The sequence below is a fragment of the Scytonema sp. UIC 10036 genome, assembly GCF_009725235.1.
Genome location: NZ_WJFC01000110.1, coordinates 1 through 42,624 on the forward strand (window position 1 = coordinate 1; position 42,624 = coordinate 42,624).

A 42,624-nucleotide genomic window follows, 5' to 3' on the forward strand; every position below is an offset into this window, starting at 1 on the left:
AGGAACGAAACCCAACATTTATCGGCATTTGTTGGGTAACGCTTGTGCTCAACCCAACCTACAATTTCTCTCAGCCCTTGCAGTATTGGGATCGGTGCCTACTCTTAAAGTATATTTAAAAAATTTTGGATTCAGATCGTTCATTCTGAATACGGGAGGCGGAGCCTCCTAAAAGGCATTCCCAGCTTGAGATGGGAACGAGATGACAGATCTAGGTATACGATACTTGCACCATTATTTATTTGTGTAAAAAATAAATTCTTGCTTCTAATTCCCTACTTTTAATTATGAGAATTAACCGATCGCTGTTTCAGCGTTTTTGAGAAAAGAAAATTGTATAGTAAACAGACGGATCAACTCGATCTGTGAACCGATTGTAATAATATTGTTCTTTAGTAGAATCCACATAGTCTATTGTGCCTTGAGACTCTTGTTGTGCTGCTACTTTATTCTTCACTTGACCTCTGTCCAAAAAAGCAGTTATTTTTGAGCGTGCGATTAAAAAGGGATTGCGTTGTAATTCTTGTTCAGTACCACCTAACCGAATCTCTTTTATGTTAGAAGGCAACAAGTCATGAGAATTATTGATAGTCTTGGACATATTACATTTTTCTCCTTTCAAATTAAGTGTTACTGAAAACTCTGTGATTCTTTTACGAGCGATCACCATCTATTTATATATTAGGTATTACGTACACCCATTTATGCATTCTTAAATATAATTTAAAACGAAGAAATTAAAATTTTGTCTGTAAAAACTTGCTTATATAATGAAGTTTTATCCTTAAACCCAGCTTCTGCATCAGATCTGAACTTTTCAGAAAGCCACTCCTTGAGCAGAAAGCACCAGTTAATTTGAGCAGTAGGCGATCGGCTTGCCATTGACTGAGATAATTCGATTAGATCGAATTTCAATACCATTTTTTAATCTAAGAAAGTCAGCTTTATTTGCTGCGTAAACATCCACAATCCGGTCTTGTATCTCCACAACCTCATCAGCCGCACCCCGATAAATAATGCAGCATGGTTGGCGCAATGTTGCCAATGCCTCTAACTCATTATAAAAGCCGCAATCTACTAGGATATACTCATCCATTCTTAGTACCTCATCTTATTATACTTATGTCCTTATTGAAGAAAATTTTGTATTGTGTATATTCTTAAAGTTTTATTAAGTTAACATTAATTATGCTAAATACTACTTTTTCACTCCAATTTTGATAGACAAAAATTTCTTCCAGTAAATATTAACTTGAGAATTGCCAGATTAACTCAATTTATCACTTCTGACTTGGTTATTTGTCTAGCAATCCTAAATCATTTGTAAAATTCTCTCTTCTCTTTGCGCTCTTTGCGTCTTTGCGATTAATAATTTTTATAACTCAAATAGGACTCAATACTACAAGGGCTGAGACATAAATTCCAAAACACGTAGGTTGGGTTGAGGAACGAAACCCAACATCTAGAAGCATTTGTTGAGTTTCGCGCTTCCTCCTATACTTCCTGAACCAAACGATTTTTATGATTGCTCCCTCAACACTTTTTCTTATCTATCTAATCTCTCCGCGTCCCCTAGTCTCCGCGTCGCACTTCAAGCGTGCCATTCGTTTAAGACCGCTCATGTGGTATCATCTCGTTCCTAGCCAGAAGTACAGAATACAAACTGCGAGGCGCTCTTACGCCACATAGGAGGCGGAGCCTGGAAACTTTTTAAACTCCACTTCCGAAATCTTAAAATTTAAGAAAATAATAGATTAAGTCAAACATTATTTTGACTGTCCTAAATTTCTCTCACGAAAAATGAGTTATCCCTTCCTAGAACGCTTGCATAGCCCCAATCGCCCAGTTATCGTCTTTGACGGTGCAATGGGAACTAACTTGCAAAGCCAAAACCTGACTGCAGAGGACTTCGGTGGTGCTGAGTATGAAGGTTGTAACGAGTACCTCGTTTTCACAAAACCAGAAGCAGTCGCAAAAGTTCATCGTGACTTTCTTGCAGCTGGTGCGGATGTCATTGAAACAGATACCTTTGGCGGTACTTCTATTGTTTTAGCAGAGTACGACTTGGCTTCCAAGGCGTATGAACTGAGCAAAGCAGCTGCGGAACTCGCAAAGAGTGTGGCGGCAGAATTTTCTACCCCTGAAAAACCTCGCTTTGTCGCAGGTTCCATCGGACCAACTACCAAACTGCCAACTTTAGGGCATATTGATTTTGATACCATGAAAGCTGCTTTCGCCGAACAAGCGGAAGGGCTGTTTGATGGTGGGGTCGATCTGTTTATTGTTGAAACTTGCCAAGACGTACTGCAAATTAAAGCGGCGCTGAATGGTATTGAAGAAGTTTTTACGAAGAAAGGCGATCGCCGTCCATTGATGGTGTCCGTTACTATGGAATCCATGGGTACTATGCTGGTAGGGACGGAAATCAACGCCGTACTGACAATTTTAGAACCCTACCCAATTGACATTCTCGGTCTGAACTGTGCAACAGGTCCCGACTTGATGAAACCGCATATAAAGTACCTTTCCGAGCATTCACCGTTTGTTGTTTCCTGTGTTCCGAATGCTGGTTTGCCAGAGAACGTTGGCGGTCAAGCACACTACCGTCTAACGCCTGTAGAATTACGGATGGCATTGATGAATTTTGTTGAAGATTTGGGTGTCCAAGTGATAGGGGGTTGCTGTGGGACACGTCCGGAACACATTCAACAATTAGCAGAAATCGCCAAAGACTTAAAGCCAAAGGTCAGACATCCTGAGTTAGAACCAGCCGCAGCGTCAATTTACAGCACACAAAACTACACTCAAGATAATTCCTTCTTGATTGTTGGGGAACGACTCAACGCCAGTGGTTCTAAAAAGTGCCGCGAATTACTGAATGCGGAAGATTGGGATGGCTTGGTTTCAATGGCAAAGGCGCAAGTCAAAGAAGGCGCACACATCCTTGATGTGAACGTTGATTACGTGGGGCGCGATGGCGTGTGTGATATGCACGAGTTGGTATCGCGATTGGTTAATAATGTGACACTGCCATTGATGCTTGACTCCACTGAATGGGAAAAGATGGAAGCAGGGCTAAAAGTGGCAGGTGGTAAATGTTTGTTGAATTCGACCAACTATGAAGATGGAGAACCCCGTTTTCTGAAAGTGTTGGAACTGGCCAAGAAATACGGAGCGGGTGTTGTTATTGGTACAATTGACGAAGAGGGGATGGCGCGAACAGCAGATAAAAAGTTTGCGATCGCCCAACGTGCTTACCGTCAAGCTGTAGAGTATGGGATTCCAGCCACAGAAATATTTTTTGATACTCTTGCCCTCCCGATTTCTACTGGTATTGAAGAAGACCGTGAAAACGGCAAGGCGACGATCGAAGCCATTCGCCGCATCCGTCAGGAATTGCCCGGTAGTCATGTTCTTTTGGGAGTATCCAATATCTCCTTTGGTTTAAATCCTGCAGCGCGAATCGTGTTAAACTCAATGTTTCTACACGAGGCGATGGCAGCAGGAATGGATGCAGCAATCGTCAGTGCTAATAAAATTTTACCCATAGCAAAAATTGAAGAACGCCATCAAGAAATTTGCCGCAAGTTGATTTATGATGAACGTTCTTTTGAGGGAGATATTTGCACTTATGACCCCTTAGCAGAACTCACAACAGTTTTTGCAGGAGTCACAACAAAACGAGACAAAGGTTTTGATGAAAGTCTACCTGTTGAAGAACGTCTCAAGCGCCATATCATTGATGGCGAACGTATTGGTTTAGAGAAAAACCTAGCAAAGGCTTTAGAAAATTATCCTCCTTTGGATATTATCAACACCATCTTGCTAGATGGTATGAAAGTGGTAGGCGATTTGTTTGCTTCCGGACAAATGCAATTACCCTTTGTATTGCAGTCTGCTGAAACCATGAAAGCGGCGGTTGCTTATCTTGAACCTCTCATGGAAAAGTCAGAATCTGGTAACAATGCTAAGGGTACGTTTATCATTGCGACAGTGAAGGGAGATGTTCACGACATTGGTAAAAATTTAGTGGATATCATCTTGTCCAATAACGGTTACAAGGTGATTAACTTGGGAATTAAGCAACCAGTGGAAAACATCATTGAAGCATACGAGAAGCACAAAGCTGATTGTATTGCCATGAGTGGTTTATTGGTGAAATCCACTGCGTTTATGAAAGAAAACTTGGAGGTTTTCAACGAAAAAGGAATTACGGTTCCTGTCATTTTGGGTGGTGCGGCGCTAACTCCCAAGTTTGTCTATGAAGATTGCCAAAATACTTACAAAGGTCGAGTAGTTTATGGCAAAGATGCATTTTCTGACTTGAATTTCATGGATAAATTAATGCCAGCGAAATCTGTTGGAAATTGGGATGACATTCAAGGGTTTTTGGGTGAATTTGCTGAAGCTGCTGAAGTGTCAGGAAATGGTCACAAAAATTCAAAAGAGAAAGCAGTTAAAGAAAAAGCACCTACTGAACCAAAAGAAGTTGATACCAGACGTTCTGAAGCAGTGGCGGTGGATATCAAACGTCCGATCCCACCTTTCTGGGGAACGAAGATTCTTCAACCAGAGGATATTTCTTTGGAGGAAGTGTTCTGGTATTTGGATTTACAGGCTTTGATTGCTGGACAATGGCAGTTCCGCAAGCCAAAGGAGCAATCTAAGGAGGAGTACCAGGCTTTCTTGGATGGGAAGGTTTATCCAATTTTGGCGGAGTGGAAGCAGCGAGTTGTTCGGGAAAATCTATTGCATCCGCAGGTGGTTTACGGTTATTTTCCTTGTCAGTCTAAGGGAAATACTCTGTATCTTTATGATGTGAATCACCAAGATGCTAAGGTAATAGCTGAGTTTGAGTTTCCAAGGCAGAAGTCTGGAAGGAGATTGTGTATTGCGGATTTCTTTGCACCGAAGGAGTCTGGAACGATTGATGTATTTCCAATGCAGGCGGTGACTGTTGGGCATATTGCTACTGAGTTTGCTCAAAAGTTATTTGCAAATAATCAATACACTGACTATCTGTATTTTCACGGTTTAGCCGTGCAGGTAGCGGAGGCGCTTGCTGAATGGTCTCACGCTCGCATTCGTCGTGAGTTGGGCTTTGGGGCTGAGGAACCGGATAATATTCGGGATGTTTTGGCACAACGCTACCAAGGTTCGCGGTATAGTTTTGGGTATCCGGCTTGTCCGAATATTCAGGATCAGTACAAGCAACTGGATCTGTTGGGATGCGATCGCATTAACTTATACATGGATGAAAGCGAACAGCTTTATCCAGAACAGTCCACAACGGCGATTATTACCTATCACCCTGTAGCTAAGTACTTTAGCGCTTAGTAACTTTTCGCCTTCTCCGCATACGGGGAAGCGACGGTGTACACACAAGTTGAATTACCCCACCCTAACCCTCCCCTTAGAAAGGGGAGGGAACTAGATTTCCTGTTTCCCCCCTTTCTAAGGGGGGATTAAGGGGTCCTTTGATGCCGTAAACTGGATATGGCGGGGCTTAAATTGTATCCGGGTCAACGCCCATTTCTCTTAGCCGTTCTGCCAATCGAGTTGCCCGTTGTTGTTCGTTCTCGGCTCGAAGCCGTTCTTGCTCAGCTCGTTGTTGTTCTTGCTCAGCTCGTTGTTGTTCTCGCTCAGCTCGTTGTCGTTCTCGCTCGCTTAATTCTTTTCCTGTTGGAATGACATCTCCCTTGACATCGCACCACCTCAACCACAGCCCTGGTTGTTCTTCAAACGTGCCTGTCCATAATGTTAAACCTATCCCGACTGTTTCTAACCAGAAAGGTGATTCTATTTCTACATATTTTCCTGCTGTCAGCGCATATACCCGCAATAGTGCGCCGTTCATTTGCAGAGTCTCTTGAATCTGTTGCAGGGGGTCAAACACTGCATAATATGCAATTCCAACCCGAGCATAATCTTCTTTCTTCGCCCCCAATTCTTTGCCTTTGCGGTTGGAAACTATTTCAATCGCCACTTCTGGTGCTTTGCCAAACTCCCACACAAAGTAACTGCGATTCTGCTTTTGACTCCAATCTGCTGGCATTTGCACATTCAAACTGATAAAAGCATCTGGTACAAGTGGTTCTTGCTTGCGTGAGTAGAATAGTCCTACATTTGCCCCTGCTACGAAAGGAGTTGTCAGCACCGAGTTAGTGTAAAGTGGTTCTACTAGCAGCCGTTGTTGCTTTTCACTTTGAAAGTTATCCACTGGTTTGTCATCCTCGATTTCCAGTTGGCTAATGTCGGGGATAGCAATTTCCTCTGCATCTAGAAGCTGCTGTTCAGACATAAGTTACGATTCTAACCCAAAGTGATGACATCCCTTATATTGTAAGCTCAAATCATGAATATCTGCTGTTGTGCGTACAAATTAGCTGCGATTCGCCTCATCCGAAACTGAAACATCTCCCTCAGTGATTTTTTGATAATTTGTAATATTTCACACTCACTGTTAGTGCGTACAAGTATGAGGGAACTCTATAAAATAGCCCCTTTAGATTTGATGAGTTAGGGCTATGTTGTCTCGCAAAATAAAGCTTGAGGTACTTTGTGGCAAAGATGTTTCCTGAAAACCTGCGTTCAGATGTTAACAGCAAGGCAGAAAAGTTTTTATATCAAGCATTTCAAAAACAATTATCAGACAATTTCACTGTCTTCCATCAAGTTCGCTGGCAAGCCCGTAATATTCGTAACGGAGCCAAAGATGGTGAAGTTGACTTTGTGATAGCTTGTCCCAATTTAGGTATTTTAGTCCTAGAAGTCAAAGGAGGCGAAATTTGCTACAACGGCAGAGAAGGCAACTGGTATAGCAACCAAACCCGTATCAAAGATCCTTTTCAACAAGCGTGTACTAGCAAACACAATCTAATTAATCGCCTTAAGGAACTGTCTTATTGGAAGAGTCTTTGGATTCCTATAGGACACGCAGTCGCATTTCCAGATGTTGAAGTCAATGGTAGCTTACCTTTAGATGCTCCTCGAAACATTATACTCGATCGCCCCCAGTTAAACAATTTATCAGGTTGGGTGCAGGAAATCTTGAACTATTGGCATGGTGAAAATCCACCAACAAATCGGTATAGGAATAGTTTCGATGCAAAAAGTATTAAAGACCTTATCAAAGTAATTGCACCAAATTCTCGCAAACTACCACCACATCACGATGATAGTGCTTTCATAGAGCTAACCGAACAACAAATCGGTATGCTAGATTTTATAACAAGTTATCGACGTGTAGCTATCAGTGGTTGTGCTGGTTCAGGCAAAACTTTATTGGCACTGGAAAAAGCCCGCCGTCTTCAAGAACAGGGATTTAGCGTTTTACTAACCTGTTTCAATAAAAGCTTGGCTCAATTCATGGCTAAGACTCTTGGTTGGAAACCAAATCTACACGTCTACAACTTTCATGGATTATGTGAAAAATTATTTCATCAAGCTGCTCTTGCTCCAAATAAAGAACAGTTTTCTCAAGAGCAACTTTTTAGAGAAATTTATCCAGAGCGTCTTATACAAGCTGCTGATAAAATAAAATGGCATGTAGATGCAGTGATAGTCGATGAAGGACAAGATTTTCATGAAAATTGGTGGTATGCACTCAAGCTGTTACTTAATGAACCAGACGATGGCATTTTCTATTTCTTTTATGATAGCAATCAAAACATTTATAATGCTGGTTGGAAACCTCCTTTAGAAGAAGCTCCCTTTGCCTTAAACAAAAACTGTCGTAATACTCAAAAAATACACGAGTATGTTCTAAAATTTCACCCAGACCCCAACTCAATCGCATCTTTATGCCCAATAGGGCAGGATGTAGAAAGGTACCATTATACAGGCGATACTCAACTCAAAAATATACTTAGTCGCCTTCTTCACCATCTAGTTATTGATAAGGGTTTTGCCGCCAAGGACATTGTGATTTTAACAACCAGACGCAAAGCCTCGCTACAAAATCAAATGGTAGGACAATTTCGTATTAAAGCAGAGCCTGACACTAATCGAAATGAAATTCTTTGCAACACCATCTATTACTTTAAAGGGCTTGAGAGTAAAGTAGTTATTTTAGTAGAAACCGATCCCAATAATTCACAACATCAGAAATTAATGTATGTAGGTGCTTCTCGTGCTCGTCACCACTTGATTGTTCTCCAAGCAAATGTTTAAGAAAATAACGTTTTAATTAAACGCTATAGGGGGTGCGTTAACACTGTGTAATGCACCTTCGTACTTTATCCGGACTTATGCAACCGATAAACTGCAGTTAACTCAAGACATCTACACTACTAGTTGCCTGCAAATATTGTCATAAAATTCACACCTTTCGACTTACTGAATTAGTATGAGTTTGTTAGTTACTAATAAAATCTCGCCACATACCCGTCATAGAGTAGGTGTCGCTAATCTTAATGGAGCAATATTTTTCAAAACCATGGCGTTCGTAGAAGGAAATATTGCGAGAACTGGAGGAAACAAGATAACACGGATGCTAGTTTTTATCTGCGTAATCGAGGACGGGTTTGAGTAAATTTTGACCGATGCCCTTTCCCCGTGCGGATGGTTTCAACCCAATAAAAAACACTTCGCAATGGCTTTGTTGCGGTTCGTTATTACCGACTTGTTCGATCAGATGTTGAAAACGTTGAGCGGATTCTTCTCCTGCAAATTTGGTAATGTTCTTAATAATTTCCATCAACACTTGCTCAAATTGTTCGTTAAAAATTTCCACTTCCGCTGGATACCAAATACAAGCACCTTGCGAATTGGGTGCCATGATAATTTTGCCGCGTTTGCTGGCATCAGCCACAAGTGGTTCGAAGAAGGCATACATAGCCGATAAACGATTGGAATTTTGATCGAAGACAAGGTTAAAGCTGGGGTTATCACTAAATGATTCTGCCAAAACCTGGGCAATGGTGAAGATGGGGGTAGAAGAGTTTTCCAACATCAAATTATTACTCATCATTACTGTGCCACTATTTATGCTGAATCTATTTAGATATAGGACTTTGGTTGAATTGCAACCCATCGCCTTACTTGCCGTTGAGTGGCAAACATAGGTATTAGTCCATCGCTTTCTGTATCAAATCAAAGATCGGAGTTCATGCCCGAAGCGAAAGACTCTTGACGGCATCAAGTTAACTATCTGAGTATGGTTCAATTCACATATAGGTGTGGACTCCAGTTATACAGGGTACCAATAACATTGTAACAGAAACTCCGTATGTGTTACAAAAATAATACATAAGTTTTCAGGTGCTCCTCATGGTTAGCGATCGCACATCAATGCTGAAAGTATATTAGGATAGCATAAAGCAAATACAGGTTGTGCGAAGATGAGCCGATAGTGAGGCGTCAAGAGTATTTGCAAAGTTCTTTTTCTAAAGGATGGGTTGATTTATGGAGTGGTTAGATGTAGAAGATATGCGTGGGCGTGTTGAATTTATTTAAATTGCTGCCACCTTACAAAAATCTTGCAATTACTTGGATAAAAAAACAACTCTTTAGGCAGTGCATTAAGCTAAACTGTCAGCAAGCTCTTGTAAGTCATACCTAAGGCGGCTTTATAGTTCCTGCATCAGTCACAATGGAAAACTGGCAATTTCTCATTCAGCAACAAGGCGATCGCTCGTGGCGTCCATTGGAATCACCCAACGAGGAGATTATCGAGGGGCGCTACAGAATTGTCGCTCGCTCGAACCGTACCAGTATGGATGTGGAGGTACGCATCGCTCATACCTCGACTTTAGAGATGCCACCCAAGCGGCGCATCCAAAGGCGATCGCGTCGCATAAATTCTGATGGCTTAATGGCAGTGATTCCTTTTACCTATCTTAAGCCAGGAATTTGGGAGTTGCGTTGTTCGAGCGATCTGATGTCAGAAGTTCTCGGTACATCTTGGCAACAGGATGTTCGGTTGCAAGTCCTTCCTAAGGTAACAATTGGGCAAGCGGGACAAGAAAGTAAGGAGGTACTTGCTGCTGATAGTGAGAGCGAACAGGAGGAAGATATTCAGCCTGTTAACCCGGTATGGCTAAAAGGAGAAACAGCAGAGCAAATTTTAAACAATTTGATTGAATTAGCTTTACCAGATTCGGAAGCAGTACTAGAGGACGAAGAAACTGCTGACGATACTTTAACCTCTGTACTCGAATGTCCCCTTTCTCTGACTCTGGATAAGGAAATCTACACTGTATCTTGGGGGCAAACTCTTACAGTTAATGGGTGTGTCAAGTTAAAAGAATCAACTCATTATGAAAGAATTTATAGCGGTGAAATTAGAATAGAACTATACTCACCCCAAGGTTCTGAATTAATCAGAAGAGTGCGTCAGTCTTTACCAGAAAAGTTGTTACCCTTTCATGTAAGATGCTCTGTTGAAATTCCTCTTGAATGTGCATCTAAACTGATTTTAGCAGAAATGAGTTTGTATGGCACAATTTCGTTGGGTAGCAATACTCTACTGTTAGCCAGAGAGTCTTTTACAATTACAGCAGATGTGGCAGATTTATTAGCAATAAGCGCTGCATCTTATAAAGAACGAGACATAGTAGAAGATACTCAAGAAATTGAGTTGCTTGATACATCTGAAGCTAAAAAGTCAAATAAACTTATAGGTTTGGAATTTTTTAATCTCGTTAAAACAGGAAAAACATCTGAGCCTATTGCTGTAAATCCCATTCCTAACAAAACTCTACCACCAAAAATTAATAAGGATTCTAGCCGCCAATCAGCACCTCAATTGCCGAGAATTGCTTCGTTGCAAAATAAGACGATCGCCCCTAGTGCTGCCGTTCCCGCTTTGTCTAGTGCAGATGATATTGGTTATGTAAGAACTCGCAGCACTACTTTTCCATATTTAAGACGAATCAAAGCTTTTATCGATGACGGGCAAAAAGTTGAGAGTAAACCTCTGGAATTATTTAATTTTCAACCACTTAACAATCAACAGGCGCTGGTTGAAACTCCCAATGGAGATTCCGCTCAATTAGAGGAAGGAGACACACAAATTCAAAACGAGCCTTTTGAACAAAGTATCTCTCAACCCATGGTTGAAGAGACACAAGCCCAATTTGAATCTCCAGAGCAAAATTCATCGCCATTGGTAGAAGAAGAGAGAGAACCTCAAAAGCGATCGCTAACAGAAATTTTTCCTGCTTCCAGTTCTGAATTAATAGTCACAGGTGCCCCCCGCACGTCCCCTCTGATTAAACAGTGGATGCAAAGTCAAGGGTATGCTGTACCCGAGCCAATTAATTTAAGAGACCAAGACTACTATGATATTGATACTGTCCCTATCTCGGTAGAAGAGGAAAAGGAGACGCGAGCACAGGAGAACGCCCAGAAGCTACCAGAGGAAGTGCAGACAGAGGAACACCAGGACGCGGAAAACTCAGAAGCGGATACAGTCATACAGCAAGAAGTTGCAACAAATGTTGTAGCAGATGTCGTCGATGAAATATCTGTAAAACCAACGGATAACCTACCCGTTACCACTCCCCATTACAGCAAAGCACGACTAACCTCGTTGGCAAAAGAGATAGTGGTAGACGATGATAATTTTGATGAACTATTGACTGAGAGTTCAACACCCGCTCTTTTACAGCAAGAGGAACAAACCGCATCAGATGTACCTGTCCTATTGTCTGTGGTATCGGCGATCGCACAACCGCTACCAGTTCCCCAAATATACTTACCAAAAGGCGAACTGATTTCTGGCAAATCCGTCATGTTACGGGTGCGGCTAGCGGAACGACGCCCTGAATTAGCTGTGAAGTTCTGGGTAGAAGATTGCCAAACTCGCCAGTTAATAGACGGTCCCCGTTGGTTGATAAATTTCCTACCTCTGATTTCAGGCGGTATGGAAGAACTCATTCATATCAACGTTCCTTATGGGTGTCTGGACATTCGGTTAGAAGCGATCGCAGTAGACATGGCTACCAAACAAGAGAGCGACAAAGTTTCCATACAACGAACCGTTGTTCCTCCAGACTTACCCAATTTCCGTCCAGATGAGCTTTTAGGAATTTGAACAAATTTGTTTGTGCTCGTTCCTGGGCTGCTTGCTGCCTGGGAATGCAGACAGCGAGGCTCTAACTCGACTCCATTTCAGGAGGTGGAGCCTCCGTGCAGTCATTCCCAGCTTGAGCTGGGAACGAGGGAGGCTGAGGCGAAATTTGTTAAAAATCTTTAGAGTTCAAAAAAACAGGGCATAATTTGCAGTAAGCTCCTAAATGAATTGTTGCTTAATTTAAGAGGAATAATCTGTATGTACTCAGCTTCATACTTGTCTGCCATTTTTGTACCCCTGACAGGTTTTTTAATTCCTGCTGTTGTATCGGCGTTTATGTTGCTATACATTGAACGTGACGATATTGGTTAATTAGCAAATAGATAGTGGTTAGTCGTTGGTAGTTAGTAGTTATTTGTCACAATAAACTACTAACCACTAACCACTAACCACTAACCATTAACTATTAGTTAAATAGAAGAACCGAGACCAGCGTAAGCGCCGTAAAAGAAAATACCTACAACGGTAATTACGCCTAACCCTGCGATTGTCGCTACAACCCATAGGGGAATTCTGCCACTTCCAGACACTGCTTTTTCCTCCCTTAACGAATACACAAGACAATTTCAGACATCCAGCACTCTACGGATAACTTTCGCTCCAGTTAGTTAAAGAAGTAACTGGAAAACAGAATCCCTAGAACAAAGACGAGTAGTAGTCCTAGATATAATGAAGTCCGGTTCAACTCAACCGGCTGATTGTTGGGATTGGTATTTCTATCCATGATTCTCTCCTAGCGTTGAATAAACTGCATCGCAGCAATGGCACCCAAAAAGAAGACGGTTGGTACTGCTAGGGTGTGAACGGCAAGCCATCTAACCGTAAAAATGGGATAGGTAATTGGTTGATTTCCGCTTGTCATAATTTGAAACTACTTTGTATTACTAAATTGCTGTACTTGTTTTTTTGCATCAAAACGGTTATTCACAATGGGCAACTCTTGCCGTACTTGCGTGTAATACTCGTTAGGGCGGGGTGTTCCAAACACATCGTATGCCAAGCCCGTGCTGACAAACAACCAACCTGCAACAAAGAGTGCGGGAATGGTGATGCTGTGGATTACCCAGTAACGAACGCTAGTAATGATGTCCCCAAATGGACGTTCTCCAGTAGTGCCTGACATTTATATCCCTACCTTCAAAAAGATTGCTATTGAGATCATTATCCTACAAAGTTAAGAAAGAGTTACACAATGTAACCTCTTTCTCAGAAAACAGGATAAATACCTAGGCTGCTTCAGACTTGGCAGCAGTTGCAACACTAGAATTATATTTTAGTAAAACACCGCGATCGCCAATTGCAAAACCTTGTTCTGGATTGAAAAAAACAATTTTGTAGAAATTCGCGGGGACACTTTCAACGTCACGGTCTTTTTCCCAAGTTTTGCCGCCGTCAGAGCTACGCATCAAATTACCGCTACCGCCACCCAGCCAAATTTCATTGCTGTCGCGATAAGCTAAATCCAGTAAACCCCAACTTGTGGAAAGTTCTGGAAATTGAGCATCAAGCCACTTTTCTGGGTCTGCTGGGTCGCTAAACTGAATTTGACCGCCCCGTGCTAGCATCCACATTTGCCCATCGCTCGTGAATCCCATGTTTTCGACGCGCCGAGAACTGTTCCGATTGTGAGGAACCCAAGCAGTTTGCCCTGGTTCCCAAGTGGAGTAGAAGTTACCCTTAGCAGAAACAGCAACGTATTTCCCATCTGGAGAGCGTTTCATGTTACGAACCACCCCAACAGCTTGTTCTACCTGAGCTTTCCAATTCAGCCCGCCATCGGTAGTTTTGTATATAGCGCCTACGTCTGTTGCCATTTCAGCAGAGTACTGTCCCAAAGCAACAATCTTAATAGGGTTACCTGGTAGTTTTTCATTAAGAGGAATACGCGACCAAGAATGACCTGCATCCGTGGTATGGAGTAACAAAGAAGGTTCTCCTGCTATCCAGCCCTCCTTGCCCAAAAAACCAACAGTGTTAAAACGATAGCGTTGGTCTTCGAGCTGTACTTCTATAGGTTGCCAAGTGGAACCACCGTCTTTAGTTTCCAACAGAGTAGCATTGCTACCCACCAAAAAACCGTGTTGGGGGTCGCTAAAGGCAATATCTAGGAGTTTTGCCTCTGTTGGCACAGAAATCACTTCCCAAGGGTTGTAAGCAGTTGAAGGAACCTTACTACAACCCACGCACACAAGGATAACTGCAAATAAAGCTAATAAACGCTGCCAAGATTTTGCAATTGAAAACATTTCTATTCGTCAGTTTCTAATCTAAATTTGTTTACCTAATTCTGTGAAAATGCAGACCTAAAGGCTTTGAAGAGCATTTTTACTTTAAGCCATAAAGACTCATAAAAAACAAGAAAGCAATAGCCAAAGCACCAAAAATCAGCAAGTTTTTCTGTCCTGGAGTCAAGGTATTGACACCCAAGCCATATTTCAGGTTCTCTTGGAAGCCCGATGCAGTACCCGCAGGACCTATATTGGTAAAAGCAACTTTCTTGGCACTACAAACCGGACACTTCCAATTGTTGGGCAGTTCCTCGAAGGAGGTTCCTGGGGCAATATCGTGCTTGTCGTCACCTTTCTGGGGTTCGTAAACGTAGCCGCAGGCGCGGCATTCGTACCTATCTAACGCAGTGTTGGCAACAGCTTGTTCGCTCATGGCTCAGGCATTAGTGAAAAGGAAATATTAAACATATGTTAAAAATTATGACACAAGTGTTGGAATTTTCTATCTCAAGCCAAAACGAATCAAATCATCGCGAGTTCTGCCGAGCGGACATTTAGGAAAATCAATATAGATATAATGTGAAATAAGGTTAACAGAGTTAATTGCACTATCAAGCGGTAGAAACTTATTGTGTTTGTCCTCAGCGGTTACGAGTACCTCCTAGGCTTCCTCATTATCTGTAGCCTAGTGCCTGCCTTGGCTCTATCAGCGTCCAAGCTCCTGCGACCGAGCGGTCGCAACCCAGAACGGCGCACCACCTATGAATCTGGTATGGAACCCATCGGTGGAGCCTGGATTCAGTTCAACATCCGCTACTACATGTTTGCTCTTGTCTTCGTCGTTTTTGACGTAGAAACCGTATTTTTATACCCATGGGCAGTAGCTTTCAATCGCCTCGGGCTGTTGGCATTTATTGAAGCCCTCATTTTTATAGCAATTCTTGTAGTTGCCCTAGTTTACGCATGGCGTAAAGGAGCTTTGGAATGGTCTTAGATACAAATATAGAGCAGCAGCAGAAAGAGCGCATCCTCAACCCGATTGAGCGTCCTACAGTCACCCAAGATTTGTCAGAAAACGTTATCCTGACTACTGTTGACGACCTTTACGATTGGGTACGGCTTTCAAGCTTGTGGCCTTTGCTGTTTGGCACTGCTTGCTGCTTCATTGAATTTGCAGCTCTTATTGGTTCCCGATTTGACTTTGACCGCTTTGGTTTGATTCCCCGTTCGAGTCCCCGCCAAGCTGACTTAATTATTACAGCAGGCACAATCACCATGAAGATGGCACCCCAGTTGGTACGTCTTTACGAACAAATGCCAGAACCCAAGTACGTAATTGCCATGGGTGCTTGCACGATTACTGGCGGTATGTTCAGCGTGGACTCTCCCTCTGCAGTGCGTGGAGTTGATAAGCTGATTCCGGTAGATGTTTACTTACCCGGTTGTCCGCCACGTCCGGAAGCAATTATTGACGCGATTATCAAATTGCGGAAGAAAATAGCGGATGATTCCATTCAAGAGCGGAATCGCACCAAGCAAAAACACCGCTATTACAGTACCACTCACAAACTCAACCCAACCGAGCAAATTCATACGGGTCAGTACTTGCTTTCTGATACCCGTGTTGCACCACCGAAGGAATTAACAGAAGCGATCGGTCTCCCAGTACCACCTGCTCTCCTGACAGAAAAAGCGAAGAAGGAGGAAACAAACCGTGGCTGAAGAAGAATCAAAACCAGTACCAGCTGGCGAACAGTCACTGGTAAAAGCAGGTAAAGTATCTCAGTGGTTGACAGAAAATGAGTTCGCTCATGAGTCTCTAGAAGCAGACCACAACGGTATAGAGGTCGTTAAGGTAGAGCCAGATTTTTTACTGCCCCTCTGCACTGCTCTGTATGCTTACGGATTTAACTACCTGCAATGTCAGTGTGGCATTGACTTGGGACCGGGGCAACAGTTAGTCAGTATGTATCATTTGATTAAAGTCAGTGATAATGCCGATCGCCCAGAGGAAGTCAGAATCAAGGTATTTTTGCCGAGAGAAAATCCCAGAGTTCCCTCAGTTTACTGGATTTGGAAAACAGCAGACTGGCAAGAACGGGAATCTTTTGATATGTACGGCATTATTTACGAAGGACACCCCAACCTCAAGCGGCTTTTGATGCCAGAAGATTGGGTTGGTTGGCCCCTACGTAAAGATTACATCTCACCCGACTTCTACGAATTACAGGACGCTTATTAAACAGTGACCACCTGACCAGTGAGCAGTGACCACACACGGTCTCACCCTCGTTCCCAGGCTCCGCCTGGGAATGCCTTTTTTGGAGGCTCCGCCTCCTGTACTTAGGTAGACTTTCCCAAGCTATATTCGTGTAGATTAATGTTTAGATGAATGTGGACAATTAACTCCTACGATATTTTCTCCTTAAAAACACCAGGTAGCGATCGCTTCAGTGAATTTGTTGACTCTCTAATTAGAGCACAAGCATATGCTGAAAGTATGCCTATATCAGAGGTATCAACAAATCTACGGACAAATCTTGGTGATAGAGGAGTTGATAGCGAAGTTCGTCAACCTATGCCTGCTAATCTTATAGGTTGGATGGGTGTAGCTACCTGTTGGCAATCTAAAGCGACGAGTTATAGTAACATAATCTGATTCAGAGCTTTGCGAAGAAATTAATAAATCCTATGCCAAACAGCTCGTTCAAAGAGGTTATGGCTAGCGCTTTTGTATTTGCGACGATCTTCCCCCTGTAAAGAGAAGTGAATGGGAGCAGATTCTTGATAGAGAAGCTAAAAAGCTTAACTCTTCAGCACCACCATCTAGAGTGGTAACTGCATCCGATCTGGCTGCTTGGGCTAGTCAATATCCAGCAGTGGTTATCAAATTTTTTAAACCAAATTTAATAAATTGTTTAACCCTTGAAGATTGGGGAGACAGAATAACAGAACTTACGTCTACATATGTTCAAATAGAAGCATGGGCGGCTGTAAAACAGAGCATTCTCGACCATGCCAATTTTAAGATTTCCTGTAAAGATGCTAAAATGTGGACTCAGATTGATGAGGAGTATATGATAGGATAACTGCTCATTCTAACAACCAAGCAAACAATTCTTTAACTGTCAGTTTTAGCTCACTTGCAAAAGATGGCACGGGAAGCAGAGCATCTGGTTCATCAAAAACCTCTGTTTCTTGCTTGGGACGATAAACAAACACCGTTTGCTCTTCCGGATCGATCAACCAACCCATTTGGGTTCCGTGCTTCAAACAATGAAGAATATTTTTCGTGACTTTTGTCTGGCTTTGATCGGGAGACAAAATTTCAATTGTCCAATCTGGCGAGATGGAAAATGCATTGGCAACTTCCCCGTTCTCATCACGCGGAATCCTGCTCCATACAAAAACTGCAATATCCGGTACGATTGAGCGATCGCCAAAAGTGCAACATAACTCAGGAAATGCACGTGCTAAACGCTTAGGCTTGACTACAAGATTGATGGCAGGTACAAGTTCTCCTTGAATTAAACTATGTTTCCCTTGTGGCATGGGTTTTTGAATAACGTGACCATCAATGTACTCGCTGGCTGGTTTAGTTTCTGGTAGGTGTAGAAACTCCTCCAATGTCAGTATATTGGATGCGGCTTGTACCATATTGGGGTTTGTCTCCAAGACCGTCAGAGCAGTTTCAATCCTTATTTTACCTCTTGATTTCATGGCTTAGATGGAAAAATATTAGTCATATCATGTCTGCTTATATACCCTGAATAAAACTCACGCAAAGACGAGGCAGCGCTAGCTTGTGGTTACCACCAGTTGAAGCGCCTGCCGTCGCAAAGGCGCTAAGAAATTAAGACACTTTTCCGCATGGTTATGCTACCGGGCATGATATCAGAGAGGTAATGTCGTGTGGCAGTTGTGGTGCGGAATAGGGGTTTAATATTGCTAATAACCTCAATCTCTCCCAGCACATAAAATTTACAACCAAGACTCAACAGACAATGTTCTCACTTGTTGAATTCTCTGAAAGTCGCTATCAGCTGATACAATAGTAAGACCGTGTTGTAAGGCTATAGCCGCAATCCAAAGGTCATTTTCATCAAAGCCTAGGTCTGTTACCTGAGTTTTTCTCCGCTTGCTTTTTTCCTTGGGACCAAATTGTCTCATCAAAGCAGCTTTGATCTGACCGTAACGACTAGAAGCCAAAATACATAATAGTTTTTAGAAATTACCGGAAATATCTTACTAACTGTGGTATTATTAAATAAGTAATCCCACAGAAAATATGACAAGATATGTTACACCGCGAGAAGCGATGCAAATCCTCCAAGTCTCGGAAAAAACACTCAGAGACTGGGACAAAGCCGGAAGAATTCGTACAATTAGAACTCCTGCAGGGCATAGAAGATACGACATCGACAGCGTTCTTGACCCAACAAACACAAAACAACGAAAAACCATTCTCTATTGTAGCGTAAATATTAGCCGTGTCCTCTGTTATATTGTAGATGCGTATATCTTCAAGAAATTCTGTCAAAGAAGCGACATTAGTTTCCTTTTGTGCAGAATTTTCCATCATATATGTAAGTTCTCCCTGCACAATTACGCAAGTAGCGATGTTTAATTCTCCAGCCTCAGTTATTCGACGAATGACGTTTGGTTCGCCAAGAATGATAGCACTACAGTGATTTGTATCTAATAAGTACATCACTCAAAAGGATTTAAGTCATCATCGAATTTGGCTTTGCCACGAGTTGCGTAAACAGACTGAAGACACTTATCGAAGTCATCACCTGCCCAAGTGCCTGCGTGTCTGAGGATGGAACGGCCAGAAGCTTGACGGTAGGGTAGTTGAGAACTATCTATCGGGTTTTCTTGTGGTTGATTTAGGGTTTCAGAACCTGCTGTTTCTAGTTGAATATGTGGGTGTTGCGTATCTTTTTTTCCTTCTGCTCGCTGGGTTTTCAAAAAGCGTAGAAAATCAAGAGTTTCTTCTAAGAGAGGCTCCGGTGAGGATTCAATTTCTTGGAGCAGGCGTTCTTTAATCGTCATATAATTAATCCTCTGCTAGCATGACTTCCATTGTAGCTGTTTTGCCAAGCACATCTGGAGAATCAACTATAACAACTGCATCATACTGTCCACTCTTAACTTCAACAACAATTCTTTGGATTCCTTTTTCAGCACTAACTAAGACGTTCTGCACCCAAATCGGCGGAAGAGGGAATTATTTGCCCAAGCAGCGGTGCTAAAAACCCACTCGCCATCAATAGGAGTACAGAAACCAAAGTAGTTTTCGTAATGCAAATCCCGTGGTTGCAATTTCTGTTTTTGCTGCCACACACCTGTTTCTAAATAGAAAACACAAGCGTCTGCCGTATCAATCATTTTGGCAGAATTGGAACGGATAGAATTAACGATCGCTACATCTTTCGCCATCGCTAGAGCGCCTCTTTTCTCAGACTTTGTGAGAAATCCAGTTATACCAGTCTGTTTAAGAGAAAAAACAGTGTCTTATGTTGCATTTGCTAGTTTAGAATTGTAGTGAAGTTCAATACCAGGCTCATCTGAATTTAAATACACAGCCAATAAATCGTTCAAAACTTCTTCACCCAAAATTTCACCATTGCTGATAAATTTTTCTACTTCTATTGAACCATCTTCAAAAAACTCAACCTCCCATCTTTCACCAGGAACAGCTATATTCAGCATGACGGTTTCATCACGATTGTGAGCTAATGTGTAACTAATTTTTTTCTGTTCCAATTGATTTAAAAATTTGATTAATTTGCTAAAACCATTACTTTTCATTTATCAAACCTCTTATCGCTTAATAACTTGCGAACAATTTTAAATCCTGGTTTAGTTGCTGCGACTCCTGCTTCTATATCTTCCCAAAACATTTCACAAAACTCTTCCCAATTTGGTGAGCCTTCTGGGAGCGGCGCTTGTTTTATATTAGCCTTTTTGCTTTTGATGATATCTGATACTTTTTGACCAGAAAATTTATGTACGATTACTGTTTCCCCTTATTACTAAAATTTTATTATTAGTCTCTGTAGCCATCTTAGCTCGTTTGTGAAAAATTTATATCGACATCGCACTATAACCATTATAGCTGCCAACATCGTGCAACAAGAATAAGACAGTGCTCTCCAACAAACACATATGGAGCAAAACCACAATTGGAGTTATTATCATCATCGGTAAAGGAATTAGGGTTAGCATACCTATCACTGAGCAGGTGTTTTATGATGTAGATGACTAGATCAAGCAAAGCGTTACTACTGTAGATGGGAATACCTTTGCTATCTGTAATGAAGCCGAACAAATGTTGACCGAAATGTAGGATGTTTTAGAAGACAAATTTGGTGCCAGGATCGGTGACGTTTTATGGCAATTTAACAGCCCTAGTCGCATCCTTTGCAAAGCAAAGAAGTTGTTCTTTGAATTGAAATCTTATCTCCCCAGCAAAGTCAAACTAAAGTTACCAAAAATATTTTGCATTGCCTTCAGCATGGAACTCAGATGGGATTGGCTAATCGATCCAGAGGAACAATCCGTATTTGTTTACGCGCCAGATCGAAGCGCCACTTTTTACGATGAACCAAAAGCACGTTTGCCAGCGCCAGAATTTGCTGAAGACTTTAATCTTTCTGTAGAGGGCTTGTTTGGTTGGTTACTTGAATGAGTTATGCGATGAAAAGGGTTTCGCGATCGCATCATCATCATGTATCGTACAACTCCTTGCGGCATCATGTCCGGTTAATTACTTAATGATACCCAGATTTTACCGCTTGAGGAACTTCTACTGGAAGCCGTATGAGTATTTCTGTGCCTTTTCCAATTTCCGAATTACACAGCAATTGACCGCCATGTTGCTCCACAATTATAGAGTAACTGATAAATAACCCCAGCCCCGTTCCTTTTCCTACAGGCTTTGTGGTAAAAAAGGGATCGAATATGGAACTTTGAATTTGAGGTCCTATGCCGATGCCATTGTCAACAATCCGAATTTCTACCCATTTTATATTTTGGTCTTGACATTCTTTACTAGAATTGCTTAACTGCGTACAAATTTTTATGACTGGGTGAAAAGGTTCTTCCAAAATTTTTAGCTTCTCCTCTATAGCATCTACCGCGTTGCTTAAAAGATTCATAAAGACGTGATTTAATTGTCCTGGATAACAATTGACTGAAGGAATTTCTCCATATTCTTTCTTCACTTCAATTGCCACTCGGTTGGTTTGTTCTTTGATACGGCTTTGTAAGATGACTAGTGCGCTGTCTAAACCTTTGTGAATATCATCTTGCTGAGTATAAGCTTGCTCGCCACTTGAAAAATAACGCATTGACAAAACAATATCTCGAATTCTTTCTGCTCCCACTTGCATTGACTCAAGTACCTTTGGGAAATCTTGAAGCACAAAATCGAGTTCAGAAACTTGTATTGTGTTTAAAATTTCTGGATGTGGCTGAGGATAATGCTGATTGTATAAGTTGATAATATTCCTTAACACTTTCATGTATTCAGAAGCGTAATCTAGATTGCCATAGATAAAGCCGATCGGATTGTTGATTTCGTGAGCTATCCCTGCAGCTATTCGCCCCAAACTGGACATTTTTTCACTTTGGACAAGCTGTGTTTGAGTCAACTTGAGTTCATCTAAAGCTTGCTGAAGTTGCTGAGTTCTGGCTTGTAATTGTGCTTCTGAAAGTCGGAGTTCTACTTCCGTTTGCTGACGAATTTTCATTTCTTGTTTGAGTTGCTCATTTTGCTCTCTAAGTTGCTCGTTTTTGTGCTGAAGCTGAACTTGCAGAGTCCGAAGTGTCAGTTGATAATCTATTCTTGCTAAAACTTCTTCAATTTGAAATGGTTTGGCGATATAGTCTGCTCCTCCCAATTGAAATGCTTTTGCCTTATCCATCCCAGATACTAAGGAACTTAGAAAAATGATAGGAATATCCCTAGTCTGAGAATTTGATTTCAATTGTTCGCAAACCTGATACCCATCCATTTCTGGCATCAGAATATCAAGAAGAATGAGATCCGGTGGCTGTATGCGTATTGCTCTCAGAGCTACAATCCCGCTAGTAGCTTGTCTAACTTGATAGCCGTGCGATCGCACAATCGTAGATAAAACTCGTAAGTTGGTTGGTTCATCGTCAACAATCAGAATATCAACTTTTGAAGCTATGGATGGGGATTGAGGTAGCATACGTTTATGTTCTCTTTAACAGCCTGCAAGCAAGGCAGTTCTGCTGAAATTTTGCATTTCACAAAGTCCTTCTGATTTGCCTAAATCGCGTTTAAGTCCCCAGACATAATATTTGATTTCTTTTGTATAAAAGAAAATATTATGCGATCTAAGTTTCAGTGTTTTATAAGATTTCATGAAGAATACGTAGGTAGGGGAGTGCTGACAAAGTTTGTGTCAAACGCAAAATGCACATCTTCAGAGACTCGGTTTTGCTAGAGCAACCGGGTTTTTAGATTTAGAGTTAATTTTGTTTTGGCTGCTTAACAATACTATACATTAATGTAAATAAAATTAACATTTTCCCTAATTTCTATTAATTAATTCAAAATATTAATAATATTTTAATTTTTATCGTTACTACCCACCAAATGGTTAAACAACGCCTGTCTACTGGAGTTTCAGGTCTGGACGAAGTTTTGTATGGAGGTCTACTTCCAAACCGAGCTTATCTCATACGGGGCGGACCTGGTGTAGGTAAAACTACCTTGGGATTGCATTTTCTAGCTGTTGGAGTTGCACAAGGGGAAAGCAGTTTGTACATTACATTGGGGGAAGCCGCCGAGCAAATTCGTGACAATGCCAAATCTTTAAACATAGACGCGGAATGTATCAGCTTTCTCGACCTCAGCCCAAATACTGAATTTTTTACCCAAGTACAAACCTACGACATATTTTCTCCGGCTGAAGTTGAACGAGAACCTACCACTAAAAGAATAGTTGAGGAAGTAGAAACGAAAAAACCATCACGGGTTTTTCTTGATGCTGTCACTCAGTTTCGCTACCTATCTAACGACGCTTTTTTATTTCGCAAACAAGTGCTATCGTTTATCCGCTTTCTTCTATCACAAGGTGCTACTGTGATGTTTTCCTCAGAAGGAACTGACACCAGTCCTGATGATGACTTGCAATTTATTAGCGATGGCGTTATCTACCTCAGCCACTCTCGATTAGGTAGAAGTGTTTGTGTGACTAAGTTTCGGGGTTCGGACTTTCAACACAGTTTCCACTCCATGGAGTTGACAAAGACGGGTATGGAAGTTTTTCCGCGTTTGCAACCGGAAGTCTACAAGCAGGAGTTTGTTGCTCAAATGATTCCTTCTGGTGTTCCAGAACTTGATGAAATGCTGCACGGTGGGTTGGAAAGAGGTACCGTCACGCTGATAACGGGTGCAACGGGAGTCGGTAAAACAACTTTAGGTTTGCAGTTTATGAAAGAAGCTGCTCTAAGGGGCGAGCGATCGGTGATTTATACTTTTGAGGAAGCAGAAGATACTTTGCTACATCGTTCTGAATCCATAAATATCCCCTTATCTGTCATGAAGCAGAAAGGTACATTGTCAATTGTAGAGGTGGCACTGTTGCAATTAGCACCCGATCGGTTTGCGCGTTTGGTGCGGCATGAGGTAGAAGAGAAACAAGCCAGAATCGTTATGCTTGATAGTATTGCAGGCTACAGGCTTTCTTTAAGAGGGGAAAATTTAGTCAGGCATCTTCATGCTTTATGTAAGTATTTGCAGAACATGGGTGTCACAGTACTGCTGATTAATGAAACGGAGCATATTACGGGAGAATTTCGTGCTACTGAGTTAGGCATTAGTTACTTAGCTGATAGCATCGTGTTCTTGCGTTACATAGAAGTTCAGGGTCAAATGCGAAAGGCGATTGGGGTCCTAAAGAAACGGTTATCAGATTTTGAAAAAACTTTGCGGGAAATTGAAATCACTCGTTATGGAATTAAAGTTGGTAAACCACTTCATAGTTTGCGGCGAATTCTGAGCGGGACACCAGAATGGGTAGGTCATGACTCGCAATTAAAGTAAAAATAAAAATTTCATCCATAAACTAGAGTTTTTCTTGTTGAAACTGCTGCTAGAATTACAAGCAACAAAAGTTTATCCATCGCGCTCGCACTATTTTAGTACAGGCATTCGGTGATAAAAGTTAGTATGTTTCAACAATTTATAGGAATAGTTCGCAGTTTTCTAGGAGAAGAACTGTGAGACAGATTTTGCTCTTGCTCGAACATAAGGAAAATCGCCGCTTGTTGGCTCAATGGCTGAAAACGAGGTATGAAGTCATAGTGCCTGATGTTGACACAAGTCAAGGGAAAACATCAGCTCTCTGGGAACAGTCTTTTGATTTATGTATTTTATGTGGCGTAACACTCGAAGGTATAGAGCGGCAAATACAAGAGAGAAGAAATGCTGAATCGCCAGTCTTGCTGCCATTTCTCTTAGTCACTTCACGACAAAGCGTGGGGATGAGGACTCGTTACCTCTGGCAAAGTGTTGATGAGTTAATTATTACGCCAATACAAAAATTAGAATTGCTTTCCAGGATTGAAGTTTTGTTGCGATCGCGTCTTCTTTCAAAGCAATTGTTCGCTGCTAACAAAAAGCTCCTAATGGAGATTGAACAAAGAAGATGTTTGGAAACAGAAATTCGTTCTTCTTTACAAAAAGAAAGAGAACTTAATGAACTAAAATCTCGCTTTGTTTCAATGGTATCCCACGAGTTTCGATCTCCCCTACAAGTTATTTTGTCATCAGCACAAATGATTGAACTGTACGGCGAGCAACTGTCTAAAGATAGAAAAAAACAATTTTTTCAGCAAATTAAGCAAACAGTCAAAAAAATGACTCAATTGTTAGATGATGTGTTGGTCATTGGTCGTGCAGATTTGGGAAGATTTAAAGCAAGCCCCGAAATTATGGACTTAACAGAATTGTGTAGGGATTTAGCAGAAGAGATTCTTTTAAGTATGAATAGCAAGCATGCGATTTCTTTTGTCACTTACGGCAATTGCTGCGAGGCTTGCGTTGATGAAGTTTTAATCCGCCACATCTTGAGCAATCTACTTTCCAATGCCATCAAGTATTCACCATCGAATAGCACAATTCACTTTATATTACAATGTGTGGACAACGAAGCTATCTTCAAAATTCAAGACAATGGTATTGGAATTCCTTCAGAAGATAAAGCAACACTTTTCAGCTTATTCCATCGTGCGGCAAATGTCAGAGATATCCCCGGTACTGGATTAGGATTGGCGATCGTGAAAAAGTGTGTAGATTTATACGGAGGAAAAATTGACGTTGAGAGCGAACTCGGTGTAGGAACCACCTTTACTGTCACACTTCCCCTACCACAACTTGCCTTAATTAGCCGTTGACAGTGACCAGTGACCAGTGACCAGTGACCAGTGACCAGTGACCAAGTTTCCCTCGTTCCCAGGCTCAGCCTGGGAATGCCTTAAGGGAGGCTCCGCCTCCTCTCCTCATAACTAAATTTTACGAAAGCAAATATACTTAAAGAACCAAAAAGCTTTCAACATAAAACTTAGAACAATCACTTTGTCATCTACGTAATTTTTGAATCTCAGATTGCGATCGCAAACCTTATTAAAGCGACATTAAACTCATTCAGTAAAAGCCGATTTATATCTACTAAGCTATAAGTGATTTTCAAAATTCACTTAGGTAAGATATTTGAATTTAAAGATTGTATGTATTGTCTATTACTAACGATACGAAAAGCTAAAGTAATAAAAGAAAAAATAGCAGGTTTTTTATCTTATGGGACAGTTCTTTTTTGCAGTAGCTCCTAAAATACTGGAATTAGGAAATACTTTATTGATAAGTCACTTTCAACAGGTTTGTGCTACCAAGTGTGCTGCTATAGCAAAAACCTCGTATGCAGTAGGGCTTCTTCATGGAGCAGGAGGAATGCTTTTATTGGTTGTGGTAGTGGGAACAACGATCGTTGTTATTCAGCAAATACAAAAATCACAAAAACCACCATACGCGATCGCATAAGTCATTTAGTTGGTAATTGTTCCGTGCATTCTTCGTTCCCAGGCTCAGCCTGGGAATGCCTGACTAGAGGCTCCGCCTCACCACCTAACTACATTCATAAAGTAAAATAATGGGACGCAGCCGCTATCAAGTACTAGGAACTCAGCCCCATTTTCTCACATGCACCATAGTCAACTGGATACCCTTATTCAGTCAAGTAGAAATTGCACAAATTATTTTAGACTCTCTTAAATTTCTCCATCAACGGCAACGATTAACTCTTCATGCTTACGTCATAATGGAGAATCATCTTCATTTAATTGCATCTGCTGCAACTTTATCAAAAGAAATATGCAATTTTAAATCATTTACGGCTCGTTCTATTATTGACTTACTTAAGAAAGATAATAACAATTATATTCTTAATCAGCTTGAGTTCTACAAACTTAAACATAAGCACGACCAAGAATATCAACTTTGGCAGGAAGGTTTTCATCCTGAAGCTATTTTAAACGAGGCAATGTTCAGACAAAAGTTGGATTATATCCATAACAATCCTGTGAAGCGTGGTTATGTGGATGAACCTGCTCATTGGCGGTATTCTAGCTATCGGAATTACATGGGTGAGGAGGGATTGTTGGAGGTGGCGATGTTGGGGGAGGCGGAGCCTCTACTAATGCATTCCCAGGCTCAGCCTGGGAACGAGGGGTGAGCTGGTGGGATTGTTGGGGGAGGCGGAGCCTCTACTAAGGCATTCCCAGGCTGAGCCTGGGAACGAGGGGTGAACTGGAGAGATGTTGGGGGAGGCGGAGCCTCTAGTCAGGCATTCCCAGGCTGAGCCTGGGAACGAGGGGTCAGGGCGCTGGGAATGAGGGGTCAGGGCGCTTCACAATTCTTAATGTTGAAAAAGCAATTTAGGGACAGTATATTGTTGGCATCATTACCAGTTCTTAAATATCAACCTTTATCCTGAGTCTTGTGGATAATTTCAAGGTGAAAGTTAATTTCTTTTCCCTTGCTCCTAACCCCTAACCCCTAGGATTTAGCGCTTCGGTGTCTGGCATCGTATATTTCTGAATTAGCTAAAAATTTATGTATCAATTCCAGATTATTGCACACACGCAAACGGGTGAATCTATCGGTCTCGTCGGTTCTACTCCCGAATTGGGATTGTGGAATGTTACGAAATGTGTTCGCCTTCGTACAAGTGCCGATCGCTATCCATTGTGGTGGACGGATACGGAAATCGATTTTGGATCTCTTCTGGACTCTGGCGATCCCCCGATTGCTGCGGGACGAGTGTTAAGCGATCGCCAGAAGATTGAGTATAAATACGTGCATTTGGATTCAAAGGGCAACGCACGATGGGAGGCTCTTGGAGTAAACCGTTGGGTGCCGATTGACAAAGGCGATCGCTATAGCAGTATTGTTGTGGATGATGGCGCATTTGGTTATTTGCAGCCGTATCCCTTTGGTTATGTTAAGGAACCTGCTGTTGAGATGTCTTTGCAGAAAGTCTCTGAAGGACTAAAAATAGTTCTTATTGGCAGTTCCGTTGCACGAGGTCATAAAGCTTGGTTGTTGAAAGGTTGGGCTTGGTTGTTGGGACAGGCTTTGCAACAAACATACGGACACCAACTTGTGAATGTATCTGAGGTGGGGGCAAATGTCAGCCGAACGATCCAGCGGTTTGCGTCAGTCGTTACGCCAGAAAAACCGGATGTCGTAATTATTGCCCTGTCTCTGGGTAACGAAGGGTTAGCTTATTGTCCCCCTCACGAACGACGGGCTATCCAACGGCGATTTGAAAGTGGCTTGCAGAAGCTTGTGAAAATGACACGGGAAATAGGCGCACGTCCGATTCTGGGAGGGGTCTATCCCCATGGCGACTATTCCCAGGAACATCATTCGTTGCTCAAGGGGACGCACAACCGTATGCTAAACTGGGGCGTTCCGGTACTGGATTGGTTGGCAGTACTAGATGATGGGCAAGGAAATTGGAAGGCGGGGATATCTTTCGATCCATCTCACCCCAATACAGTTGGTCACCGCCTCATGTATCAGGCAATTGACTTGCGCTTGTTTGAGATCGATAAAGAGGAGTTGGCAACAGAAAAACAAAGTTTCCAGCAATTGGACAAAGCCCCTCTCTACCTTGATAATGCGGGCTTCCAAGTTTCTGCCTGTATTGAAGAGAAGTGTTTGCGGATTGTCAACCCATCACCGTACAGCTACACTATCGCTCCCTATTGGAGGGAACTGCAAACTACACTGCAAAGTAAGGCAGGATTGATACCGGGTATTTACATCGCGAAGCCCATTCAGCAAGGAGTACTTCCTTTCTTTGCTGTGCAAGAGGATGGCACTATCGAAACGACAGTCAATATTCCCCCTGGTGCTAATCTGGAGTACGGTGCTGCCTTCCATCTTTTTTCGCTGCCCAACTCACAAGTTTTGTTCCACAACGAGCAATTGGGAATTGTGCGAGAGGACGAGCAACGCCTCTGGGTTATTAACGAATCAGATCACGACTACAACATCCATCCTATGTGGCAAGAGGTGCGTAGCGTACTGAAAGCTATGCCAGGAGGTGTCTATGAAGATCCGTTTCATCCCGATATCCCTTTCCGTACCATGATGATAGGCACCTATGGGTTGGAAAGCCGGGTAAAAATACCGCCCAAGTCTGCTGTGGTTTTTCAATACAAATGCAAATTATCGGATATCAGCCGTGTCGCAATTATTCCATTAGGCGATCGCTGTGCTGTGCGGATGATGTTATACAAGATGGAGTATGATGGTCCCGCTTTTCCTTTCGATCTAACACGCACTACCAATATTGCAGATGTTGCGGATATGATCGAAAACCGTTTCTATGATATGTGGAACCCTCGCTTCCTACATTACAATCCAGAGGCAAACAGAATCTACCACAGTAAATGGACGGGTTTGTCCTTTGCTCATGAAGTAGAGGATACAGACAACCCCCTTCACGATTTGTCTCCTGTCTTTGAACGGATGCGCGTTCGTTACACGGCACGTTCTGAACGGTTTTGGTACACGATCCAAAATTGCGATAAGGCGCTTTTCGTCCGCACGGGTATTGCTAACCGAGGTGGTGTTATGGATCTCGTTTCCAAGCTGGAAAAACAATGTCAGGGAAAGCCATTTCACCTCCTGCTCCTTTCTCCCCAATCCAGTCATGAGTTTTCAGACCTCCCCAACGTGCTACATTACAATGTGGAGTTTAATCCCGACCGGATGTATGACGATTTGGGTCACTGGATGTATTGCACACAGGTGATGCGAGGAATTCTTGAATCCCTTGGGGTGTCCAGCAAAAACTCTTTTGGTGTCCGCCTAAACCTCCGGTAGGGAGTAGGGGGTAGGGAATAGGGGTAGGGAGTAGGGGGTAGGGGGTAGGGAGTAAGGGGAAGAAATTTTCATTTTTCATTCCCTCGTTGTGGGCGCTTGCCCATGGGTATTGAGCTGAAATCGGTAAAAAAATATGAATCTTCCATTGATAGCCCGTGCTGAAGAACACAACGAGAACATAGCGATCGTCACAACTGAAGGAGCATTTACTTACCGGGATTTGCTCCACACCTCTAGTCAAATTGCAATAAGTTTGCTTCAGAATGCAGAAGATTTACAGGAGCAGCGAGTTGCCTTCCTCATTCCGCCTGGGTTTGAGTATGCAGCAACTCAGTGGGGAATTTGGCGGGCAGGGGGAATTGCTGTACCTCTGTGTATTTCCCACCCACGTCCCGAATTAGAGTATGTAATTACACATTCTGGAGCATCGACACTCGTTGCCCATCCAAATTTTGAGGGTATATTGCGCCCCATCGCTGAATCACAAAATTTGCGATTTCTTCTGACATCAGAATTGCTATTATCTGATGCAGGTCGTCTTCCAGAAGTGGATATCAGCAGACGCGCATTAATTCTCTACACGAGCGGTACAACAGGTAAACCTAAAGGTGTGGTGACAACTCATGACAATATTCAATCACAAGTGAAAAGCTTGATTGTTGCGTGGGGATGGACATCAAGCGATCGCATCTTGCACGTACTCCCATTACATCACATTCACGGGATTATTAACGTACTGACATGTGCTTTATGGGCTGGGGCGGAGTGCCATATCCCGAGCAAATTTGATGCTGATATCGTTTGGGATCGAATTTCTCAGGGAGACTTAACCCTATTTATGGCAGTTCCTACAATTTATGTCAAGCTAATTGCTGCTTGGGAAGCGGCTTCTAGCGATAAGCCGGGTACGGCTTGCGCCAAGGGCGAACGTCAAAAAACGATGTCCGAAGGCTGTGCCAAAATGCGTCTGATGGTTTCTGGCTCAGCAGCGTTACCAGTTCAAGTTTTAGAAAAATGGAAGACCATCAGCAACCACTTTCTACTTGAGCGTTATGGCATGACTGAAATTGGCATGGCGCTGTCAAACCCTTTACACGGTCAAAGGTATGCGGGATATGTGGGAACACCTCTACCGCAAGTAGAAGTCAGATTAGTGGATGAAAGTGGAGAGTTAGTTCCACCAGGGACACCAGGAGAGATCCAAGTTAAAGGACCTGGAGTGTTTCTGGAATATTGGCAAAACCCGGAAGCAACCGCAAAAGCCTTCCGAGATGGGTGGTTTTTGACAGGGGATCTCGCCGTAGTTGAGAACGGTAACTACCGCATCCTAGGACGAATGAGCGTGGATATTATCAAAACAGGAGGGTATAAAGTTTCCGCACTGGAAATTGAGGAAGTATTGCGAACCCATCCAGACATTCAAGAATGTGCGGTGGTTGGGATTAAAGATCCAGAATGGGGTGAACGAGTTTGTGCTGCGTTAGTCTTGCAACAGTCAGAGCGGTTAACATTGGAAACTTTTAGGAGTTGGGCAAAAGAGCGATTAGCGGTTTATAAAGTCCCAACCCGAATTCTGTCAGTTGAAGAATTACCTCGCAACGCCATGGGAAAAGTCACTAAGCCAGCAGTCGCTCAGTTATTCACCTGACCAGTGACCAGTAACCACCCTCGTTCCCAGGCGGAGCCTGGGAATGCAGTCCGCGAGGCTCTGCCTCGCAAAACTGAATCTTCACTCTTTGCGCTCTGGTGCGCCCTCTGCGGTTCGATAGTAATTTATTTAACCGCCGAGACGCAGAGTTCGCAGAGGTAAGAGGAGAGAGCGCTATTCATTTCTTGAAGTTTTTATCTACTTTGACAGGGCTAGCATTTGCCCACCCTACTTTATCTTTTTCACGATTGGTGATGAAAATTTTTTCATCGCGACTCCTCGGTACAAGAAAGCTGAGTACGGGAGGCTCCGCCTCCTGCTATGCATTCCCAGGCTGAGCCTGGGAAGGAGACAACTGCTTACTGGTCACTGTTTTTTTCGGATCTGGGTTGAGCGTCATCGTATACAGATAACGCTAGTCCTGCAATTGTTATGTTTTAGTTATTATGACTTTGTTGCAATCCTCTCAGCCAACAAAAGAAAGAGATATACGTACTGTTGGGCGGTCATTACAGCCCTTGTCTTTTATATTACTAGCTTTATTATTAGTTACGGGTATTGGTGCTCGCTTGGCATACTTACAAGTTCTTGAAGGTCCAAAACTTCGGAAAAGAGCAGAGTCAAACCGGGTGCGGATGATTCCGAAACAACCAGAACGAGGTAACATCTTCGATCGCAATGGTAAAGTCATCGCCACAACTCGCTATCCCCGTTCTGTGTACTTATGGCCAATGGCACATACGAAACCAGCATGGTCGGTTGTGAGTCCGCGCTTGTCAAAAATTCTCGATATGCCTGAAGAAGAAATTGTGGATATATTAGAAAAGGCGGGTGCCAATTCTTCTCTCGTGCGGATTGCTCGCGACCTCAGCGAAGCGGAAATCACTGCTTTAAAAGAGTATGAAATCGAACTACCTGGTGTAGAAGTTCATACGGAAGCAGTCCGTTTTTATCCTTACGGACACGCTTTGGCTCACGTATTGGGTTATACACGAGAACTCACAGCCGAACAGTTGGAGGAAAGGAAGAAAGACGGTTACCGACTCGGCGATGTTATCGGTCAAATGGGAGTGGAAAAGGCTTATGAAAAAACATTACGAGGTGAATGGGGCGGTCAGCAAGTAGAAGTAGATAGTAGAGGGCGATCGATACGTGTATTGGGAGAAAAACAAGCTAAACCAGGTAATGACCTCCATTTGACGTTAGATCTCAATGCACAATTAGCAGCCGAAAAAGCGTTAAAAGGTCGTAACGGTGCTGTTGTGGCGCTTGACCCCAATACTGGGGGTGTTTTAGCAATGGTATCTCATCCCGGCTTTGATCCAAATATTTTCTCCAAGCAAACACTCTCGAAAAAAGATTGGGAAAGCGTGCAAGGTAAAGGCTTTCCTTTGCTCAATCGTGCAGTCAGCAGTGTTTATCCACCCGCCAGTACTTTTAAAGTTGTGACTGCAACGGCTGGGCTAGAGTCAGGAAAATACTCTCCCAACACAGTGCTACAAACTTTTGGTTCTCTCACTGTTGGTGGGGTGACTTTCGGTGAGTGGAATCATAAGGGATTTGGTCCTTTGGGATTTGCAGGTGCTTTAGCATGGAGTAGTGACACTTTCTTCTACCAAATTGGACGGGGCGTTGGCGGTCGAACTCTCATTGAATGGACTCGCAAATACGGATTTGGGGAGAAAACAGGTATTGAGTTTGAAGCCGAAGAAGCCAAAGGTAACGTTCCAGACGAAGCATGGAAGCGAAGAGTGTGGAAAATGCCTTGGACAGTAGGTGACAGTATCAATATGTCTATCGGTCAAGGTGCTTTACAAACGACACCATTACAAGTTGCTGCGATGTTTGCTGTTCCAGCTAATGGTGGATATCGAGTCAAGCCCCATTTGCTCAAAGATAACGATGTAGCATCTAACTGGCGCACATCTTTAAATATGAAACCATCAACAATCAAAGTTCTCCGTGATGGATTGCGGAAGGTGGTATCTGAAGGCACTGGTGGTGCTCTTAGGGTAGAAACAATTCCTCCTGCTGCTGGTAAAAGCGGTACAGCCGAAGCATGGAAGGGACGCGAGAAAGCCAATCACGCTTGGTTTGGAGCATATGCACCGGCTGATAAGCCAGAGATTGTGGTGTTGGCATTTGCCGAACACTCTGGTGGAGGCGGCGGTAGTGTTGCTGCTCCAATAGTGTTGCAAGTGATGGAAGAATATTTTCACAAGAAGTACCCAGGGAAGTACCAAAAACCCAAGGTTGAAAATTCACAGCAAAAAACTCCAAGCACCGCAAACAGGCGGCGAAATTGAGGAAGAGACGAGGGGCTAGGGGAGAACATTCCCTTGCCTTCTTAATTTTGTGTAACTTACAGCGATTTTCAAGTAAATAGACCACATTGTAGGGGCGCAAGGCCTTGCGCCCCTACAAGTCTGTAATGACCATTATCCATCAATGCATAGGATGGTCAATTTGTACAGTGCGTAAGTCCTACTGGAATGGTTTGAGGGTTACGCTAGTCTTAATCATCGCCTTTCTATTGTCAGTACTACTGTCAAATATTAGTGCGAGATCGTCCCCGACTTCTCTTATGGCACAAGTCCCGATGCCGCAAAGGGAGTCCAATCCCTGTAGTGCTTTGACTCAGAGAGATTTTACATCCCTTCAAGATGCGCCCACTGCACTTTTTTCTGCTCAAGTCATTCCTGCTAAGGCTCAGACTCCTGAATACTGTGAGGATGGTGAGAGCGATCTCGACCTATTCCTACAACCTAGATGAACCACACCGTTTATAAGGGCGCAATGCCTTGCGCCCCTACGACTGTGGTCTATTTACTGCTAGGTCATCTGTAGAGCAGTATTTTGAAATTGTTTGTCTAACTGCCAAACACCGCTTGTTTGTGGATGATTGACATCTGAGCCAGTATTTAGAATTTGTGGTTGACAAAACCGATATATCGCAATATATTGAATTTATAAATAACGATATATCGTGATATATCAAAAATACAAGGAGTTACATAATGTTTAGACAATTTCATCCACGTGTTCCTGTACCAGTCCATGCAGGAGTTGGATTTGGCAATCAATCTTTCATGCGTGGGCGACACGGACACAGAGGTTCGTCTGGTGGTGGCTGGGGAGATGCGCCTCGCAGCCGTCGCGGTGACATCAAATTTATGCTGCTTGGGCTTCTGTCTGAGCGCCCCCAGCATGGTTATGAATTGATTAAAGAGCTAGAAAACAGTCGAGGAGGCTTCCGCCGTCCTAGTCCTGGCTCTGTCTATCCAACACTTCAGATGTTGGAAGAAGGCGGATATTTGACTAGTGAGCAAATCGATGGTAGACGTGTCTTCACAATCACAGAGAGTGGTAGACAATTGTTGAGCGATCGCCTAGAGCAGTCGAATTCCAGAAACACAGAAGACAGTTTGACACAAAGCAAGCCTTCGGAATTGATTGAGTTGCGGCGTACTTTAACAGAGTTGAATGATGCAGTCACACAAATTGCTCGCAGTGGCAATCTAGAGCAAGCTTTGCGAGTACGCGATCTGCTTGTTCAGGTAAAGCGTGAGATTTACAAGTTTCTTGCAGAGCAGTAACACAGAGGTGACGATCGCTAAAATCTTCTTTTTGAGTGTTGAGGTCATTACTTTAGCTTGGTAAGTATAAAAAACTTTAATGTTTGTAGTTTATCGAACTTTCTTATTACAAAGAAATTGATAACTTATGTTAAAGATTTTTTCAAAATCCGCGTAGGCGGACTTTGTTTGTGTAGTGGTTAATTTTATTCACCCAAAACTTTTTTATTAGCCTAAACGAATAGAATTCGTAGCTATACAATCAAAACCCGCCTCTGCTTTGTTATTTTTATAATTAATAACCATTATGCATGAGTTAGGAATTACTCAAAACATTGTCGCTATTGTATCCGAACACGCTCAAGGGAAAAAAGTGCAGCGAGTTTTACTAGAAATTGGCAAACTTTCTGCCATTATGCCTGATGCTGTGAGATTTTGTTTTGATGTTTGTACTCAAGGAACTGTTTTAGAAGGTGCAGCTTTAGAAATTCTAGAACCTTCGGGATTGGCACGCTGTTGCCAATGTGGCTTGGAAATTCCTCTAGAAAAGCCTTTGGGAAGTTGTCAGTGTGGCAGCATACATTTAGATGTAATAGCAGGTACAGAATTAAAAATCAAAGAGATAGAAATTTAATTTTGAAGTTTTGATTTTAAATTATTTATGTGTGTAACTTGTGGTTGTTCTGACGATGCTGAAGTCACAATGATTAATCCTGAAACAGAGGAAGTACAAGCAATAAGTAGTAACGGGAATGCTCATCCGCATTTTCACACTCACACTTTACCGGATGGAACAGTTATCTCCCATTCTCATACCCACGATAGTTTGACAGAAGCTTCTCACATTCATGCGAAAACTCATGGCACAACAATATCATTAGAGCAAGATATCTTAGCAAAAAATAACCTAATAGCAGCACAAAATCGAGGTTGGTTTAAAGGTCGAAATATTCTGGCTTTAAATCTCATGAGTTCTCCGGGTGCAGGAAAAACAACTTTACTCACTAGAACTATCAATGATTTGAAGCATCAATTAACCATTAGTGTCATTGAAGGCGATCAAGAAACTGCTAACGACGCTAAAAAAATTCAAGCAACAGGTTGTAAGGTTGTACAAATCAATACGGGAACAGGCTGTCACTTAGAAGCAGCAATGGTAGAACGAGGACTACAACAACTCAATCCTCCGTTGAATTCGGTTGTGATGATTGAGAATGTAGGTAATTTGGTTTGTCCCGCTTTATTTGATTTAGGTGAAAATGCCAAAGCTGTAATTCTTTCGGTAACGGAAGGGGAAGACAAACCAATCAAATATCCCCATATCTTTCGTGCAAGTGAGGTCATGATTCTCACTAAAATTGATTTACTGCCTTACGTACAGTTCGACGTTCAGCATTGTATAGAGTACGCCCAACAAGTCAATCCTCATATTCGCATTTTCCAAGTTTCCGCATTGACTGGTACAGGACTAGCTAATTGGTATAGCTGGTTGTTAGATAAGGTTTCAAATATAGCAATCTTAAATCATTTGTGAAAAGTTAGATCCCCAACAACCCCCACCTCGTTCCCAGGCTCCGCCTGGGAACGCCTAAGTAGAGGCTCCGCCTCCTGTTCCAATCTGTAACGCGGGGTAGAGCCTCGCAGTTTGCATTCACAAGCCTTGGGTGAACGACAAGAAGTCACCGAATCTGACCAAACCTTTAGTTATACTAACTACCAGCATCAAAAACTTGTCTTGCCGTTAAAGTCAGCCCAGGAAACGTTGGAGACACGATGCGGTCGTCACCTCTAAACTGGTTAAGTTGATAAATACCCTCAACCAATGAGTAAACTGAAATAGTTTTTTGCTTGGGATTGCCAATAAATCGCCTACCACCAAGAGCAAGGTAATCCACAATCCAGTATTCGCAAATGCCGAACGATTCATATTCCTCTAATTTCAACGCGTAATCATCTTCCCAGTTAGTTGAAACTACTTCAACTATGAGTCGAATAGAATCGCCTCGTGTAATGATAGACTCCTTTTTCCAACGAGATTCATGATTACCAACTTGTTGTTTATCTAAAACAATGATATCGGGTTCATAACCACCATTGTCTCTTGGTTTAATAACACATTCTTTGGGAATGAAGTAAGGTAGTGAAGAGCGACGAATTTCTATAAATAACTCACCGTTGAGCAACCCTGCTACTTCTGAATGCGGTCCTGTTGGTTTAGGTACTTCAACAATTACACCATCATGTAATTCGTATTTATGTTCTGAATTTTCTGGATACCATTCGATAAATTCATCAAATGTTACTGTTTTTGATAAAGCTTGGGTCATATTCTACTCTCAATCAACCTTAAGTCATAGTTTCAATAGGAGCTACGAGAAACACCTAATCATAGCATTCAATGGACTGTGAGCGGCTGAGTTTCTGTAATGTTGTCTGTACATCTCATGTCAGAATTCTATGGGCTTTCAGTGTCATGCCTGTAAGCTGGCAAATGCGCTGAAAATTAATTGCAAGATTTTGATAGTCACGCAAGAATTGTATAGTTGGATGCAGAGCATTTTCCTAAACTGGTTTCAATTGCTTCACGCCCCACATACAGTCCTAAATATTTTGTCATGACTTTTCTCACCGATCGCTCTAATATTCGGACTGAAATTCAGGAATTTCTTAAGCTTGCTATCCCATTAGTCAGCGCTCAACTTGCCCAATCTGTTACGGGTTTTGCCGATACTGTCGTTATGGGTAGATTAGGACAAGACACTTTAGCTGCAGGTGGATTAGCCTCCATAACCTTTATGACGCTGTTAAACACTGCAACTAGTATGGTGTTAGGAGTCAGTCCTCTCGTAGCAGCAGCGCATGGTACAGGAGATAAATTACAAGTTACGCAAATAACACGTCAGGGATTATGGATATCAGTAGTCCTGGGAATATCTTTGATGCCAATTGTCGGAAATTTGGATGCGCTCATGCTTCATCTCGGACAAACTTCTAGAACGGCTTTTTTAGCAAATGAATACCTAGATGTAGCACTTTGGTGGATATTTCCTGCTTTGGGGTTTACCGTACTGAGAAGTCTAGTAGCTAGTGTATCTCAAGCTCGTCCGGTAATGGTCATTGCGATCTCTTGGACATTGTTTGATATTGTAGGCAATTATGCACTAGGGCTAGGTATGTTCGGTTTTCCAAAAATGGGATTGGTGGGTTTGGCATTGACTAGTGCTCTCAGTTTTTGGGGAAGGTTTTTGTCTCTAATCGTCTACATTCTCTGGCACAAACAACTTAGAACTTACTGTATTTTTCTCTCGTTACATCAAATTAAACCGTTTATTATTCGGCAATTGCTTTGGCTTGGTGCGCCAATTGGTATAGCAACAGCTATAGAGTACGGAATGTTTAATATCGTTACATTCTTAATGGGTGCTTTGGGAACTGAGATTTTGGCAGCACACCAAATTGTTTTACAAACCGTAGGCATTTTTTACATGATTCCATTGGGGATGTCGTATGCTACAACGGTAAGAGTCGGTCAATGGTTCGGACAGCGAAATATAAAAGCAGCCAAACAAGCTGGATACATTAGCATGGCTTTAGGTGCAGGAGTGATGACACTCATAGCGATCGCAGTGTTAATCTTTCCTCAACATATAGTAGGATTATTTATCGATTTGCGCGACCCTGCAAATGCAAAAGTTTTATCAATTGCTGTTCCTATGCTGTTTGTAGCAGCTTCAGGAGAAATTGTAGATGGAGTACAAAGAACTGCTAATGGCGCACTGCAAGGGCTTCAAGACACTCGCATTCCAATGTTACTCAGCTTTTTTGCTTACTGGGGAGCTGGTTTGACTAGCGGCTATCTGCTAGGTTTCCACTTTGGTTTTGGTGGCGTGGGCTTGTGGATCGGACAGTCAATTGGGATAGCGATCGCATCTATTGCTTTCATCTGGCGGTTTCGCCAACTGTAAATCTCACAACAATAACCAGTAACCTAGAAGGCGATCAAGCAACTACTAGCGACGCCAAAAAATTGGTATAGCTGGTTGTTAGATAATTTGTTAATGTACAGAGGAAGTTGTTAGGGAGGTAAGAGCGATGGCTGAGGTTCTTATCCAAGATTTAGAACCAGCGCTGCTGGAGAAGTTAGAAATGCTTGCGAAGCTTAATGGGCGATCGCTACAAGCACAGTTAAAGCACATTTTACAAGCAGCAGTTCAAGCCGAAAAGCTAGAGCAATCTGAAGCTTTAGTAGTTAGTAAAACACCAGAAGAATTAGGTTGGAGTCCGGGTTTTTTTGAGAGGACTGCTCTTAAGTGGGAAGGAGAACTGCTAACAAGAGGGGAACAAGGAGAATATGAACAGCGACTCTGGGATTTTCTGTGATTTACCTGTTAGATACTAATACATATATTCAATATATAACTCGTTTTAGTCTCTATAATGCAACCGCTGGTATAACTCTTCCCAAAGGAGTACCATCAAAATCAGCATCAAAGCTAACCAAACGCAATCCCCAACGTTCAGCTAAAACATACTGATAAGCATCATCAAAGTCTAACTTTAAATTCTGAGCAACTTCTGGTAGAGCATCTAACTCGTCTAAATTTAGCCTTACTTGACGCATACCTACCTTGACATCTTGCAAAAACAAACGAAATACTTCTGGCATCTGACGTCGTACTAGAATGATGCCAATTGAATAAAGACTAAAATCACTAATATGAAGACTGTCAGCAGGCGCATTTAATAAAAATTTCCGCGCTTCGTCAGCCCTTTGCTGCTCCAAAAGCACCTCTAAAAAGACATTAGTATCTACGAGAAACACTTAATCTCCCCATGTCTCTAAAACTTCACGTTGTAAATCTTGAGCAGAAAGGTTTTTATGGTTCCGCAATGCCCCCGCCCATTTTAACTCTAAAGGTTTAGTCGAGGCGCGGTGTTTACTAAGCAAAAACTCAGCAAATTCTCTGACTTGCTGTTGTGAATCTGGTGGCAATTCATCTAAAATTTCTTGTATAACGTTAGTGTTACTCATACTAGTATTCGACTTATCTCTATTTCCCTAATCATAGCATTCAATAGACTGTGAGTGGCTGAGTTTCTGTAATGTTGTCTGTATTAGGAATGTCATACACTACAACAGTACAAGTCGGTCAATGGTTCGGACAGCAGTACGCAGATCTGAAACTAAAATTATGCTAGTTAGTATCGCGCCTTATTTGCTCAGTACGTACAGACTTATTCAATGTGCTTTCCCTAATGGTGTGGACTCTGAGTCTTACTTTCCACTCCTGGCATTACTTTATAATGAAATGAGCCATCGCTGCTTGGCACAAGTCATGGCTCAATACACTGGAAAAGACTATTTATTGTTCTTAATGATGTGTATGGAGTAGAGTCCGCAGAAATACCATCACCTGAATCAATTGTCAAGGTGAAACAACGTTTGCTTGCTTGTGGTTATGAAGAATGGCTCAAAGAGTAACAAGAAATAGATTTGGGTGTTCCTCCGCAGGCGATCGCGAATCCGAATCCCACAACAATAACCAGTAACCTATTATTATCGGTCACTGGTCACTGGTCACTGGTCACTCGTTAAAGCCAATCTCTATAAGCTGATATCTCATTTACACTTACTTCAATCGGTGCGCCTTTGCCAAAGGGAGGATGAACAGTAATTTTTGCATTACTGGCAAACCTCTCTAGCCGATTTCCAATCTGTGGAATATTACTGACTATATGCCAATACGTGACTATGTCCGGGCAGTCGATAACTAGGGTCAAAATACCATCGTTGGTGGTGATATACCACTGACAACTATAGAGTAGTGCTCGTGTAACGCGATCGCACGCCTCAAAAAAGCATCTACCAGTAGACCTTTCTAATTGCCAACGCAGGATTCTATCTATTTGCGTTGCTTCAGTGGGTGGCATATCTTCCGGGGGGAGGAAGGGTCTCTTCATCATAACTTACCCCTTCTAGCTAATAGCTAAGGTTTATTTAAGTGCCTTAAGTTTATGTTCTAGACGTAGTTCCGCACCTCTTGGTTGTAGCGCGTTAAACTCTCTAGGTTCTTTTGCAAACTAAAAGATGAAGGTTTCAGCGCTAACGTCCCTAAATTAAGTTCATCCTGAAATCTTTTGATTTTATCGCGACAAGTCGCAACATCTCCAATGATGGAGTTCTCAATTAAGTAGTCCTCATCAAAACAGATGTTTGTGCGATCGAAGGGTTTCAGGTTTTGATTTGGGCTGTTCTGTATAACTTGAGCGGTGTTAGCTTTCATTTTCATACTGAATTGGCGGATGAAAGGGAAAGCCTCACTTACGGCTTCATCATAAGTCTTAGCGACATAAAAGAAGCGTGCGAGCATCAAGTCCTCAGTACCGCCAGAATTTAAGGTACGATATTGGGTTACTGTTTTCTTCAATCTTTCTAGGGAAAACGGAGGTCCTCCCATCAAAGCAAAGGAATGTTTTGCAGCGAAAGCAATCGCATCGTCATTACCGCTTGCGATATAAACTGGAACCTTTTTTTGCAATGGTTTTGGGTGAACTGTAATGCGATCGCACTGATAATACCGTCCCTTGAACGATACATCCGTTTCATACAAAAGCTGATGAATCAAAGCCATCGCCTCAAGCATTTTGGGGCGGGATTCACTCATAGGTATGGCGAAATGCTTGTTTTGATCTGGAAATGGTCCCCCTTTGGCGACTCCAAACAAGAGCCTTCCATCACACAGATTGTCTAATGTAGCAATATCTTCCGCCACTCGGATCGGGTTATGAAACGGTAGCAAAACCGCAGCGGTACCCAGTTTGATTGTTGAAGTCACACCTGCTAAATGTGCTACCAACACCAAAATTGATGGGCTGAGATTAAATTCATTGAAATGATGCTCTGAGATCCAGGCTTCTTCAAAACCCAGACTTTCAGCATACTGTACCAGCGTAACTTGCTCTTGAATAGCAAGACGAGAGTTTTGGTGATGGTTTTCGTAGTTACAAAAAAGACCAGTTTTCATTGCAAGCGTCATTTTTTCTTCCTAGGTGGAAACCCAGTGCAAATCCAACCACAAGCGTGGATGTGCTTCTTTCAGCTTGGACATTGGATCGCGTAGCAGTCGCGTTGCATTTAGGAAAACGACTTGAACTAGCCCCATGTTTTCTGCAACTTCTCGGAGTATTTCCTTATGAGATTGCACGTGGTGCATTATATTGTCAGAGCAATAAATTCCTAAATAGAGCAAGCGCTTGGGAGGGCGTCCCCAGTAAGTAGAGATAACTTTCACATAGCAACCGTTTAATAATTCCCCTACTTTTGGGTAATAGTGATTGATGACCCTGAGAAATTCTTGGGTTAGAATATCTTCACTAATCATTAGAAAAGGTGACATTTGTAGGGATTATCACTTTATCTAAGATAACACATTTTGGTTATATTTATCTGATAAATATTGAATGAATTACAAATTTAATAATTTATTTTTTTAGGTTAAATAAAATGTTTTTAGGACAACAAAAAATACTCTCAAATAATTTACCCCCCCTTAATCCCCCCTTTCCAAGGGGGGAAATTAGAGTTCTAGTTCCCTCCCCTTTACAAGGGGAGGGTTAGGGTGGGGTAAAACAAAATCTTAAATCACCAAATATATTGTGGGGAT

General features: G+C 42.3%; 46 protein-coding genes and 3 pseudogenes. 25 read left to right on the forward strand and 24 right to left on the reverse strand.

Translation table 11 applies throughout. From position 1 onward, the window contains the following. Window positions 1-310: 310 nt before the first annotated feature. Together F7734_RS36960 and F7734_RS36965 are read right to left on the reverse strand one after the other, a co-directional pair. Window positions 311-601: a hypothetical protein gene (locus F7734_RS36960; protein WP_155749452.1), complete on the reverse strand. Its 291-nt coding sequence runs from the start codon at window positions 599-601 to the stop codon at window positions 311-313. Window positions 602-850: 249 nt separating this feature from the next. Further along, on the reverse strand, window positions 851-1,096 hold the full coding sequence (locus tag F7734_RS36965) for a hypothetical protein (RefSeq protein WP_155749453.1): 246 nt from the start codon (window positions 1,094-1,096) through the stop codon (window positions 851-853). 704 nt (window positions 1,097-1,800) lie between these two features. Here F7734_RS36965 and metH point away from each other — a divergent pair. Continuing rightward, window positions 1,801-5,337, forward strand: coding sequence for a methionine synthase (metH, locus tag F7734_RS36970; RefSeq protein ID WP_155749454.1), 3,537 nt, complete (start codon window positions 1,801-1,803; stop codon window positions 5,335-5,337). 169 nt (window positions 5,338-5,506) lie between these two features. Here the strand turns inward: metH and F7734_RS36975 are convergent, their stop codons facing one another. Next, window positions 5,507-6,301 (reverse strand): Uma2 family endonuclease, encoded by a 795-nt coding sequence (locus F7734_RS36975; protein WP_155749455.1) that lies wholly within the window; start codon window positions 6,299-6,301, stop codon window positions 5,507-5,509. Window positions 6,302-6,570: 269 nt separating this feature from the next. Here F7734_RS36975 and F7734_RS36980 point away from each other — a divergent pair, with 269 nt between their 5' ends. Next, on the forward strand, window positions 6,571-8,172 hold the full coding sequence (locus F7734_RS36980) for an NERD domain-containing protein (RefSeq protein ID WP_155749485.1): 1,602 nt from the start codon (window positions 6,571-6,573) through the stop codon (window positions 8,170-8,172). Between the two features lie 322 nt (window positions 8,173-8,494). Here the strand turns inward: F7734_RS36980 and F7734_RS36985 are convergent, their stop codons facing one another. Continuing rightward, window positions 8,495-8,971 (reverse strand): GNAT family N-acetyltransferase, encoded by a 477-nt coding sequence (locus F7734_RS36985; RefSeq protein WP_207714298.1) that lies wholly within the window; start codon window positions 8,969-8,971, stop codon window positions 8,495-8,497. 621 nt (window positions 8,972-9,592) lie between these two features. Between F7734_RS36985 and F7734_RS36990 the strand changes: the two genes are divergently transcribed. Together F7734_RS36990 and F7734_RS36995 are read left to right on the forward strand one after the other, a co-directional pair. Beyond that, a complete protein-coding gene (locus F7734_RS36990) occupies window positions 9,593-12,037 on the forward strand; it encodes a hypothetical protein (protein ID WP_155749456.1) in 2,445 nt (814 codons plus the stop codon). 237 nt (window positions 12,038-12,274) lie between these two features. Further along, complete coding sequence (locus F7734_RS36995) at window positions 12,275-12,388, forward strand: photosystem I reaction center subunit VIII (RefSeq protein WP_155749457.1); 114 nt, start codon at window positions 12,275-12,277, stop codon at window positions 12,386-12,388. A gap of 98 nt (window positions 12,389-12,486) precedes the next feature. Here F7734_RS36995 and F7734_RS37000 read toward each other — a convergent pair whose 3' ends face one another. From F7734_RS37000 to F7734_RS37025, 6 genes are all read right to left on the reverse strand, one after another. Then, window positions 12,487-12,606, reverse strand: coding sequence for a photosystem II reaction center protein J (locus F7734_RS37000; protein ID WP_015209608.1), 120 nt, complete (start codon window positions 12,604-12,606; stop codon window positions 12,487-12,489). A 74-nt stretch (window positions 12,607-12,680) separates the two neighbouring features. Continuing rightward, a complete protein-coding gene (locus F7734_RS37005; protein WP_072040825.1) occupies window positions 12,681-12,800 on the reverse strand; it encodes a photosystem II reaction center protein L in 120 nt (39 codons plus the stop codon). Window positions 12,801-12,809: 9 nt separating this feature from the next. Beyond that, window positions 12,810-12,938, reverse strand: a complete 129-nt coding sequence (gene psbF, locus F7734_RS37010) for a cytochrome b559 subunit beta (RefSeq protein WP_155749458.1) — start codon at window positions 12,936-12,938, stop codon at window positions 12,810-12,812. 9 nt (window positions 12,939-12,947) lie between these two features. Continuing rightward, a complete protein-coding gene (psbE, locus tag F7734_RS37015) occupies window positions 12,948-13,199 on the reverse strand; it encodes a cytochrome b559 subunit alpha (protein ID WP_155749459.1) in 252 nt (83 codons plus the stop codon). 103 nt (window positions 13,200-13,302) lie between these two features. Continuing rightward, window positions 13,303-14,322, reverse strand: a complete 1,020-nt coding sequence (locus F7734_RS37020) for a photosynthesis system II assembly factor Ycf48 (RefSeq protein WP_155749460.1) — start codon at window positions 14,320-14,322, stop codon at window positions 13,303-13,305. Window positions 14,323-14,401: 79 nt separating this feature from the next. After that, window positions 14,402-14,737: a rubredoxin gene (locus tag F7734_RS37025; protein ID WP_155749462.1), complete on the reverse strand. Its 336-nt coding sequence runs from the start codon at window positions 14,735-14,737 to the stop codon at window positions 14,402-14,404. A gap of 198 nt (window positions 14,738-14,935) precedes the next feature. Between F7734_RS37025 and ndhC the strand changes: the two genes are divergently transcribed. The 5 genes from ndhC to F7734_RS37050 all read left to right on the forward strand — a co-directional run bounded on the left by ndhC (window position 14,936) and on the right by F7734_RS37050 (window position 17,393). Continuing rightward, a complete protein-coding gene (gene ndhC / locus F7734_RS37030) occupies window positions 14,936-15,298 on the forward strand; it encodes a photosynthetic/respiratory NAD(P)H-quinone oxidoreductase subunit C (RefSeq protein ID WP_038082265.1) in 363 nt (120 codons plus the stop codon). After that, window positions 15,289-16,026 carry an NADH dehydrogenase subunit K gene (locus F7734_RS37035; RefSeq protein WP_155749463.1) on the forward strand — a complete coding sequence of 246 codons (738 nt, stop codon included), beginning with the start codon at window positions 15,289-15,291 and terminating at the stop codon, window positions 16,024-16,026. Before ndhC ends, F7734_RS37035 begins: the two co-directional genes overlap by 10 nt. Next, window positions 16,019-16,546, forward strand: coding sequence for an NAD(P)H-quinone oxidoreductase subunit J (locus F7734_RS37040; protein ID WP_166482392.1), 528 nt, complete (start codon window positions 16,019-16,021; stop codon window positions 16,544-16,546). Before F7734_RS37035 ends, F7734_RS37040 begins: the two co-directional genes overlap by 8 nt. A 150-nt stretch (window positions 16,547-16,696) precedes the next feature. Continuing rightward, on the forward strand, window positions 16,697-16,963 hold the full coding sequence (locus F7734_RS37045) for a hypothetical protein (protein ID WP_155749464.1): 267 nt from the start codon (window positions 16,697-16,699) through the stop codon (window positions 16,961-16,963). 172 nt (window positions 16,964-17,135) lie between these two features. Beyond that, complete coding sequence (locus tag F7734_RS37050) at window positions 17,136-17,393, forward strand: hypothetical protein (RefSeq protein WP_155749465.1); 258 nt, start codon at window positions 17,136-17,138, stop codon at window positions 17,391-17,393. A 4-nt stretch (window positions 17,394-17,397) separates the two neighbouring features. Here the strand turns inward: F7734_RS37050 and F7734_RS37055 are convergent, their stop codons facing one another. Together F7734_RS37055 and F7734_RS37060 are read right to left on the reverse strand one after the other, a co-directional pair. Then, window positions 17,398-17,961, reverse strand: a complete 564-nt coding sequence (locus tag F7734_RS37055; protein ID WP_155749487.1) for a Uma2 family endonuclease — start codon at window positions 17,959-17,961, stop codon at window positions 17,398-17,400. A 324-nt stretch (window positions 17,962-18,285) separates the two neighbouring features. After that, window positions 18,286-18,513, reverse strand: a complete 228-nt coding sequence (locus F7734_RS37060; protein WP_243147295.1) for a PIN domain-containing protein — start codon at window positions 18,511-18,513, stop codon at window positions 18,286-18,288. Between the two features lie 79 nt (window positions 18,514-18,592). Between F7734_RS37060 and F7734_RS65655 the strand changes: the two are divergent. Then, a pseudogene (locus F7734_RS65655) lies at window positions 18,593-18,721 on the forward strand (MerR family DNA-binding transcriptional regulator); the annotation flags it as partial. Window positions 18,722-18,817: 96 nt separating this feature from the next. Here the strand turns inward: F7734_RS65655 and F7734_RS37070 are convergent. The 5 genes and pseudogenes from F7734_RS37070 to F7734_RS37090 form a co-directional block, all read right to left on the reverse strand. Then, window positions 18,818-19,015, reverse strand: a pseudogene (locus tag F7734_RS37070) (type II toxin-antitoxin system VapC family toxin); the annotation flags it as partial. After that, complete coding sequence (locus F7734_RS37075; protein ID WP_155749466.1) at window positions 19,015-19,359, reverse strand: DUF2281 domain-containing protein; 345 nt, start codon at window positions 19,357-19,359, stop codon at window positions 19,015-19,017. The gene F7734_RS37075 and the pseudogene F7734_RS37070, both read right to left, overlap by 1 nt. A 4-nt stretch (window positions 19,360-19,363) precedes the next feature. Next, complete coding sequence (locus F7734_RS37080) at window positions 19,364-19,513, reverse strand: hypothetical protein (RefSeq protein WP_155749467.1); 150 nt, start codon at window positions 19,511-19,513, stop codon at window positions 19,364-19,366. Then, window positions 19,498-19,746, reverse strand: coding sequence for a hypothetical protein (locus F7734_RS37085; protein WP_155749469.1), 249 nt, complete (start codon window positions 19,744-19,746; stop codon window positions 19,498-19,500). The genes F7734_RS37080 and F7734_RS37085 overlap by 16 nt, the downstream gene beginning before the upstream one ends. Before the next feature lie 75 nt (window positions 19,747-19,821). Beyond that, window positions 19,822-20,118, reverse strand: a complete 297-nt coding sequence (locus F7734_RS37090) for a hypothetical protein (RefSeq protein WP_207714300.1) — start codon at window positions 20,116-20,118, stop codon at window positions 19,822-19,824. 639 nt (window positions 20,119-20,757) lie between these two features. Between F7734_RS37090 and F7734_RS37095 the strand changes: the two are divergent. After that, a pseudogene (locus tag F7734_RS37095) lies at window positions 20,758-20,998 on the forward strand (Uma2 family endonuclease); the annotation flags it as partial. Window positions 20,999-21,080: 82 nt separating this feature from the next. Here F7734_RS37095 and F7734_RS37100 read toward each other — a convergent pair. Continuing rightward, on the reverse strand, window positions 21,081-22,526 hold the full coding sequence (locus tag F7734_RS37100) for a response regulator (protein ID WP_155749471.1): 1,446 nt from the start codon (window positions 22,524-22,526) through the stop codon (window positions 21,081-21,083). Between the two features lie 410 nt (window positions 22,527-22,936). On the opposite strand from F7734_RS37100, the gene F7734_RS37105 reads away from it, so the two are divergent. The 11 genes from F7734_RS37105 (at window position 22,937) to hypB (ending at window position 36,494) form a co-directional block, all read left to right on the forward strand. Further along, window positions 22,937-24,388 (forward strand): ATPase domain-containing protein, encoded by a 1,452-nt coding sequence (locus F7734_RS37105; protein WP_155749472.1) that lies wholly within the window; start codon window positions 22,937-22,939, stop codon window positions 24,386-24,388. A gap of 176 nt (window positions 24,389-24,564) precedes the next feature. Further along, window positions 24,565-25,740: a HAMP domain-containing sensor histidine kinase gene (locus F7734_RS37110; RefSeq protein ID WP_166482393.1), complete on the forward strand. Its 1,176-nt coding sequence runs from the start codon at window positions 24,565-24,567 to the stop codon at window positions 25,738-25,740. Between the two features lie 403 nt (window positions 25,741-26,143). Beyond that, on the forward strand, window positions 26,144-26,383 hold the full coding sequence (locus F7734_RS37115) for a hypothetical protein (protein WP_155749473.1): 240 nt from the start codon (window positions 26,144-26,146) through the stop codon (window positions 26,381-26,383). A 109-nt stretch (window positions 26,384-26,492) separates the two neighbouring features. Next, window positions 26,493-27,074, forward strand: coding sequence for a transposase (locus F7734_RS37120; protein WP_155749474.1), 582 nt, complete (start codon window positions 26,493-26,495; stop codon window positions 27,072-27,074). A 380-nt stretch (window positions 27,075-27,454) separates the two neighbouring features. After that, on the forward strand, window positions 27,455-29,737 hold the full coding sequence (locus tag F7734_RS37125) for a DUF1796 family putative cysteine peptidase (protein ID WP_243147296.1): 2,283 nt from the start codon (window positions 27,455-27,457) through the stop codon (window positions 29,735-29,737). Window positions 29,738-29,870: 133 nt separating this feature from the next. Then, window positions 29,871-31,385, forward strand: a complete 1,515-nt coding sequence (locus F7734_RS37130) for an acyl-CoA synthetase (protein ID WP_155749475.1) — start codon at window positions 29,871-29,873, stop codon at window positions 31,383-31,385. Between the two features lie 446 nt (window positions 31,386-31,831). After that, a complete protein-coding gene (mrdA, locus tag F7734_RS37135; RefSeq protein ID WP_155749476.1) occupies window positions 31,832-33,691 on the forward strand; it encodes a penicillin-binding protein 2 in 1,860 nt (619 codons plus the stop codon). Window positions 33,692-33,969: 278 nt separating this feature from the next. Further along, complete coding sequence (locus F7734_RS37140) at window positions 33,970-34,158, forward strand: hypothetical protein (RefSeq protein WP_155749477.1); 189 nt, start codon at window positions 33,970-33,972, stop codon at window positions 34,156-34,158. Window positions 34,159-34,402: 244 nt separating this feature from the next. Then, complete coding sequence (locus F7734_RS37145) at window positions 34,403-34,981, forward strand: PadR family transcriptional regulator (RefSeq protein ID WP_155749478.1); 579 nt, start codon at window positions 34,403-34,405, stop codon at window positions 34,979-34,981. 286 nt (window positions 34,982-35,267) lie between these two features. Further along, complete coding sequence (gene hypA / locus F7734_RS37150; RefSeq protein ID WP_155749479.1) at window positions 35,268-35,594, forward strand: hydrogenase maturation nickel metallochaperone HypA; 327 nt, start codon at window positions 35,268-35,270, stop codon at window positions 35,592-35,594. 27 nt (window positions 35,595-35,621) lie between these two features. Beyond that, the gene (gene hypB, locus F7734_RS37155) at window positions 35,622-36,494 is read left to right on the forward strand and encodes a hydrogenase nickel incorporation protein HypB (protein ID WP_155749480.1); all 873 of its coding nucleotides are present in this window, start codon (window positions 35,622-35,624) and stop codon (window positions 36,492-36,494) included. 175 nt (window positions 36,495-36,669) lie between these two features. Here the strand turns inward: hypB and F7734_RS37160 are convergent, their stop codons facing one another. Then, window positions 36,670-37,287, reverse strand: coding sequence for a Uma2 family endonuclease (locus tag F7734_RS37160; protein ID WP_155749481.1), 618 nt, complete (start codon window positions 37,285-37,287; stop codon window positions 36,670-36,672). 216 nt (window positions 37,288-37,503) lie between these two features. Here F7734_RS37160 and F7734_RS37165 point away from each other — a divergent pair, with 216 nt between their 5' ends. Both F7734_RS37165 and F7734_RS37170 read left to right on the forward strand, forming a co-directional pair. Beyond that, entirely contained in the window at window positions 37,504-38,925 is a 1,422-nt protein-coding gene (locus F7734_RS37165; RefSeq protein WP_243147297.1) for an MATE family efflux transporter, read from the forward strand. A gap of 127 nt (window positions 38,926-39,052) precedes the next feature. After that, window positions 39,053-39,340 (forward strand): hypothetical protein, encoded by a 288-nt coding sequence (locus F7734_RS37170; RefSeq protein ID WP_155749482.1) that lies wholly within the window; start codon window positions 39,053-39,055, stop codon window positions 39,338-39,340. Between the two features lie 52 nt (window positions 39,341-39,392). On the opposite strand, the gene F7734_RS37175 is transcribed toward F7734_RS37170, so the two are convergent. Together F7734_RS37175 and F7734_RS37180 are read right to left on the reverse strand one after the other, a co-directional pair. Further along, window positions 39,393-39,782 (reverse strand): PIN domain-containing protein, encoded by a 390-nt coding sequence (locus tag F7734_RS37175; RefSeq protein WP_166482394.1) that lies wholly within the window; start codon window positions 39,780-39,782, stop codon window positions 39,393-39,395. After that, on the reverse strand, window positions 39,783-39,992 hold the full coding sequence (locus tag F7734_RS37180) for a DUF2281 domain-containing protein (RefSeq protein WP_155749483.1): 210 nt from the start codon (window positions 39,990-39,992) through the stop codon (window positions 39,783-39,785). A gap of 160 nt (window positions 39,993-40,152) precedes the next feature. On the opposite strand from F7734_RS37180, the gene F7734_RS37185 reads away from it, so the two are divergent. After that, complete coding sequence (locus tag F7734_RS37185; protein ID WP_243147298.1) at window positions 40,153-40,353, forward strand: DUF3349 domain-containing protein; 201 nt, start codon at window positions 40,153-40,155, stop codon at window positions 40,351-40,353. A 199-nt stretch (window positions 40,354-40,552) separates the two neighbouring features. Here F7734_RS37185 and F7734_RS37190 read toward each other — a convergent pair whose 3' ends face one another. Genes F7734_RS37190 through F7734_RS37200 form a run of 3 tightly spaced genes read right to left on the reverse strand, consistent with a single transcriptional unit; the run spans window position 40,553 to window position 42,342 of the window. Beyond that, a complete protein-coding gene (locus tag F7734_RS37190) occupies window positions 40,553-40,924 on the reverse strand; it encodes a hypothetical protein (RefSeq protein WP_155749484.1) in 372 nt (123 codons plus the stop codon). 56 nt (window positions 40,925-40,980) lie between these two features. Then, entirely contained in the window at window positions 40,981-41,985 is a 1,005-nt protein-coding gene (locus tag F7734_RS37195; RefSeq protein WP_155749492.1) for an LLM class flavin-dependent oxidoreductase, read from the reverse strand. A gap of 21 nt (window positions 41,986-42,006) precedes the next feature. Further along, a complete protein-coding gene (locus F7734_RS37200) occupies window positions 42,007-42,342 on the reverse strand; it encodes a hypothetical protein (protein WP_155749493.1) in 336 nt (111 codons plus the stop codon). Window positions 42,343-42,624: the final 282 nt, after the last annotated feature.

What these genes read in the sequence shown, in the direction of transcription:
- F7734_RS36960 (WP_155749452.1), bottom strand. Translation starts at nt 601, where the DNA reads ATGTCCAAGACTATCAATAATTCTCATGACTTGTTGCCTTCTAACATA.
- F7734_RS36965 (WP_155749453.1), bottom strand. Translation starts at nt 1,096, where the DNA reads ATGGATGAGTATATCCTAGTAGATTGCGGCTTTTATAATGAGTTAGAG.
- metH (WP_155749454.1), top strand. Translation starts at nt 1,801, where the DNA reads ATGAGTTATCCCTTCCTAGAACGCTTGCATAGCCCCAATCGCCCAGTT.
- F7734_RS36975 (WP_155749455.1), bottom strand. Translation starts at nt 6,301, where the DNA reads ATGTCTGAACAGCAGCTTCTAGATGCAGAGGAAATTGCTATCCCCGAC.
- F7734_RS36980 (WP_155749485.1), top strand. Translation starts at nt 6,571, where the DNA reads ATGTTTCCTGAAAACCTGCGTTCAGATGTTAACAGCAAGGCAGAAAAG.
- F7734_RS36985 (WP_207714298.1), bottom strand. Translation starts at nt 8,971, where the DNA reads ATGATGAGTAATAATTTGATGTTGGAAAACTCTTCTACCCCCATCTTC.
- F7734_RS36990 (WP_155749456.1), top strand. Translation starts at nt 9,593, where the DNA reads ATGGAAAACTGGCAATTTCTCATTCAGCAACAAGGCGATCGCTCGTGG.
- F7734_RS36995 (WP_155749457.1), top strand. Translation starts at nt 12,275, where the DNA reads ATGTACTCAGCTTCATACTTGTCTGCCATTTTTGTACCCCTGACAGGT.
- F7734_RS37005 (WP_072040825.1), bottom strand. Translation starts at nt 12,800, where the DNA reads ATGGATAGAAATACCAATCCCAACAATCAGCCGGTTGAGTTGAACCGG.
- psbF (WP_155749458.1), bottom strand. Translation starts at nt 12,938, where the DNA reads ATGACAAGCGGAAATCAACCAATTACCTATCCCATTTTTACGGTTAGA.
- psbE (WP_155749459.1), bottom strand. Translation starts at nt 13,199, where the DNA reads ATGTCAGGCACTACTGGAGAACGTCCATTTGGGGACATCATTACTAGC.
- F7734_RS37020 (WP_155749460.1), bottom strand. Translation starts at nt 14,322, where the DNA reads ATGTTTTCAATTGCAAAATCTTGGCAGCGTTTATTAGCTTTATTTGCA.
- F7734_RS37025 (WP_155749462.1), bottom strand. Translation starts at nt 14,737, where the DNA reads ATGAGCGAACAAGCTGTTGCCAACACTGCGTTAGATAGGTACGAATGC.
- F7734_RS37035 (WP_155749463.1), top strand. Translation starts at nt 15,289, where the DNA reads ATGGTCTTAGATACAAATATAGAGCAGCAGCAGAAAGAGCGCATCCTC.
- F7734_RS37045 (WP_155749464.1), top strand. Translation starts at nt 16,697, where the DNA reads ATGTGGACAATTAACTCCTACGATATTTTCTCCTTAAAAACACCAGGT.
- F7734_RS37055 (WP_155749487.1), bottom strand. Translation starts at nt 17,961, where the DNA reads ATGGTACAAGCCGCATCCAATATACTGACATTGGAGGAGTTTCTACAC.
- F7734_RS37075 (WP_155749466.1), bottom strand. Translation starts at nt 19,359, where the DNA reads ATGACGATTAAAGAACGCCTGCTCCAAGAAATTGAATCCTCACCGGAG.
- F7734_RS37085 (WP_155749469.1), bottom strand. Translation starts at nt 19,746, where the DNA reads ATGGCGAAAGATGTAGCGATCGTTAATTCTATCCGTTCCAATTCTGCC.
- F7734_RS37090 (WP_207714300.1), bottom strand. Translation starts at nt 20,118, where the DNA reads ATGAAAAGTAATGGTTTTAGCAAATTAATCAAATTTTTAAATCAATTG.
- F7734_RS37100 (WP_155749471.1), bottom strand. Translation starts at nt 22,526, where the DNA reads ATGCTACCTCAATCCCCATCCATAGCTTCAAAAGTTGATATTCTGATT.
- F7734_RS37105 (WP_155749472.1), top strand. Translation starts at nt 22,937, where the DNA reads ATGGTTAAACAACGCCTGTCTACTGGAGTTTCAGGTCTGGACGAAGTT.
- F7734_RS37115 (WP_155749473.1), top strand. Translation starts at nt 26,144, where the DNA reads ATGGGACAGTTCTTTTTTGCAGTAGCTCCTAAAATACTGGAATTAGGA.
- F7734_RS37120 (WP_155749474.1), top strand. Translation starts at nt 26,493, where the DNA reads ATGGGACGCAGCCGCTATCAAGTACTAGGAACTCAGCCCCATTTTCTC.
- F7734_RS37125 (WP_243147296.1), top strand. Translation starts at nt 27,455, where the DNA reads ATGTATCAATTCCAGATTATTGCACACACGCAAACGGGTGAATCTATC.
- F7734_RS37130 (WP_155749475.1), top strand. Translation starts at nt 29,871, where the DNA reads ATGAATCTTCCATTGATAGCCCGTGCTGAAGAACACAACGAGAACATA.
- mrdA (WP_155749476.1), top strand. Translation starts at nt 31,832, where the DNA reads ATGACTTTGTTGCAATCCTCTCAGCCAACAAAAGAAAGAGATATACGT.
- F7734_RS37140 (WP_155749477.1), top strand. Translation starts at nt 33,970, where the DNA reads ATGGCACAAGTCCCGATGCCGCAAAGGGAGTCCAATCCCTGTAGTGCT.
- F7734_RS37145 (WP_155749478.1), top strand. Translation starts at nt 34,403, where the DNA reads ATGTTTAGACAATTTCATCCACGTGTTCCTGTACCAGTCCATGCAGGA.
- hypA (WP_155749479.1), top strand. Translation starts at nt 35,268, where the DNA reads ATGCATGAGTTAGGAATTACTCAAAACATTGTCGCTATTGTATCCGAA.
- hypB (WP_155749480.1), top strand. Translation starts at nt 35,622, where the DNA reads ATGTGTGTAACTTGTGGTTGTTCTGACGATGCTGAAGTCACAATGATT.
- F7734_RS37160 (WP_155749481.1), bottom strand. Translation starts at nt 37,287, where the DNA reads ATGACCCAAGCTTTATCAAAAACAGTAACATTTGATGAATTTATCGAA.
- F7734_RS37170 (WP_155749482.1), top strand. Translation starts at nt 39,053, where the DNA reads ATGGCTGAGGTTCTTATCCAAGATTTAGAACCAGCGCTGCTGGAGAAG.
- F7734_RS37180 (WP_155749483.1), bottom strand. Translation starts at nt 39,992, where the DNA reads ATGAGTAACACTAACGTTATACAAGAAATTTTAGATGAATTGCCACCA.
- F7734_RS37185 (WP_243147298.1), top strand. Translation starts at nt 40,153, where the DNA reads ATGCTAGTTAGTATCGCGCCTTATTTGCTCAGTACGTACAGACTTATT.
- F7734_RS37190 (WP_155749484.1), bottom strand. Translation starts at nt 40,924, where the DNA reads ATGATGAAGAGACCCTTCCTCCCCCCGGAAGATATGCCACCCACTGAA.
- F7734_RS37195 (WP_155749492.1), bottom strand. Translation starts at nt 41,985, where the DNA reads ATGAAAACTGGTCTTTTTTGTAACTACGAAAACCATCACCAAAACTCT.
- F7734_RS37200 (WP_155749493.1), bottom strand. Translation starts at nt 42,342, where the DNA reads ATGATTAGTGAAGATATTCTAACCCAAGAATTTCTCAGGGTCATCAAT.